This window comes from Acidovorax sp. MR-S7 (assembly GCF_000400995.2).
Lineage (GTDB): Bacteria > Pseudomonadota > Gammaproteobacteria > Burkholderiales > Burkholderiaceae_C > MR-S7.
The window spans coordinates 1-55,027 of record NZ_DF238984.1; the positions used below are offsets into that span (position 1 = coordinate 1).

The following is a 55,027-nucleotide window of genomic DNA, read 5'->3' on the forward strand; positions in this document are numbered from 1 at the left end:
AAGCGGCTCGAAGCGGCGAAGCGGCTCGATCAGGCTCCATCAGCACACCTCAAAGCGCATTGCGCAGACCTTCCTTAACAGGGTTGTGAAAAATTCGTGAATATCAGACCAATAACTGGCAATATGTTTTTTCTTGTTATTGAAATTTTGTAGATAAAGCCATGAGTGCAACAAAAGTTCGTGCAAAGAATGCCATTGCCGAGCCGGCCGACATCGACCGCACCGACCGGGCCATCCTGCGGCAGTTGCAGCGCGATGCATCACTGTCCAACGTGGCGCTCGCGGCCAAGGTGCACCTGAGCCCGCCGGCATGCCTGCGGCGCGTGGAGCGGCTCAAGCGCCTGGGCTTCATAGACGGCGTGGTCGCACGCCTGAACCCGCAGGCGGTGGGTGCGGGCATGCTGGTAATGATCGGCGTGGTGCTGGACCGCTCCACGCCCGAATCGTTCGCGGCCTTCGAAAAGGCGGCGGCCAGGATCTCGGGCTGCATGGAGTGCCACGTGGTGACGGGCGAGTTCGACTACTTCATGCTCATCCGCACGCAGAACGGCGAAAGCTTCAACCGCCTGCATGCCGAGCAACTGCTCTACCTGCCCGGCGTGCGCCAGGTGCGCTCGTTCATGGTGCTGCGCAGCGTGCTGTCGACCACCGAGCTGCCGCTGGCGGTGTAGCTCTGGGAGACAATCGCGGCCTGTCACCATGGCCAAGATTTCCGACTCCCTCTATGCCGAGCTGCGCCGGCGCATCATGTCCGGCCGCTACGCGCCCGGCGAGCGGCTGCGCGAGGAATCCGTCGCGCAGGAAATGCAGGTCAGCCGCACGCCCGTGCGCGCGGCCCTGCAGCGCCTGGTGGAAGACGGCCTGCTCGTCGCCGCCGCGCGCGGTGCGACGGTGGCGGGCTGGACGCAGTGGGACATCGCCGAGGCGTTCGAGCTGCGCATCCTGCTGGAGCCGCACGCGGCCGGGCTCGCGGCCGAGCGCGCCACGCCCGGGCAGATCGACGAGATGGACGTGCTCAACGACGAGATGCAAGCCTGTGCCCTGGCCGAGGCCGAAGAGCGCGCGGCGCGCGTGCAGGCAGTGAACAACCGCTTCCACCACCTGCTGGTGGAGGCGGCGCATTCGGGCCGCCTCACGGGCCTGCTGCAGAACTTCCTCGACATGCCGATCATGATTGGCTCGTTCTATTTCTACAGCCAGCAAGACATGCTCGACAGCGTGAGCCAGCACCGGCAGGTGGTGGCGGCCATCCGCCGGCGCGACCGGCGCATGGCTGAGCAGGCGATGGCCTTCCACCTGCGCGCGTCGTTCCTGCGTTTCGAGATGCAGCGGGTGCGGCCCGCCGAGGTCATTCCGGCATCTGGCAGTTCAGGCGCTTGAGCGTAGCATCGACCCAGCTGCGGTCGTAGCTGCCGTCGGCGATGCCGGCCACCATGCGCGCCTCGACCTCCTGTTTGGCCTGGGCAGCGGCCAGCAGGTTCGCGGCCTGCGCGCAGGGCACGCATAGCAGGCCGTCTTCATCGCCGATGACGAGGTCGCCCGGCTCGATCACCATGCCGTCGATGGCGATGGGCACGTTGATCTCGCCCGGTCCGTCCTTGTAGGGGCCGCGGTGCGTCACGCCCGCCGCGAACACCGGGAAGTCGCCCGCGCGCAGCGCCCCCGCGTCGCGGATCGCGCCGTTGATGACGATGCCGCCGAGCCGGCGCAGCACCGCGTCGCCCACCATGATCTCGCCAATGATGGCGTTGGTGAGGTCGCCGCCCGCGTCCACTACGATCACATCGCCGGGCACGGCGAGCTGCAGTGCCTTGTGCACCATGAGGTTGTCGCCGGGGCGGGTCTTCACGGTGAGGGCGGGGCCCGCCATGCGACCGCCACCGTGCATGGGCCGCAGGCGCGCGCCGCCGGCGGTCATGCGGGACATGCAGTCGCTGACGTTGGCGACGGGGACATCGAGGAACTGGCGCGCGAGGTCGAGGCTGACGGCACGCTGGCGCCGGAGAATTTGAAGGCCGATCATGGTGCGGAACTCCTGGGTGGGATGAGAGGAAGCGACTCAGTCGCTGAAGGGAAAGCGGTACAGCCGCGCGGGGTTTTCCACCAGCACGCGGTGCAGTTCGCCGGCAGGCAGCCAGCGGGCAAGCAGGTTCATGAGCGCGGCATCGTCGGGCTTGGCTGGCTCGGTGACGTGGGGCCAGTCCGTGCCCCAGACCAGTTGCTCCGGGAATTCGCTCACCAACCCGCGAACGAAGCCCTCCAGCTCATCGTGGGCTTGCGAACCCGGGTTGGCGATGTAAGGCGCGGACAGCTTCAGCGATGCCTTGCCGCTGGCAAGCAGCCGCGAGACGGTGCCGGCAACCTGCCGGGACATCGCCTGCTCGCAATGAATGCGCGCAAAGTGGTCGAGAACCACCGGGACGGGCAGCGCGAGGAGACGATCCGCCAGGGCCGCCAGATCGGCAGGGTGGGCATGCAATTGCACGTGCCAGCCGAAGGGCTGAATCAGGCGGGCAACCTGTTCGAGCATTCCTTCGTGCGTCGCACCCGCCTGCACCAGGTTGAACCGCACGCCCACGACGCCATGGGCCTGCAGCTCCTCGAGCTCCTGCGCAGATGCCGATGGGTCGATGACGGCAATGCCTCGCGCACGGTTGCCCAGGTGCTGCAAGCCGGCGAGAAGCACGCGGTGGTCTCTTCCATAGCTCGAAGGCTGCACGAGTACGCAGCGCTCCGTTCGCAGGCGGTGCTGGAGCCGCCGGTACTGCGCCACACTGGCTTCGGCATGACGCAAGACCGGGCCGGGGGCGAAGGGCAGCGCCGGGTCGAACAGGTGCATGTGGCAATCACACGCCCCAGGGGGCACCTCGAAACGCGGCCCCTCTGTCCCGGTGGAGTGCGGCGCGACGGTCATCACTTCTTCCGAGCGGTATGCCAGAAGGTATAGGACTTGGAAAGTTCGGCTGCCGCCTGGTCCAAATCCGTGGGCGCGAGCTCCAGGGACATGTCCTTGATCCGCTCCTGCACCTCCGGGTCTTTCAGGACGGTTCGCAACGCCCCGTTGAACTTCTCGGCCAGCGGGCGCGGCAACCCCTTTGGCGCGAAGAAGGCATTGAAGCTGTTGACGTTCACGCCGGTGAAGCCCAGCTCCTCGAAAGTGGGAACGTCAGGCAGCAGGGCCGAGCGCTTGCCGCCCGAGATGGCCAGGATGCGCACCTTGCCTCCCCGGTGCATGGTGACGCCCTCGGGTTCGCCGGTCACGCCCGAAGCCAGTTGCCCGCCGATCAGCTGCGGCATCATCTGCCCGGATCCCCCGAAGGCGATGGGCTCCATCGCCACGTCGGCCTTGCGGCTGATGGCCGCGCCGATGATGTCCGGAACGCCGCCGATGAGCGGCACGCCATAGTTGCCCAGCCGCGGCTCCTTGCGCACCGTCTCGACGAACTCGGGCAGCGTCTTGGCCGCGCTGCTCAGCGGCACAGCGAAGATCCACTGGAAGCGGGCCACCTGCCCCACGGGGACGAAGTCCTTCACGGCGTCGTAGCCGGCGCTCGGCGTGATGAGCGGGACGATCACCACCGAGTGGTCGAGCGCCAGCAGGAAGGTCGAGCCATCCGGCGCGGCGGCCTTGACGGCGGCAGTGCCGATCTGCCCGCTGGCGCCGGGCCGGTTGTCGATGATCACGGATTGCGACAGCTCCTTTCCCAGGCGCGGGGCCAGCAGCCGGGCCAGGGCGTCGGTCGCTCCGCCGGGGGCGAAGGGAACCACGATCTTGATGGGGCTCTTGAAGTCCTGCGCGGCGGCGCCTGCGGACAGGGCCGCGAACAAGACGCTGGTGAGAAACGTACGTACTTTCGGCATGGCGGTCTCTGCGGTGGTGGAATCAGTCGAGCTTGGTGCCGGAGTCGCGCACCACGGGCGCCAGGCGCTGCCGGTCGCTGGCGTAGAGCGCGCCCATCTCCTGCGGCGTGCCGCCGAGCACGCCAGCACCGCTGGCGAGGATTTTTTCGCGCATGTCGGGCTGCTGCAGCGCCTTGTTGAGCTCGGTGTTGATGCGCTGGATCACCGCATCAGGCGTGCCGGCGGGCGCCATCACGCCCCAGACGCTGGCCAGCTCCACGCCGGGGATGCCCGATTCGGTATAGGTCGGCACCTGGGGCAGCACGGGCGAGCGCTTGGCGGTGGTGACGGCCAGCGCACGCACCTTGCCGCCCTTGATGTGACCCTGCAGCGTGGGAATGGAGCCCATGTACATGTCCACCTGGCCGCTCAGCACGTCGGGCAGCGCCTGCGACAGGCCGCGGTAGGGCACGTGCGTGAGCTTCATGCCCGAGCTTTTCTGCCACAGCTCGCTGATGAGGTGCGACACCGTGCCCAGGCCGGGCGACGCGAAGGTGAGCTTGCCGGGCTCGGCCTTGGCGGCGGCCACCACGTCGGCCAGCGTCTTGTAGGGCGAGTCGGCGCGCACCACGAGCACGGCGGGGCCGCTGGCGACGAGGCCGACGGGCACCAGGTCCTTGACCGGGTCGTAGGTGAGCTTGGAGTAGAGCAACGGGTTCAGTACCACGTTGTCGGTCTGCGCCATCACCAGCGTGTAGCCGTCGGGCGGGGCCTTGGCCGTGGTGTCCAGCGCCACGTTGCCGCCAGCGCCGGGCTTGTTCTCGACCACGAACGTCCATTTCAGGGTCTCGGTCAGCTTGTTGGCGACCATCCGCGTCAGGCTGTCGGTGCCGCCCCCGGGCGGGAAGGGCACGATGAAGCGGATCGGCTTGTTGGGATAGTCCTGCGCCAGGGTGGCCGTGCAGGCCGCAAGCAGGCTGGCGCCCAGGATGAGGCGGCGTGAAATGCGCATGGGTGATGTCTCCGGTAGGGGAAAGGGAAGGAAAGGACGGGTCAGGGCCGCGCGGGGCCGCCGAGCCAGGCGAGCGCATCGGCCGTCGTCTGGCCCGCGTAGGGGGTGGCCTGCTGCTGCGCCAGCGTGTGCTCGAAGCGCTGCTGTACGCCCGCGAGCACGATGGCGGGCACGCCGGCCTGGGCCATCTGCCGCTGGGCTTCCACGACTTCGTTGCGGCGCCGGCCGGCGTGGACGATGTGCGTGCGGACCATGGATTCCATCGTCTCGCGCAGGGAGCCCTGGTCGATGTCCGCGAGCACGCGGAACAGCGTCTCGCGCAGGCCCTTGCGCTCGGCCGTCACCAGGCATTCCACCGACAGCGCTTCCAGGCCCTTGGTGAAGATGCTGCGCAGCAGCTTCAGCTCGGCCGCGTCGCCGGGGCGCTCGCCCACCACCTGCACGGGTGCGCCGCACGCCGTCAACAGACGCGCGGCCTCTTCGGCAGCGGCGCCGGCGCACAGCAGCGGTGTGCGTGCGCCGCTCAGGTTGACCGCGCCGGTGATCGCCACGTCCACGAAGCGCACGCCGCGTTCGTGCGCCAGCGCCTCGGCGTCGCGCATGGCCTGCGGATCGGCGGTGGTCATGTCCAGGTACAGAGTGCCTGTCTGCAGGTGTGGCAAGGCGGCGCGCGCCAGGTCGAGTGCCGCCGTGCCGAAGACCGCGCTCACGACGAGCCCGGCCTCCGCCAGCCAGGGGCCGGGCGCCGCATGGATGGATGCGCCAAGCTCCGCGGCCAGCGCGCGCAGGGTATCGGAGGGCGCGTGGTCGCAGAACGCCACGATGTGGTGGCCCTGGGCCTGGAGGACTTGTGCGTAGCACTGTCCCACCATGCCGCCGCCAAGCAGGATGGTTTTCATGAAAAAGAACAAAAAAAGTACGAAATGGATTGGATTCTTTCTGGAATTTGCCGTCAATAGGGCCGAATTAGGGTTTGTTTGTATTTTTGTTGTTCTTTTCTGGCTGAGAGGTGAAAGCCTTGGGATGGCCTGGATGCTCTCCGGCTGGTATCGCAATCGGATACCCAGGATCCAGAAGATGGATACCCGGGTGATCCATTCGAGACTTTGCGAGCGCGCGGCCCCACCATGCGGGCCATGTTCAACAGCGGCCCCCGGGCCTTACGCACCATGCAAGCCTCCTCTACGCCCCTCCAGCGCGACACCCGCGCCTGGCAGTTCCAGGTCTGGGTCTCGTTCGGCATCGCCGTCTTCCTGTGCGCCACGGGGCTGGCCTGGCTGCCGGGCGAGCGGCTGGAGGTGGCCTTCATGTTCATGGGCTACGTGTTCTGCCTCTCGGCCGCGTTCGTGCTCGCCAAGTTCGTGCGCGACAGCCAGCAGGCGCGGCGCAGCGCGGGTGATACACCCCTCTGGAAGCTCGTCGTCTGGGGCGGCTTCGCCGTGGCCATGGGCCTGACGGGCTGGGGCTTGTGGGGCATGGCGGTTAGCGCCACGTACAAGGCGTTCCTGGGCGTGAGCTGGCTCTACCTCATCACCACTGCCTTCACGCTGGCCAAGATGCTGCGCGACCGCCATGAAGCCGATCTGGCCGAGGCCGGCCGCGCCAAAGCTGGCCAGGAATAAGGAGACCGCCATGATCCGCAAGACTTGTCTGTGCGCCCTGCTGTCGCTGGGCATGCTCGTAGGCGCGGCCCGTGCGCAGAGCGAGGCATCGGCCGCGCTGTCGCTGATGCCCGTGGCGTCCGCCGTGGTGGCTTCGGGGGCCTCGGGTGCCGTGTCGGCCACGGCGGGGGCCGTGGCGGCCCTGCCGGTGGCGCTGTCGGTGGGCGGCGCGGTGCTCACGGTGAAGGCCGTGGAGGCTTCGGCCACGGGCACGGTGTACCTGCTGGAGCGCGTGTCGGACGGCGCGCAGGCCAGCGTGCGGTTGGCCGGCCGCGCCGCGCATGGCGTGGGCACGGTGGTGGCCTGCAGCGTGATCGGCACGGGGGTGGTTCTGTCGGCCGCTGGCGAGGTGCTGGCCTTCGTACCCAATGCACTGGGCCGCGCGCTGCTGCACAGCGAGAGGCTCTGAACCATGCGCAGCTCCATCCTCCTGTCAGTCGTATTGGCGGCCATGGCTTTTCAGGCACACGCGGGCCGGTCGTGCGAGCAGCACAAGCCCACGGTGCAGACCATCGAACGCGGCATGCAACTGGCCGAGCGCACGGCGCGCGCGCTGGATGCGAGCGGCGCCAGCGTGGTGCTGCTGGCGCGCGCGGGGCAGGATTTGTCGAAGTACGGCCTGCGCTATTCGCACCTGGGCTGGGCCTACAGGACACCCGAGGGCCCCTGGCGCGTGGCGCACAAGCTCAACGAATGCGGTACGGCCGTGGCCGCGGTCTACCGCCAGGGGCTGGGCGAGTTCTTCCTCGACGACCTGTGGCGCTACGAAGCCGTGTGGGCCGTGCCTGCGCCCGAGGTGCAGCAGCGCCTGCTGCCGCTGCTGCAGGACCGTGCGCGTACCACCGCGCTGCACCAGCGGCCCTACAGCATGGTGAGCTATGCCTGGGGCACGCGCTACCAGCAGTCCAACCAGTGGGCGCTGGAGACGCTGGCCGCTGCGATGGAGCCCGCCAGCGTGCACACCCGCACGCAGGCCCAGGCGTGGCTGCGGTTCAAGGGCTATGAGCCCACGGCGCTCGCCATCGGGCCGCTCGCGCGCCTGGGCGGGCGCATGACGGCGGCCAACATCGCGTTCGACGACCATCCCAACGACAAGCGCTTCGCCGACCGCATCGAGACCGTCACGGTGGATTCGGCGCTGGCCTGGCTGCAACGCGCCCAGCTGGCCGGCGCGCCGCAGGTGCTGGGCGGGTTTTGAGTCAAAATGGCCGCCAGCGCTTGTCCAGCAAGCGCAAGCAGCTATTAAAAAAGTAGTATTTCCTTACAAACGGAGAGCAGCATGAGCAAGGCACTGCGCCTGTCCGAGAAATGGTTCCGCCGCGGCCTGTGGCTGGTGGCGCTGGTGTTCGCGAGCTTCCTGATCGGTCTGGGCGGCACCATCGTCGGCGACCTGCCCAAGGTGGAGACGCCGCTGCGCTTGGACGACTTCGTCGACCAGTCCGCCGCGCAGCCGCTGCGCGCGCAGGCCAAGGCCGCGCGGCAGGCCGAGGAAGAAGCGCAGGCCGCGCTGGAGCAGGCGCGGCTGCAGCACGCCAAGGCGCGCGGGGAGACGCAGGCCGCGCGCGAGACCTTCGGCAACTGGCTGGCCGCGCGCAGCGCCACGCAGCGCTCCGACCACGACCCCGAGGTGATCGCGCGCACCCAGGCGCTCGACGCGCTCAAGGGCCAGGAGCACCGCGCGCAGCAGGCCGTGCAGGCGCAGCAGCAGGCCCAGCTCGACGCGCGCCAGGCCCTGGGCGGCGCGCAGCAACGTCTTCATGAGGTGGAGCAGGCGGGCTACGAGAAGATGGCGGCCGAGCAGCGCCGGGTGGAACTGCGCGTGTTCCTCTACCGCCTGGCGCTCACGCTGCCGCTGCTCGTCGCCGCGGGCTGGCTGTTCGCGAAGAAGCGCAAGAGCACGTACTGGCCCTTCGTCTGGGGTTTCATCTTCTTCGCGCTGTTCGCGTTCTTCGTCGAGCTGGTGCCCTACTTGCCGAGCTATGGCGGCTACGTGCGCTACGTGGTCGGCATCGTGGTCACCGCGCTCGTAGGGCGCTACGCCATCCTGGCGCTGAACCGCTACCTGGAGCGCCAGAAGCAGGCCGAGTCGCTGCCCGACCAGGAGCGCCGCAAGGAGCTGAGCTACGACGTGGCCCTGGCGCGCCTGGCCAAGGGCGTGTGCCCGGGCTGCGAGCGCCCGGTGGATCTGAAGAATGAGCAGATCGACTTCTGCCCGCACTGCGGCATCGGCCTGTTCGACCGCTGCGGCGCCTGCCGCACGCGCAAGAGCGCGTTCGCCCGCTTTTGCCATGCCTGTGGCACCGGGACGCACGCTCGGCCGCCAGCGCCCCCCATGGCGTGATACAACGGCTGGCGGCGCGCCGGGCTTGGCCCCGCGCCGTGTGATCCAGCCATCTCAACCTCACCTTCGGGAGCAACCATGGGCTTTTTCTCCAACATCTTTTCCAAGATCTTTCCATCGGCCAACGCCGCCGAGGTCGTGCCCGCGCCGCCGGCTGCAGCGTCCGCCACCGCCGCCAGCGCACCCGCCGCCGCGCCAGCGCCAGCGCCGATCCCGCTGGGCGACGTGGCTCCCATCCTGGACGCCATGCCCGGCGCCAGCGGCCTGAACTGGCGCACCTCCATCGTCGATCTGCTCAAGCTCCTGGGCCTGGACAGCAGCCTGGCCGCGCGCAAGGAGCTGGCGGGCGAGCTGTTCTACCAAACCAGCGACGAGCCCGGCTCGGCCGGCTGGAACATCGGCCTGCACAAGCAGGTCATGCGCAGCATCGCCGCCAACGGGGGCACGCTGCCGCCGGATCTGCGCGGTTGATATTTTTAGGTGATTCAGGGCTCCAGCGCTTGTGTATCAAGCGCTGGCAGCTATACAAACAGGAGCATTGGGGACCAGGCTCCTCGGGGTTCGTCAGACCCCGCGCGCCCGGTCGACCTTGAACCGGGCGCGGAAGGCAGCGAAGGTGCCAGCGTCCAGCGCCTCGCGCACCTCGCGCATCAGGTTCAGGTAGTAGTGCAGGTTGTGGACGGTGGTGAGCATGGGACCCAGCATCTCGCCGCAGCGGTCCAGGTGGTGCAGGTAGGCGCGTGAGAAGCCGCCGCGCCCGCCGTCGTTCCACGAGACGCCCTCGGCGCCGGCGCAGGCGTGGCAGGTGCAGCTGGGGTCGAGCGGCTGGTGGTCGCTCTTGTGCCGCGCGTTGCGGATCTTCAGGTCGCCGTAGCGCGTGAAGAGGGTGCCGTTGCGCGCGTTGCGCGTGGGCATCACGCAGTCGAACATGTCCACGCCGTCGGCCACGCCCTGCACCAGGTCCTCGGGCGTGCCCACGCCCATCAGGTAGCGCGGCTTGTGCGCGGGCAGCCGATGGGGCGTGTGGGCCATGATGTCCAGCATCTCGTCCTTGGGCTCTCCCACGCTCACGCCACCCACGGCGTAGCCGGGGAAGTCCATCTCCACCAGCGCCTGCAGCGATTCCTCGCGCAGGTGCTTGAACATGCCGCCCTGCACGATGCCGAAGAGGGCGTTGGGGTTGCCCAGGCGCTCGAATTCGTCCTTCGACCGCTTTGCCCAGCGCAGGCTCATCTCCATGCTCTTGCGCGCCTCGGCCTCGGTCGTCTTGTGGCCGTTGGTCTCGTAGGGCGTGCACTCGTCGAGCTGCATGACGATGTCGGAGTTGAGGACCGTCTGGATCTGCATGCTGACCTCGGGCGACATGAACAGCTTGTCGCCGTTCACGGGCGAGGCGAAGTGCACGCCCTCCTCGGTGATCTTGCGCATGGCGCCCAGGCTCCAGACCTGGAAACCGCCCGAGTCGGTGAGGATGGGCTTGTCCCACTTCTCGAAGCCGTGCAGCCCGCCGAAGCTCTGCATGATGTCCAGCCCCGGGCGCATCCACAGGTGGAAGGTGTTGCCCAGGATGATCTGCGCGCCCATTTCCTGGAGGCTGCGCGGCATCACGCCCTTGACGGTGCCGTAGGTGCCCACGGGCATGAAGATGGGGGTCTGGACCACGCCGTGGTTCAGCGTGAGGGTGCCGCGCCGGGCGTGGCTGTGGGGGTCGGTGGCGAGAAGTTGGAATTGCAGCATGGCCGCCATTGTCCCAGCGTCCCGGGATGCCCTCAGCGGGGCAGCCGCACCCCCGCGCCCGCGGCCAGGGCCGTGCGGTAGGCCAGGCTGGCGATGGCCAGGTCGGCGACGGCGAACCCGGGGAACAGGAACAGGATGCGCTGCGCATCGCTGGTGCGCCCGCTGCCGGGCGCGGCGACCAGCCGGGCCAGGTCGGCATCGAAGCGGCCCTGGTAGGCGAGCTTGCGGCGGTTCTGCGGGTCGTCGGCCTGGGCGTGGTCGTCGGTGACTTTGAGGTCGAAGGCCTCCAGCGTCTGCGGCAGCCACGAGCGGCCCAGGTCCACTGCCGTGGCGAAGCACCCCGGCTGAACCTGGCGCGCATCGAGGAAGGGCTGCAGCGACGGGCCGCCGGCGACCGAGGTCACGACCACGTCGCAGGCCAGCACCTCGTCCGGCGCGCTCACCGCGCGGGCGGTCAGGCCCAGGGTATTCGCGTCGGCGGCGAAGGCCTGGGCCGTCTCCAGCCGGCCTGAATAGGCCACGGCGCAGGCGAGATGCGGCAGCACGTCCCGCAGCGCGCGCAGGTGCCCCCGGGCCTGCTGGCCGCAGCCGATGAAGCCGATGCTGCGGCTGTCCGGCCGTGCCAGGTGGCGCGCCGCGAGCGCCGACATGCCGGCCGTGCGCATCACCGTGAGAAGGTTCGCGTCCATCACGGCCAGGGGCTCGCCGGTCTCCGTGTCGCTCAGCAGGATCAGCCCGTTCACGTTGGCCAGGCCCCGGCCGGCGTTGGCGCTGGCAATGCCCACCCACTTCGTGGCCGCGTGCGGCTGGCCCGCTGCCGCGACGGACAGCGACTGGAAGAAATGGCCCGGCCCCAGCGCCAGCGTCTGCTTGGGCGGGGCGATGAAGCCGCTGGCCGCGTGGCGCGCGAACGCCTCGGCCAGTGCGTCGCACACCGCGCGCGGTGTCAGGTCGAGTGTTTGCAGCGCCTGCGCGCCCAGGTACAGCAGGGAGGCATCCATGCGGGCCTCACTCCAGCCGGATGTTGGCCGCCTTGATCACCTTCTCCCACTTGGCGGTCTCGCGTGCGATGAGCTGGCCGAAGGCGTCGGACGACATGGGCTGCGTCATCGCGCCCAGGTCCTGGAAGCGCTTCACCAGCTTCGGGTCCTTGAGCGCCTCGTTGATTTCGCAGTTGAGCCGCTGCACCACCGGGGCCGGCGTGGCGCCGGGCGCCACCACGCCCCACCAGGGGTTGACCTCGTAGCCCGGCAGCGTTTCGGAGACCGATGGCACGTCGGGCAGCAGCGGGCTGCGCTGCACGGTCGTCACGCCCAGGGCGCGCAGCGTGCCGCGCTGCACGTGCGGCAGCGCGGTGGTCACCGAATCCACCAGAAATTCGACCTGCCCGCCGAGCACGTCGGCCAGCGCCGGCGCGTTGCCGCGGTACATGATGCTCTGCATCTGGATGCCCGCCATGTTCTCGAACAGCGCCGACGACAGGTGCAGGCTGGTGCCGTTGCCGGGCAGCGCGATGTTGATCGGCCGTGCCTTGGCCTTCACCGCGGCCACCAGGTCCTTCATGGACGTGACGGGCGAGTCGGCGCGCACCAGGAACACGTTGGGCGCCGTGCTCACGTAGGCCACGGCCTTGAAGTCCTTGAGGTGGTCGTAGGGCAGCTTGGGGTAGAGCGAGGCGTTGATCGCCTGCGTGCCCAGGGTGCCGAGCATCAGCGTGTAGCCGTCCGCCGGTGCCTTGGCGACCGAGGCCGCGCCGATGGTGCCGCCCGCGCCGCCGCGGTTGTCCACCACCACGGGCTGCCCCAGCCGGGAACCCAGCGCCTCGGCCACGAAGCGTGCCACCTGGTCCGTCTGGCCGCCCGGCGGGAAGCCCACGACGAGCGTGACGGGGCGTGCGGGATAGCCCTCGGCGGTCTGCTTGCACTGGCTTTCCGCGGCGGCTGCGTGGGTGCCGAGCACGCAGCAGGCCGCGGCGAGGGACAGGGCCAGCCGGCGGCGCAGCCGCAGCGCGGTGGGAGCGATGGAAGTCATGCGGTTGTCTACTGGGTTGTTTGCAACAATCTTATCTCGATTAAAAGTAATTGCATACCACTAATCACTATTGCAGAAAGAATTTTCAATAGTGGACTGTTGGCGCAAAGCCCCGGCCAAGGGTCCGCACATGCGCGGACGGCCGCGTCCGCTGTCTACACTGGGGGCATTGACGTTTCTGAAGAAAAGAGGTGACCGATGCTCCGAATCCTGATCGCCGTCGATGGCTCCGAACTCGCGCTGGACGCCGTGCGCCACGGCCTGGAACTGGTGCGCCGGGGTGGCCTGCAGGCCACGCTGGTGCTGGGCCACGTGCAGGAAGAGGCCTCGCTGATCGAGCTGGCCACGCAGGGTGCCGATGCCGTGGCCCAGGCCAGCGTGGAGGCCGGCCAGCACCTGATGGCCGGCGCCGTGGCCCTGGTGGAAGCCGCGCGCGTGCCCTACGAGACCGAGATCGGCCTGGGCCCCGTGGCCGCCACGCTGGTGGACATGGTGGAGCGCTGCGGCTGCGACGCGCTCTTCATCGGCGCGCGCGGCCTCGGGGGCTTGCGCGGGGCGCTGCTGGGCTCGGTGTCGCAGGCGCTGGTGCACCAGAGCCCGGTGCCTGTCACGGTGGTCAAGCACGCGGAGCCGCAGCAGGCGGAAGACGGCGAAGCCTAAGCGTCGCCGCCCAGCCGGGCCCGGACCACGTCGGCCAGCCAGTCCATCACCAGGCGCACGCGCCGCGACAGGTTGCGCTGGTGGGCATAGACCAGCGTGAGCGGCATGTGCGGGGCCGCATGCGCGGGCAGCACCTCCACCAGCAGGCCGCGTGCGAGCAGGTCTTCCACGCTCAGGCGCGGCACCTGGATCAGCCCCAGGCCCGCCAGACCGGCCGACAGGTAGGCCTCGGCGTTGTTGACGGTCACCGCGCCGGCCATGGCGTGGCGCGCCACGGCGCCGCTGCCGTCCTGTACCTCGAAGCCCGCCGGGCGCGCGCCCAGCGTGCCCGCGTAGTGCACGAGCCGGTGGCGCGGCAGGTCTTCCAGCGTGCGCGGCGTGCCCATTGCCTCCACATAGGCGGGGCTGGCGTAGTTGCCCTGGTGCAGCACGCCCAGGGGCCGCGCGACGAGGTTCGCGTCGCCCACCGGGCCGGCGCGCAGCACGCAGTCGAAGCCCTCGCGCACCAGGTCCACACGGCGGTCGGTGCTGCTGAGCTCCACCTCCAGCGCGGGATGGCGGCGCAGCAGCTCGGGCAGGCGCGGGATCACTACGTTGCGCGCCAGCCCCGTGGTCATGTCGATGCGCACCCGACCGCGCAGCGGGGCGCCCCCGGGGTGCTGGAACATGGCCTGGAACTCGTCCAGGTCCGCCAGCAGCCCCTTGCAGCGCTCGTAGCAGATCTGGCCGTCCTGCGTGAGCTGCACGCGCCGGGTGGTGCGGTGCAGCAGCCGCGTGCCGAGCTGCGCCTCGAGCTGCTGCACGGCCAGCGAGGCGCTGGCCTTGGGCAGGCCCAGCGCCTGGGCGGCCTGCGTGAAGCTGGCCAGCTCGGCCACGCGGGCGAAGACCTGCATGCATTCGACGGGGTTCATGATTGATCGGAAGATCTGAACAAACAAACCAATTTTGGATTGTTTATCAAAACCTCATCGCCCAATACAGTGCAGGCATTCCCTCTACCAAGGACACCTGCCATGACTTCTTCCACCCCCGCTACTCCCATCGCGCTCGTCACCGGCGGCAGCCGGGGCCTGGGCCGCAACGCGGCGCTCCAGATCGCGCGCCAGGGCATCGACGTGGTCCTGACCTACCGCAGCCGCGCCGACGAGGCGCAGGCCGTGGTTGCGGAGATCGAGGCCCTGGGGCGCCGTGCCGTGGCGCTGCCGCTCGACGTGGCGCGCAGCGGCACGTTCCCGGCCTTCGTGGCGCAGCTGCGCGAGGCGCTGGCGCGCGTGTGGTCGTGCGAGCGCTTCGACTTCCTCGTGAACAACGCGGGCATCGGCATCCACGCGGCCTTCGCCGATACGACCGAGGCGCAGTTCGACGAGCTGGTGGCGATCCACCTCAAGGGGCCGTTCTTCCTCACCCAGGCGCTGCTGCCGCTGCTGCGCGATGGCGGGCGCATCGTCAACCTGTCGTCCGGCCTGGCGCGTTTCGCGCTGCCGGGCTATGCCGCCTACGCGGCGATGAAGGGCGGGGTGGAAGTGCTCACGCGCTACCTGGCCAAGGAGCTGGGGCCGCGCGGCATTGCGGTGAACGTCGTGGCGCCGGGGGCGATCGCCACCGATTTCGGCGGCGGCACGGTGCGCGACAACGCCCAGGTGAATGCCTTCATCGCCTCGCAGACGGCCCTGGGCCGCGTGGGCGTGCCGGAAGACATCGGCGGCGTGGTGGCCTCGCTGCTGCTGCCCGCGAGCCGCTGGGTGAATGCCCAGCGCATCGAAGCGTCGGGCGGGATGTTTCTGTGAGTTTTCGGGGAGGTTTTCTATTCAATCAGGAGCTGCTCGCGCTTGGTGGATAAGCGCTCAAGCCGCTTTTCTCCATTGTTCCGCAGCACGCGGGAACTTGCCGTGCGGCAGGCTGGCCAGGCGCTGGAGCATGCGGCGGCAGTAGCCGGTGATCCACAGGCACTTGTTGAGCTCGTCCACGGGCAGCGGACCGGAGACGACGACGATGTCGTTGGCTGCCTGCTGCGCCCCGGCCGCGCGCAGGCGCCGGCGGGTGTGCGTGGCCCAGGACTGGATGCGCGCCGGGTTGCCGTGCTGGTGCACCTCGCCGGTGTGCACGTCGAAGGCGATGGCCACGGTGTCGGTCTTCAGCTTGAACCTGCGCTCGCCGGTGACGGCGCTGGGCGCCTCACGCATGTCGTACAGGTAGTAGCTGCCTGCCTTGAGCTGGTATTGCATGTCCATGGTCGTCGTCCTCCGAGGGGGCATTCTCCGGGGGGAGGCGGGCGGCAATGGCGCGGAAAGCGGTGTGAAACAGGCGCTTTTCCCGTGGCGGGGCGTGCCGCCGGGGCCTCGGGTTGCGTGCGATTGTGTCGGCCCCGGGTGGGGGCTTCAAGCCACCGGGCCGTTCAAACGGTAACCGGATGTGATGCGGATCAGAAATCGACCAGACTCACGCCCACGCTGAACACGGTGCGCTTGCGGTTGTAGTCGATCAGGCTGTCGCCGTAGCCGCTGAAGAGCTGCGTGTGCAGGCGCAGGTTGGTGCGGTTGCCCACGAGGCTGGTGCCCAGGCTCTGCAGCCATTCCAGGCGCACCGAGCCGCGCCCCGCGGAGTCCAGCGAATGGCGCGCGGTGAGCGTGAGCAGATTGTCCTTGTCCACGTTCCAGCCCAGGCCCAGCTCGGCGCGGCCCACGTAGCCGCTGATGCCGGGGTTGTTGTCGCTGTCGGCGCTTTCGTGCAGGCGCTTCCAGATGCGGCCGGTGACGGTCCAGCGGTTGTCCAGCTCCATGCCGGTCATGAGGTAGACGCGGTTCCAACTGCGCGAGAGCGGGTCGCTCTGGCCGTTGGACTGGTGCACCAGGCCTAGGCCGCTGTAGCGCCAGCGCCAGCCGAAGGGCAGCTTGGCGTCGGTGGGGTAGACGTAGACGATCTCCGGCTCGTGGTCGGTGTTGCGGAAGGGCCGCGAGATGTTGGCGGAGAACAGCTGCCAGTACGACTGCTGCGTGTAGCCCACCCACAGCGAGTCGCGCAGCTGGGGATCGCCGCGCGTGAGCAGGCCCTGGGCGAGCTTGGTGCGCACCGAGAGCTGCACGCGCATCTCGGTGCGGCGGTAGGCGACGGGGTCTTCGGCGCTGTTGTTGGGGTTGCCCGAGGTGGGCAGGCGGTTGACGTTGCTGGCACCCACCACGGACACGTTCATGGGCCGGTAGCCGCGGAAGCGGAACGCGCCGCAGTCGGTGCCGCTCTCCAGTTCCCAGAAGCGCGACAGGGTGCTGTACTGCCCGTCGCGGCAGCCGTCCACCTGGGCCACATCGATGATGCGGGTGGCGGGCAGCGTGGCGTCCACGGGCGGGGGCGGCGCGCTCGCGGCCGCCTCGGGCTGCGCGCTGGCCGCGGCGGCAGGCGCCTGCCAGGCCTGGTTGCCGGCCCACTGGTCGAAGCAGGCCAGGCGCGCCTGGCTGTCGCCCGTCAGGGCGGCGCACTGGCGCCAGCCGGCGTTGCCGGCGGCGGTGTCCTGCGCATGGACGGCCAGCGGCAGCGCGGTGCCCATGCAGGTGGCGCCCAGGGGGGCGATCAGGGAGGCGAGCAGGGTGCGTTTCATGGATGGACGGGGCCGAGTTTGCGCAGGGTGAAGCGGAAGGGGCGGTCGGCTTCGTCCGTCCACTCGCCGCGGATCTCGCGGGCGCAGCTGCCTTCGACAACGTCGCCGAACCAGTTGCCGGTCACTTTCTTGCCGTCGCGCGATTCTTCCAGGGTGAGCGCGCCCTTGTTCACGTCGCCCACCACGATGCTGCTTCCGCCGGGCCGCAGGATGCGGCCCTTCACGGTGCCGTCCCACTCAGGGTGGGGGGCCAGCTCCAGCACGATGGGGCCGCTCTGGCCCGGCATGTCGGCCTGCCAGCGGCCGACCAGCTCGGGCTGGTCCATTTGCGCGGGGGTGGGACAGGCGGGACGGTTCTGAGAGGGATTTTGGGCACAGGCGCTTATCAGGCAAGCGCTGGCAGCTATCAAAAGAGGAGTAATACGCATGGGTGTGTTCAGGGGGTGGCGGCCTGCGCTTTGCGCGCCGCGAATTCGGCGCGCAGCGCCTTGAGCTTCTCGCGCGGGTCTTCGCGCATGGTGGTGGCGTCGAGCTTCATCTCGGCGATGAAGCGGCTGGGCTGGCAGGCCACCATCTCGCGGCCCTTCTTGCGTTTCTTGGTCCAGCCCACGGCCAGCGTGCGCTGGGCGCGGGTGATGCCCACGTACATCAGGCGGCGCTCCTCCTGCAGGCGCTGCAGCACGTCGTCCGCGACCTTCTGCTGGCGGCCCTCGTCGTCGTCGAGCTTGAAGGGCAGCATGCCCTCGGTCACGCCGGCCAGCACCACGTGGGGCCATTCCAGGCCCTTGCTGGCGTGCAGGGTGGAGAGCACGACCATGTCCTGCTCCTGTTCGCGCTCCGAGATGGTGGAGAGCAGCGCGATGGTCTGCGCGACTTCGAGCAGGCTCTTGGTCTCGGCGACGGTGGTGCCTGCCGTGTCGTCGATCTGCCCGCCCGCGCGCTGGGCCATCCAGTCGCAGAACTCCAGCACGTTGCTCCAGCGCGCGGCGGCCACCTTCTCGCTGTCCTCGCCGTCGTAGAGGTGCTGCTCGTAGCCGATCTCCTGGAGCCAGTCGGCCAGGAACGCGCGCGCGGCCTCGTGGCCGTGCGTGTGGCGCGCGCGGTGCTCCAGGTCGTTGATGGCGCGGCCGAATTCCAGCAGCCCGTCCATGCCGCGCTTGGGGATCACCGCGGGCAGCATGGCGTTGAAGAGCGCGCCGAACATGCTCTGCTTGTGCTGCGTGGCGAATTCGCCCAGAGCGCCCAGCGTGGTGTGGCCGACGCCCCGGCGCGGGTTGGCCACGGCGCGCAGGAAGGCGGGGTCGTCGTCGTTGTTGATCCACAGGCGGAACCACGCGCACAGGTCCTTGATCTCGGCGCGGTCGAAAAACGACGTGCCGCCCGAGACCTTGTAGGGGATGTTGGCCTTGCGCAAAGCCTTCTCGAACGGCTTGGCCTGGTGGTTGGCGCGGTAGAGGATGGCGAAGTCCTTCCACGCGGGCGGCGGGTTGCTCGCAGCGCGCAGGCCCTGGATGCGGGCCACGGCGCGCTCGGCCTCGTGCTCCTCGTTGTCGCAGTCCACCACGCGCACGGGCTCGCCCTCGCCCAGTTCGCTGAACAGGGTCTTGGGGTACAGCTTGGGGTTGGGCTGGATGACGTTGTTGGCCGCGCGCAGGATGGCGCTGGTGGAGCGGTAGTTCTGCTCCAGCTTGATCACCTTGAGCTGGGGGAAGTCCTGCGGCAGTTTTTTGAGGTTCTCCAGCGTGGCGCCGCGCCAGCCGTAGATGCTCTGGTCGTCGTCGCCCACAGCCGTGAAGCGCGCGCGCTCGCCCACGAGGAACTTCAGCAGCTCGTACTGCGTGGCGTTCGTGTCCTGGTATTCATCGACCAGCACGTGGCCCAGGATGCGCTGCCATTTCTCGCGCACCTCGGGGTGGTGGCTCAGCAGGCGCATGGGCATGCCTATCAGGTCGTCGAAGTCCACGCTCTGGTAGGCGGAGAGGCGCTCCTCGTAGCGCTGCATGACGAGGGCGATGCTGCGCTCGTTGTCGTCCTTGGCCATCGCCAGGGCCTTGCGCGCATCCCAGCCCTGGTTCTTCCAGGCGCTGATGGTCCACTGCCACTGGCGCGCCGTGGCCAGGTCGGTGGTGCCGCCCGCGCAGTCCTTGAGGATGCCGGTCACGTCGTCCTGGTCGAGGATGCTGAACGAGGGCTTGAGTCCGAGCACGTGCCCGTCCTCGCGCACCATGCGCACGCCCAGGGCGTGGAAGGTGCAGACCAGCACATCCTTGGCCTGCCGGCCGATGAGCCCGGCGGCGCGCTCGCGCATCTCGGCCGCGGCCTTGTTGGTGAAGGTGATGGCGGCGATGCGCCGGGGGGCGAGGCCCGTCTCGATGAGCCGCGCGATCTTGTGCGTGATCACCCGCGTCTTGCCCGAGCCCGCGCCGGCCAGCACCAGGCAGGGGCCTTCGGTGTAGTGGACAGCCTGGAGTTGCGCGAGATTGAGACCGGACATTGAAGGGCGAGCAGGGCGCGAAAGCGCGAGAGGGCCGCCGATGATACCGGCCTACCCCTTCCAGTACCCCAGCGCGGCCCGCCAGCGCAGGATGAAGTCGCGGTAGGCCGCGTTGGCCAGCGGCGCCGCGAGGCCGGGGCCCAGCGCCACCGGGCGCGCGCGGCTGCCCAGCAGCTGGCGCAGGGCGGCGCCGGTGGTCTCGCCCGTGGCGTCCTCGCGCAGCGCGTACAGGCGCGCGGCGGTGGCCATCACCGTCTGGCCGCGCCGCGAGAGCAGGTAGTCCAGCCACAGCCGGGCCGCATTCGGGTGCGCGGCGCGGCTGTTGATGAGCAGCACGCGCGAGGTGACCAGCGTGTAGTCCTCGGGAAAGACCACGCCGAGCGCGGGCCGCTCGCGCGCCTGGGCCACGGTGTAGGCGCCCAGCAGGTTCAGCCCCAAGCGCGCGCGGCCGTCGGCGATCTGGCGCACCATGGCGTCGGTGTTCAGCAGCAGGCGGGCGCGGCCCGCACCCAGGGCCTGGGCGGTGGCCCAGAAGGTGGCCTCGCTGGCGGCGGCGTCCTGCGCGGCGAGGAAATAGCCCACGCCGGATTTCTGGATGTCGTAGCTCACCGCGCCGCCCTGCGCGCCGGCGAGCCAGCGGGCCAGCGCGGCGTGGCTGCGCGGCACCTCGCCTTCGGGCAGCGAGGGCTTGTGGTGCGCGAACACCACGGGCTCGTAGGTGGTGGCCCACAGGCGGTCCTGCCACTGTGCCCAGGCGGGCAGGTGCGCCTGCTCGGGCGAGGCGTAGGCCAGCGCATGGCCGGCGGTGGCGAGCGCCACCATGTGGTCCATGGCCGAGCTCCAGAGCACGTCGGCGGCCTCGCGGCCGAGCTGGTTCTCGGCGATGAAGCGGTGGTACAGCTCGGTGCTGCCCAGGTCTTCGTAGGCGACGGCGATGCGCGGGTACAGCCGCCGGAAGTCCGCCACCAGCGGCGCGGCCACGCGCTCGTCGGTGGTGGAGTGGATGGACAGGCGCCCTTCGTCCTCCGCCGCGCGCACCGTGGTGGCGTAGGCGGCCGGATAGCCCTCGGGCGGGCGGGCGCGTGGAGCGTAGTCGAGCAGCTCGTCGGCCGGCTGCGCCAGCGCAGGCGCGGCCGCCAGGCCGCCCAGCTGGCACAGCGCGGCGCGGCGGGAGAGCGGGCGGTGCGTCATCACTCCCCCACCGGCACCAGCAGCAGCGGCTTGCGCGTGCGGCGCAGCACCTCCTGCGTGGCCGAGCCGAACAGCAGGCCGGCGAGCACGCCCTTGCCGCGCGAGGCCATCAGCACCAGGTCGGCCCCGCCGCGGTCGGCCGCGTCGAGGATGGCCTGGGGCACGTCGTCGCCCTCGTGCACGATCAACTCGGTCACGGGCTGGCGCGGCGCAGCGCCGCCGCGCGCGTCGTAGAAGCCGGCGACCTGCGCCTCGATGTGTGCCAGCGTGCGCACGGCGCGGCGGTCGTGGTACTGGTCCAGCGCCTGCTGGGGCACGTGCGAGTCGATGTCCACGAGCGAGCGCTCGCGCTCGTCGCTGATCACCGTGAGCACCTGCAGCCGGGCGCCCAGGCGGTCGGCCAGGCCAATGGCGTAGGCCAGCGCGGCCTCGCAGCCCTCGCCCAGGTCCGAGGCGTAGAGGATGGTGCGGATGTCGGGGTTCATGCTGCGCTCCCTACCAGTGGAATGACGCCCAGCACCAGCATGGCCGCCAGCATCACGAAGGCGGCTGAGAGCGCCCACAGCAGCGTGAAGCGCTGGTGGTCGCCGAACTCCACCTTGACCAGCCCGACCAGCAGGTAGGTCGAGGCCACGAGCGGGCTGAGCAGGTGCACCTGCTGGCCCACGAGCGAGGCGCGTGCGATCTCGGCCGCGCCAATGCCATAGACGGCCGCCGTCTTGGCCAGGATGGGCAGGATGCCGAAATAGAACGCGTCGTTGGAGATGAAGAAGGTGAACGGGATGCTCAGGACCGCCGTGACCACCGCCATGTAGGGGCCCATCCAGTCCGGCACCATGGCGATCACGCTGGTGGCGATGGCATCCACCATCTTGGTGCCCGAGAGAATGCCCACGAAGATGCCGGCCGCGAAGATCAGCGACACCACGGGCACGATGTTCACCGCGTGGGCCTCCAGCCGCTCCTTCTGCTGCTGCAGCTGGGGATAGTTGATCATCAGCGCGATGGCCGAGGCCACCATGAACAGCACCTGCAGCGGGAACACGTCCATCACCAGCAGCACCATCAGCGCCAGCGTGAGCAGCGCGTTGACCCACAGCAGCCGGGGCCGCGCGAGCGTGGGGTCGCCGCCCGTCACCTCGGCGATGGACTGGCTGCCGCCGCGCGTGCCGTCCAGGCGGATGGCGCCCAGGCGCCGCGCCTCGCGCCGCCCGAGGATGAAGGCCACGAAGGTGCACCACGCGCCGGTGACCACCATGGGCGCGATCATCGGCACGAAGACCTGGCCCATCTCCACGCCTAAAGCGCTCACGGCCCGCGCCGTCGGCCCGCCCCAGGGCAGGATGTTCATGAGCTGGCCGGCCATCATCACCACGCAGGCCAGCACCAGCCGGTTCATGCCCAGCCGCTGGTAGAGCGGCAGCATGGCGGCGCAGGTGATCATGTAGGTGGTGGAGCCGTCGCCGTCGAGCGAGACGCCCGCGGCCAGCATGAAGGTGCCCACCACGATCTTCGTCGGGCTGCCGCCCACCAGGCGCAGCACCAGCTTCACGACCGGGTCGAACAGGCCCGCGTCGATCATGATGCCGAAGTAGAGGATGGCGAACATCAGCATCACGCCCGTGGGCGCGAGCTTCTTGATGCCGTCGAGCATCATCGGCCCCAGCCCCATGCCGAAGCCGCCGATCAGGCCGAACACGATGGGCACCAGGATCAGCGCCACCATGGCCGACAGGCGCTTGGTCATGATCAGCGCCATGAAGACGACGATCATGGTGTAGGCGAGAGCGGTCGGCATCGTCGTTGTCTCCTTGGGGTAGCGCTTCGATGGTAGCGGATGCCGGCCGGAGCTCAGGCGAGAATGCCGTCCGTGCTGTCCGTCCTGCTCGTCACCTTCCCCTTCTTCGCCCTCGTGCTCTGCGGCTACATCGCCACGCGCGCGGGCGCGCTGCCCACGACGGCGATCGGCGGGCTCAACACCTTCGTGCTGTATTTCGCGCTGCCGTGCATGCTCTACCGCTTCGGGGCGGGCACGCCCATCGCGCAGCTGCTGGACCCGGCCGTGGCCGGCGTCTACCTGCTGTGCGCGCTGCTCGTGGTGGGCGCCACCATCGCGCTCACGCGGCGCGGGTCGATCGGCTGGAACGACGCGGCCTTCGGCGCGCTGGTCACCGCGTTTCCCAACACCGGCTTCATGGGCGTGCCGCTGCTCGTGGCGCTGATGGGCGAGCGCAGCGCGGGGCCGGTCATCCTGGTGCTGACCATCGACATGGTCATCACCAGCTCGCTGTGCATCGCCCTCTCGCGCCTGGACGGCGCGGGCGCGCACGGCGTGGCGGTGGCGCTGCGCAATGCGTTCAAGGGCATGGCGACCAATCCCATGCCCTGGTCCATCGTGCTGGGGGGAGTGGCCTCGGCGCTGCAGTGGCGCCTGCCCGGCCCCGTGGACCAGACGCTGGCCATGCTCGCGGGCGCGGCCTCGCCCGTGGCGCTGTTCACCATCGGCGCGGTGCTGGCGCGCTCGCAGATGAACCAGCACGAGCGCGTGCCGGCGCGCCTCTATGTGCCGCTGGCGCTGGCCAAGCTGGTGCTGCACCCGCTGCTGGTGTGGTGCGTGGGCCGCGCGGCCATGGCGCTGGGCGCGCCGCTGCCGCCCTTCGCGCTGACGGTGATGGTGCTGGTGGCAGCGCTGCCCAGCGCGAGCAACGTGGCGCTGCTGGTGGAGCGCTTCGGCGCGCACGGCGGGCGCGTGGCGCGGGTGATCCTGGTATCCACCGCGCTGGCGTTCCTCAGCTTCTCGGCGGCCGTGGTGCTATTGATCGAGTAGCTGCTCACGCATGCTGGACAAGCGCTGGAGGCTGTTTTGGCCTCAAATCGCCTGCGGGTCCACGTCCACCAGCCAGCGCGCCAGCCCCTTGTGCCGCGCACGCTCGGCGTGCAGCAGCGGCTGCCACGCGGCCAGGAAGCGCTGCAGGGCTGCGCGGCTGGGGGACTCCAGCAGCATCTGTGCGCGCTCGACGCCCGCCACGCGCTGCACGGCCAGGGGCACGGGCGGGAACAGGAACACGTCGTCCATGCCCGGCAGCGCGGCGGCGCTGGCCGCGTCGGCCGCGCCTTGCAGGAAGGCCTGCGCGGCCTCCTGCGTGCGGGCGTCGGCGCGCACCAGGGCCTGGTGGGCGAAGGGGGGCATGCCGGCCTCCTGCCGCTCGGCCAGCTGGCGGGCGGCGAAGGCCGGGTAGTCGTGGCGGCGCAGGGCGGCGTAGACGGCGTGGTCGGGGTGCCAGGTCTGCACCCACATCTCGGGCGGCTGGCCCTGGGCGGCCACGTAGCGCGCGTCGCGCCCGGCGCGGCCCGCCGCCTGCAGCAGCAGCGCGAACAGGCGCTCGGGCGCGCGGAAGTCGCTGGAGAACAGGGCCCCGTCGGGCTGCACGGCGGCCACCAGCGTGATGCGGCGGAAGTCGTGGCCCTTGGCGATCATCTGCGTGCCCACGAGCACGTCCACCTCGCCGGCGTGCACCTGGGCGAGCTGCTCCTCCAGCGCACCCTTGGCGCGGGTGGTGTCCGCGTCGATGCGGGCCACGCGCGCGGCGCGGCGCTCGGGCGTGATGACGTTGCGCAGCAGCGCGGCCAACTGCTCCTCGAGCTGCTCGGTGCCGCGGCCGACGGGGGCGATGTCCGGGTTGCCGCACGCGGGGCAGGCGCGCGGCACGCGCTGGGCGAAGCCGCAGTGGTGGCAGCGCAGCGTGCGGTCGCTCTTGTGGAACACCTGGTGGGCGCTGCAGTGGGGGCAGTCGCTCTTCCAGCCGCAGTCGTGGCAGTGCAGCACGGGCGCGAAGCCGCGGCGGTTGAGCAGCACCAGGCACTGCTCGCCGCGCTCCACGCGCTCGGTGATGGCGGCCACGAGCGGCGGCGCGAACACGGCGCCGCGCGGCTGCTGGGCCATGTCCACCAGGCGCAGGCGCGGCAGCTCGCCTGCTCCTATGCGGCTGGGCATGTGCAGGCGCTGGTAGCGGCCGACCTCGGGGCTGCTCGCGTGCCAGCTTTCCAGCGATGGCGTGGCGCTGCCCAGGATCACCTTTGCGCCCTGCTCGCGTCCGCGCCACACGGCCAGGTCGCGCGCGGAGTAGCGCGCGCCCTCCTGCTGCTTGTAGCTGGCGTCGTGCTCCTCGTCCACCACGATGAGCGCCAGGCCCGGCAGGCTGGCGAACACGGCCATGCGCGTGCCCAGCACGATGCGCGCCGCGCCGGTGTGCGCGGCCAGCCAGCTCTTGAGGCGCTGGGGGTTGGTCATGCCGCTGTGCAGGCTGACCACGGCGGCCTCGCCGTAGAGCGGCGCGAAGCGCTCGCGGAAGCGCGCCTCCAGCTGGGGGGTGAGGTTGATCTCCGGCACCATCACCAGCGCCTGGGCCTCGGGGGCGGTGGCCAGGGCCTGCTGCACGCAGTGCAGGTAGACCTCGGTCTTGCCGCTGCCCGTGCTGCCGTACAGCAGGAAGGGGCCGGGTTGTGAGTCAATTTGGCCGCAGGCGCTTGCCTGCTCTGCGGTAAGCGCTATGGTTTTTGCAGGTTCTTGCGCGTCTACGGGCGGGGCGGCGGGGCGGCGCAGGCGGCGCGCCATCTGCGCGGGCGTCAGGTCGCGCAGCTGCGGCGGCAGGGCGGCCAGCGCCACCTCGCCCAGGGCGCGCTGGTAGTAGCGCGCGGTGAAGGCCACCAGCCGGCGCCAGGCGGCCTGCAGGGGCTGCACGCCGTCCAGCACGCCCGCCACCGCGCGCGGCGCCGTGCCGGGCGGCAGGGCGGTGGCGTCAGCGGGCGCATCCCACGCCACGCCCAGCACCTCGCGCGTGCCCAGGGGCACGCGCACCAGCGTGCCGGGCGGCAGGGGCTGGGTGCTGGCATAGGTCAGCAGCCCGCCCACGGCGCTGTGCGCGGGTGTGTTGACGGCCACGTGCACCAGGCAGCCGGCAGCGGCGGGAGGGGCGGGTGGAGCGGAATCGGGCATCGGTCGGTCAGCGGCGGGTTCGCATGATTCCACAGTCTTGTCCCCAGAAAATGGCCGTTCTGTGGATAACTTTGTTGATAGCTGCCCTCCATGCCCCGCTACGTGCCGTGGATGCGTGCGCGGGTGCTAGCACATTCGCAGGGGTTGGCGCCAAAAAAAGCATATGAATCAATGATCTTTGCTGCACCGCAAGATGGCCGGCGCGCACCCCCGGGTGTCGCAGCGGGGCGGCCTCCGCTCGGCCAAGCATGTGTACAACTGGCCTGTCAAGCGCTGCGCATGGCTGGAAATATGCTAGGAGAAATGCCGAAAAAGAGACTTCGCATGCACAGCATCCGGCAAGTGTTTGATTTTGCAAGGAATTTGAGAGAAGTTCAGCTTTTCTGTGGATAACTTTGTTGATATCCCGGCTGGACCCGTCGCAAAGCCTTGTCACTGCGCGCTCTTCTTATCCTGCACACAAAAGCGGCATGGACAGGCCGCTTATATGAATCAACGGCTTGCGCGCCATCCGTGGGATTTTGCGGCCTGCGCGGCGGGTGCGCCGCCGCGCGCTGCGGCGCCGCGCGGCTAGCGCGGCAGTGTGCATAAGTCAAGCCGGCAGCGCGAGGCGCCAGCGTCTTTTTCAGCGTGCGCGCAGGCGGCGCGAATGGCTGTGCACCGTCTCCACCAGCGCGGCCACGTGCTCGGGCGGCGTGAATTGGCTGATGCCGTGGCCCAGGTTGAAGATGTGCGTGGGGCCCGTGGTGGCCGGGTCGGTGTGCGGCGTGCCGAAGCTGTCGAGCACGGCACGCGCCTGGGCCGCGATGGCTTCAGGCGGGGCGAACAGCGCGTTGGGGTCGATGTTGCCCTGCAGCGCATGGGTGGCGCCCACGATGGCGCGGGCCTTGCCCAGGTTGGCGGTCCAGTCCAGGCCCAGCACCTCGCAGCCGAGGTCCTGCATCTCGGGCAGCCAGATGCCGCCGCCCTTGGTGAAGACGATGCGCGGCACGTCCTGGCCGTCCACGCCCGTGCGCTTCAATGCGCTCAGCACGCGGCGGGTGTAGGCCAGGCTGAACTGCTGGAACGCGCCGTCGGCCAGCACGCCGCCCCAGGAGTCGAACACCATGACGGCCTGCGCGCCCGCGTCGATCTGCGCGTTGAGGTAGGCGGCCACGGCGTCGGCGTTCACCGCCAGGATGCGGTGCATCAGGTCCGGGCGGGCGTACATCAGGCTCTTGACCAGGCGGTAGTCGTCCGAGCCCTTGCCCTCGACCATGTAGCAGGCCAGCGTCCAGGGGCTGCCCGAGAAGCCGATCAGCGGCACGCGGCCGTTCAGCGCGCGGCGGATGCTGGTGACGGCGTCGAACACGTAGCGCAGCTTGTCCATGTCGGGCACGGCCAGCCGGTCGACTTCGGCTTCGCCCCGCACCACCTGGGCGAAGCGCGGCCCCTCGCCTTCGGCGAACGACAGGCCCAGGCCCATGGCGTCGGGCACGGTGAGGATGTCGGAAAACAGGATGGCCGCGTCGAGTGGAAAGCGCTCCAGGGGTTGCAGCGTGACCTCGGTGGCGTAGTCCACGTTGGTCGCCAGCCCCATAAAGCTGCCGGCCTTGGCGCGCGTGGCCTTGTACTCGGGCAGGTAGCGCCCGGCCTGGCGCATGAGCCACAGGGGCGTGTAGTCGGTGGCCTGGCGGCGGCAGGCGCGCAGGAAGGTGTCGTTCTGGAGGGGGGCGAAGCTCATGCGGGCGATTGTCGCAGGCCGTCCCGGCCGGAACCTGTTCAGCCCCGCCAGGCTGGGCCGCTTTCCATTGCCACGGGCTGGGCGCGGCCCAGCGCTTCCAGCGTTTGCAGCAGCGTGGGCAGGCCCTTCTTCCACGGCCCCCGGCCCTTGAAGCGTGCTTCGATGGCGGGCAGGGTCAGCGGCACGGGGCTGCTGGCCAGTGCATCGGCCACGGCGCGCACCTGCTCGGGCAGAGTGGCGGGCCAGGGAGATTGCTCTTGTTTCGATAGCGATTTTTTACAATCAAAATCAGCCTCTGGCGTTTGTCCATCAAGCGCTGGCAGCTCCTGATTTTGCGGCGAATTTTGCGGATTCTGGAACGCGGGCCGCAGCCAGCGCACTCGGCCCGGGGCCTCCTCGGCGGTGCGCTGGGCGTTGAGCTGGACAAGGTGGGCGAGGATGGCGCCGGTATCCGCCTGCGCGGGCAGGCCGTAGGCGGCGAGCACGGCGGCGTCCAGCTCGTCGTGCAGCTCGCGCAGCACGCCGGCCAGGCCCTGGGCGTGGATGGCTTTCTCCTTGGCGCTGAGGGTGCGGCCTTCGCGCAGGGCGGCAAGGACGTTGTAGAGGCCGGTGAGGGTCAGGCCGTCCTGGGTGAGCACGCGCTTGCGGTGGGCGTCGATCTGTTCGGCCAGTTGGGCGATGCGGGCGCGGTGCGGGGTGTCTTCGGCGGGGAAGGGGAAGGTCTCGAAGCAGCGGGAGTTGTTGTAGCGCGGACGGTCTTCGAGTGTTCCACCCTGCACGGCAGCCCATTGAAGATGCACGATGCTGGAAAGCACGCCCAGATGAAATGCGTCGCTGGTTGCGAAGGCGATCAGTCCCTGATCTGGTAGCACGCCTTCGGGCAAGAACTGGAAGGTCCGGTGCTTGGCGGTCATGGGCGTGGCGATGAATCGGGGCAGCCCATGAAGCGCTTGGCGCATGTCTGGCCGAGGCTCCGCAAACAGCCACCATTTTTCGCGGTAGGACGCTCGTTGAGATTGGTCGCGTTCAGGCTTTACACCCTCCAGCACGCGCTGGTATGCAGCGGGGAATTGAGTACGCGCGGACTCCTGGGTTTGGCCGAAAAAATCAATGGCATAGACCCCGCGTGGGCTGTCCGTGAGGTCACGCCCATTGCGCAGTGGCTTCAGGGCAGCAGGTTCGGTGCCGATCAGCGGGTCATCAGGTGCAACCCAGAAGCCTGAACCCATTAGCGTCACGCCACGGAAAGTCAGGCGTTCGTTGGACTGAAGTGGTTTCGCTCCTGCCACATCCGCCCCCACGCGCAAATCCGCATGGATAAGCCCTTGCTGCTCATCCAGCGCCACGGTCATCTCGCCAAACTCGCCCGCCTGCTCCGCCGTCACGGTCTGCAAGCGGCCTTCGCCGCTGCCCGCCGCCAGCACCGTCATCGCAATCCGCACGGCGGCACCGTTGGCCGCATCCACCCAGGGGTGGTCGGGCACGGCCATGTGCAGGTGCGTGCCTGCATCCAGCGCGGCCTGCACCACGCGGCGGTTGAAGGTCTGGCGCAGGCTGTTGGTGGTGATGAGGCCCATGCGCTGCACTGCTCCGGCGGCCACCTGCTGCGCCGCGTGGTGCCACCAGAACATGACGAAGTCGGCGCTTTCGGGCACGTCGGGCCATGCGCCGCGCAGGGCTTGCACGTAGCCGTCGCCCAGGGCGGCGCGCATGCTGGCCGCGCCAATGAACGGCGGGTTCCCCACGATGAAATCCGCCTGCGGCCACCCGGCCTTGCGCGCTCCCAGGTAGCGCCATTGCGGCACCTGCGCGGCTTCGTCGGGCACGGGCTCGCCGGTCACCGGGTGTGTCTTGAACGTGCTGCCGTCCCAGCGGCTCTGCAGCCGGCCTGCGCCGTCGTAGGCCACTTCCTGCGCGTCCCAGGCCAGCACGGCGTCGCGGCATTCGATGTTGCCGTAGTTGTGGACGACCGGCTCGGCCACGCTGGCGCGGCCCCGGCTGCGGATGTGCCATTGCAGGTAGCCGATCCACAGCACCAGCTCGGCCAGGGCAGCGGCGCGTTCGCTCAGTTCGATGCCGCGCAGTTGTTGCAGCGTCACCGTTTCGCCCTCGAAGCCCAGTTGGTCCTGCGTGTGGCCCAGCGCTTCCAGCTGGTTGACGACTTCGCCCTCCAGGCGCTTCAAGTGCTCCAGCGTCACGTAGAGGAAGTTGGCGCTGCCGCAGGCCGGGTCGAGCACGCGGGTGGCGCAGAGCTGGTGCAGGAATTTCTGCACTTCGGCGCGGGCCTCGGCCAGTTTGGCATCGCGTGCCTTGTCTTCCAGTGCGGCAGCTTCGTGTGCCAGCACGAGCGCTGAAGCCTGGGCGTCGGACCAGGCTGCGCGCAGGGGCTCGATCACCGTGGGCAGCACCAGCCGCTCCACGTAGGCGCGGGGCGTGTAGTGCGCGCCCAGGGCGTGGCGCTCGGCGGGGTCCAGGGCGCGCTCCAGCAGGGTGCCGAAGATGGCGGGCTCCACCTCGCGCCAGTTGGCGCGGGCGGCTTCGATGAGCAGGTCGATCTGCTCGGGGGTGAGCAGCAGGCTGTAGCCGTCTTCGGCCGCGCCCTTGAACAGCTTGCCGTTGAAGTGCAGCACGTCTTGCGCCAGCGCTGGGCTGAAGCCGCCCCGGTCCATGTCGGCCCACAGCGTGCGCAGCATCTGCCGCAGTGTGGCGGGGTTGTTGCGGTGGGTTTGCAGCAGGCCGAGGAAGGCGCCCTTGGGCAGCAGTTCCACGTCTTCCGCGAACATGCTGAACAGGCAGCGGGTGAGGAAATTTGCTACTATTTCAGGAGCTTCTTGCGCTTGCTGGTATTGCGTTTGCGCCGTATTTGATGTATAATTTCCCGTCCCGTCCCGTCCCGTCTTGGCGGCAGGCGATTCGAGCGATTTCGCCAGCCGTGCCAGCAGCGCGGCCACCTCGCGCGTGACCTGGGCGCTGATCCTGGCGGGGTCGAGCGATTCGGGCTCCTCCCAGATGCGGCGCAGCCGCTCGCGCACTTCGGGCTTGGCCAGATCCGCCAGCGGCAGGCGGTGGCTGCGCGGGTCGGGGTAGGGGGTGTAGGTGCCGCCGCTCTGGCTGAATTCGGCATACACCTCGATGACGGTGCCCACGTCCACCACCAGCACGAAGGGCGGGCGGCCTTCCGATGCGGGCAGGGCGCGGGCGTAGTTCTCGCCCTGGCTGCGGGCGCGCAGCAGGCCGTCGTCGAAGCTGCGGGCCGTGGCGGCGGCCTTGAGTTTCTTGGCCTCCAGCACGAAGCGGCCGCGCCGGTAGCAGTCGATGCGCCCGCTGCTGGTGCTGCCGTCGCCGTGGGTGAAGGTGATGGGGCGCTCGAACATGTAGTCCTGCGCGGGCGTGGCGTGGGGCTTGTCCACGCCTAGCAGGGTGCACAGGTCGATGACGAAGCTCTGCGCAGTGGCCAGTTCGCTGGCGGCAGTGCCGCTCCAGCGGGCGATGAAGTCGTGGGCGGCGGCGTCCGTCATGCCGCCCGCCCCAGCGCCTGGTCGATGTCCCACAGGATGTCGTCCACATCCTCGATGCCCACCGACAGCCGCACCATGTCCGCGCCCACGCCCGCGCGGGCCAGCTCCTCCTCGCTGAGCTGCCGGTGTGTGGTCGATGCGGGGTGGATCACCAGCGTCTTCGCATCGCCGATGTTGGCCAGGTGGCTCAGGAACTCGCAGGCGTCGATGAACTTCTCGCCCGCCGCGGCACCGCCTTTCACGCCGAAGGTCAGGATGCCGGAGGCGCCGGGGCTGCCATCCACCGCGCGGAACTGTTTGCGCGCCAGTTCGTGATACGGCGAATCGGGCAGGCCGGGGTAGTTGACCCAGGCCACCTGCGGGTGCTGCTGCAGGAACTTCGCGACCGCCAGCGTGTTGCGGCAGTGCTCGCGCATGCGCAGGTGCAGTGTCTCGGCGCCTTGCAGCAGTTGCCACGCATTCATGGGGGAGAGCACGCCGCCGAAGGTGCGGTTGACCTCCATGCGCGCCTTCATGGTGTAGCCGAAGTCGCCGAAGGTCTCGTAGAACTTCACGCCGTGGTAGGCGCGGCTGGGTTCGACCATCTCGGGGAATTTGCCGTTGTCCCACGGGAACTTGCCGCCTTCCACCACCACGCCGCCCATCGTGGTGCCGTGGCCGCCGATGTACTTGGTGGCGCTGTGCACCACGATGTCGGCGCCGAGCGCGAGCGGGTTGCAGAGGTAGGGGCTGGCGACGGTGTTGTCGATGACCAGCGGCACGCCGTGGGCACGGGCCACCTCGGAGATGGAGCCGATGTCGAGCACGTTGACCAGCGGGTTGCCGATGGTCTCGCCGTACACGGCGCGCGTGTTCGGGCGCATGGCGCGCGCGAAGTTCTCGGGGTCGGCGGGATCGACGAAGGTGGTCTCGATCCCCAGGCGCGAAAAGCCCACGCCGAGCTGCCCCACCGTGCCGCCGTAGAGCGTGCTGGCCGCCACGATGTGGTCGCCGGCCTTCAGGATGGCGAGCAGCGCCGCCATCTGCGCGGCCATGCCGCTCGCACAGGCCAGGGCCGCACGGCCGCCTTCGAGGCTGGCGATGCGCTCCTCCAGCACGGCCACCGTGGGGTTGCTGATGCGGCTGTAGACGTTGCCGAAGGTCTGCAGGTTGAACAGGCTGCTCGCGTGCTCGGCGTCGTCGAAGACGAAGCTCGTCGTCTGGTGGATGGGCGTGGCGCGCGCGCCGGTCACGGGGTCGGGCTGGGCGCCGGCATGGATGGCGCGGGTGCCGAAGCCGAAGGCGCGGTCGGCGCCGGAGGGGGTGTCGTCTCGCATGGTGTTCTTTGAGTGAAATATGCCTCTAGCGCTTGCCATTCAAGCGCAAGCAGCTATCAATAAGGGAGCTGGCGCAGGCGCTTGGCCGAGATCACCTGGGTGTTCACGCCCATCCAGCCCAGGCCGCCGAAGAGGCGCGCATGCTCGATCTTCACGCAGCGGTTCTGCACGGTGCGCAGGCCCGCGCTTTCCGCGCGCCGCACGGCTTCCTCGTTGAGCACGCCGAGCTGCAGCCACAGGCATTGCGCGCCGATGGCGATGGCCTCTTCGGCCAAGGGCGGGATGTCCTCGCTCTTGCGGAAGCAGTCCACCATGTCGATCTTCGCGCCCTGCGCGGCCAGGGCGGCGGCGGCCTCCGCCACGCCGGCGTAGGCGGTCTCGCCGAGGATCTGCCCGCCCTCGCGCGCGACCACGGGGTTCACCGGAACGATGCGGTAGCCGTGCGCCTGCATGTACTTGGCCGCGAAGTAGCTGGGCCGGTGCCATTGCGGCGACAGGCCGACCACGGCCAGGGTGCGGCAGCGCGTGAGGAGGTCGCGCAGGGTGCTGATGGTGTCGGGAGTGCGGCTCATGTCCCGGAGTGTAGGTGCGCCTCGCCGGGGTGGCTGCCTCATAATAGGAATCATTCCCAATACCATCGTTCCTGCGTTCGCCGCCCCTGCCGGCGAATCACCTCCGCCCATGCCTGCCGTCCAGAGCGTTCACGACCGCGCGATTGCCCACCTGTACACCGCCCACCACGGCTGGCTGCTGGGCTGGCTGCGCCGCAGGATCGGCAATGGCTGGGATGCGGCCGACCTCGCGCAGGACACCTTCGTGCGCCTGCTGGCCGCCCCCGACGCCACGCCCGAGAAGCAGCGCGGCTGGCAGCTCGACGAGCCCCGCGCCTATCTCGCGCTGGTCGCCAAGCGCCTGCTGGTCAACCTGCACCGCCGCCGCGCGCTGGAGCAGGCCTATCTGGAAACGCTGGCCCGGCTGCCCGAGTCGCTCGCCCCCTCGCCCGAACAGCGCGCGTTGCTGCTGGAGGCACTGCAGCAGATCGACGCCGCGCTCGACGGCCTGCCCGCGCCCGTGCGCACCGCCTTCCTGCTGGCCCAGCTCGAAGGGCTGGGCCACGCCGCGATCGCCGCGCGCCTGGGCCGCAGCGAGCGCACCGTCAAGCGCTACATGGTCCAGGCCATGGCCTGCTGCATCGTGCACCTGCCATGAGCGGCGTGGTGGACGAAGCCGTCGCGCTGCAGGCGGCCGAATGGTTCTTCCTGCTGCAGTCGGGCGGGGCCACCGAGGCCGACCGCCAGCGCTGGACGCACTGGCGCGAGGCGCACCCCAGCCACGCGCTCGCCTGGGAGCGTGCCCAGCGCGTGGGCCAGGCCTTCGCGCAGCTGCCGCCGGCCGTGGCCCTGTCCGTGCTGGGGCGCGAGCGGCGCCGCGCCGCCGTGCGGGCGCTGGCGCTGCTGCTGGTGGCCGCGCCCGCCGGCTGGCTGGCCTGGCGCCACGCGCCTGCGGCCGGCCACCGCACCGCCACGGGCGAGGGCCGGACGTTGGCGCTGGCCGACGGCAGCCGCCTGCAACTGGACACGGCCAGCGCCGTGGACATCGAATTCGATAGCGCCCAGCGCTTGATTCGCCTGCGCTCGGGGGCGATTCACATACAAACCGCCCCCGACACGCAGGCGCCGCCGCGCCCCCTGCGCGTGGCCACCGCCCAGGGCGTGCTGCAGGCCCTGGGCACGCGCTTCACCGTGCGGCAGCAGGACGGCCACACGCGCGTGGCGGTGTTCGAGGGCGCGGTTCAGGCGCAGCCCGCCGCCCCCGGGGCCGCCGCGCTGGTGCTGCGCGCAGGCCAGCAGGCGCGCATGGCGCGCGAGCGGGCGGGGCCGCCGCAGCCCGTGGAGCCCCAGGCCGACAGCTGGACGCGCGGCGTGCTCCACGTGCGCGACATGCGCCTGGCGGAATTCACCGCCGAGCTCGACCGCTACCGCCCGGGCGTGCTGCGCTGCGACCCGGCCGTGGCCGGCCTGCGCATCTCCGGCGTGTTCCAGCTGCGCGACACCACGGCGGTGATCGAAAGCCTGCCGCAGCTGCTGCCCGTGGCCGTGGCCTACCGCACGCGCTACTGGGTGGTGGTGACCGCGCCCGGCCCCTGAAATTTCCTCGCGCCGCCGTGTCCCTTTTCCGCGGCTGGCGTGTGAAACCTGAAGAAACGTCGCTCAACCCTCTTCAGGAGAATTCCCATGGCCCGCTGCCATTCCCTCATCCGCCCAGCGGCCCGCGCTGCCTTGCTGGCCCTGGCCTGCGCCGCCACGGGCGCGCCGGCCCAGCCCGCCGAGGGCGCGCCCCAGCCGGCCCAGGCCGCGCAGGAATACCGCATCGCCCCCGGCGCGCTGGATGATGCGCTGGCGCGCTTCGCCACCCAGGCGGGCATCAGCCTGGACATGCCCCAGCCCCTGGTACGGGGCCGCAGCAGCCCGGGGCTGCAGGGGCGCTTCAGCGTGCGCGAAGGACTGGCGCGGCTGCTGGCCGGCACCGGCCTGGAGGCCGTGGTGCGCGGCCCTGGCGTGTACCAGCTGCGGGCCGTTCCCGAAGTGCATTCCGCCGCGCCTGCCACGCTGGATGCCGTGCGGGTGACCGCCCAGGCCGAACGCGGCGACACGACCGAAGGCACGGGCAGCTACACCACGCGCAGCATGGGTACCGCCACGGGCCTGAACCTGTCCATGCGCGAAACGCCGCAGTCGGTGACGGTGGTGACGCGCCAGCAGATGGACGACCAGGGGCTTGGCAACGTGGCCCAGGTGCTGGAGCGCACGACGGGCATCACCACCAGCGCCAGCGAGACCGACCGCGTGGTCTTCCGCGCCCGCGGCTTCGACATCAGCAAGATCCAGTACGACGGCATTCCCCTCGTGGAGGACAACCGGTACGACACGGACTTCGTCTCCGACACCGCCATCTACGACCGCGTGGAAATCGTCCGCGGAGCGACGGGCCTGCTGTCCGGCACGGGGCAGCCTTCGGCCGCCATCAACCTGGTGCGCAAGAAACCCACGGCCGAATTCCAGGGGCATGTCCAGCTGAGCGCCGGCAGCTGGGATGCGTACCGCACGGAGCTGGACCTCTCGGGCCCGCTGGCGGCCGACGGCCGCATCCGGGGGCGCATGGTGGCCTCATACCTCGACCGCAAGTCCTACCTGGAAAGCCACAGCAAGGACATCTCCGGGCTGTACGGCGTGCTGGAGGCGGACCTGGCCCCCGGCATGCTGCTGACCGCCGGCATCGACTACCAGAACCGGCATGCCGGCGGCACCACGTTCGGCTCCACCGTGCCGCTGTTCTATTCGGACGGCAGCCCCGCGCGGTTTCCCCGCTCCACCAGTTCCAGCCCGCCGTGGACCTACGCCGATGTGCGGCGCGTGGTGGGTTTCGCCACGCTGGAGCAGCGGTTCGGGAACGGATGGCAGGCCAAGCTGCACCTCGCGCACCGGGATACGCGCGGCAGCGTGCGCGTGATGGGGCTCGACGGCTATCCGGACCGCGCCACGGGCGAAGGCGTGTCGCCCTGGTTCAACAGCTACGACACGCAAGGCCGCCAGCGGGCCGTGAGCGTGCATGCCAGCGGCCCGTTCTCCCTGCTGGGCCGCACCCATGAGCTGATCCTGGGCTATGCGCGCAGCAGCCAGCCCTATGTGGCGAGCTACCACACGCTGCTGCGCTCCAGCGTATTGGCGAGCTACAACGACCGCCAGAGCTACCCCGCGCCGGAGTACGGCACGGCTTACAGCCACTTCAACCGCGAGCAGCGCAAGGAAGATGCCCTCTATGCCGCCACCCGCTGGCACCTGGCCGAGCCGCTCAAGCTGATCGCCGGGGCCCGCCTCACGCATGCCGACTATGCGCAGGACTGGCGCGGCACGGTCACCACCGCCTCGTACCGCAACGAGCTGACGCCCTACGCGGGCATCGTCTACGAGGTCTCGCGCAACGTCTCCGCCTATGCCAGCTACACCGACATCTTCCAGACGCAAACGCTGCGGGACCGGCACAACGCGCTGCTGAAGCCCCTCGTCGGCACGAACGTCGAGGCGGGCCTGAAGGGCGAGCTGTATGGCGGGCGGCTGAACGTCTCCGCCGCCGTCTTCAAGGTGAAACAGGACAACCTGGCCGAACTGGACGAGATCATCGAGGGCGAGTACCGCTACAAGACGGTGGACGGCGCCACGACGCGCGGCTACGAGCTGGAGGTTTCGGGCGAGCCCCTGCGCGGGTGGGAGCTGTCCGCCGGGTTCACGCGGCGCATCTCCAAGGACCGCATGGGCGTGCGCGTGCAGACCACCGAGCCGTCGAGCCTGCTGCGCCTGACCAGCGCCCATCGGCTGCCGGGCGCCCTGCACCGGGTCACGCTGGGCGGGCACCTGAGCTGGCAGAGCCGGATCTACGCCACGGGCCGCAACGGCAGCCCGACCGGGGCGGACGTGGAGCAGAGCGGTCATGCCCTGGTCCATCTCTTCGGGATCTACCAGGCCACGCCCAGGCTGGACTTCCAGCTCAACGTCAACAACCTGTTCGACAAGACGTATTACGCCGCCGTGGGCGGGTCCGGCCGCTACGGCGACCCGCGCAGCGTCACCGTGCGCATGAAGTACCGTTTTTAGGACGGCTTGTACTTGATCGTGCAGCCGTAGGCCTGCGTGGTGGCCGCCGCGATGGGCTTGCCCCCCGCCACGTCGGCCAGCGCCGCCTTCACGTAGTTGGTGGCCTTCTCGATGTCGGCCACGCGCGCCGAGGGGATGCTGTCGATGCCGCCCGCATACACCAGCACGCCCTGCGGGTTGACGATGTACATGTGCGGCGTGGTGCGCGCGCCGTAGGCGTGGCCTGCCGAGCCGTCCTCGTCCATCAGCACGGCCGTGGGCTGGGCCTTGCGCTCGCCGAGCCAGGCGGCGAGCTGGGGCGGCGCCAAGTAGTCGCCGCTGGCCTTTTCGGTGGAGTTGATGGCGAGCCACACCCAGCCCTGCTCGCGCGCGGCCTTCTGCGTGGCGGGCATGTTGCCGCTGTCGTAGTGCTTGCGCACGAAGGGGCAGCCGGGGTTGGTCCACTCCAGCACCACGTACTTGCCCTTGAAATCCGACAGGCGCACCGTCTTGCCCGCCGTGTCCTGCAGCGTGAAGGCGGGCGCGGGCTGGCCCACGGCGGCGGTCTGGGCCGATGCGCCGGTGGCGAAGGCCAGCAGGGCGGCGGTGGCGATCAGGCTGCGGCGGCAAAGCGTTGGCATGGCGTTTCTCCTGTCAGAGGTTGGCGATGGCCGCGCGCAGCTCGCGCGCGCCGAGGATTTCGCTGAACACCACGGGCGCCCGGCCCGGTGCGTGCAGCACGTACACCGGCACGCCGCTGCGGCCGAGCTGCGCCAGCGCGGCGGTGATGGCCGGGTCGCGCCGCGTCCAGTCGGCGCGCAGCAGCGCCACGTTCTTCGCGGCGAAGTCGCGCAGCACGTCGGTGTCGGCCAGCGTGGTCTGCTTGTTGTACTGGCAGGTGACGCACCACGCGGCGGTGTAGTCCACGAACACCGGCTGGCCCTGGGCCAGCAACTGACCGGGCAGGTCCGGCTGCCAGGGCTGCCATGCTCCTGATGCGATAGCTGGTTGCGCTTGTTCCGCCTGGATTTCAGTGATCTTTGGGCCCCAGGTCCAGACCAACCAAGCGCAAGCAGCTATCGAAAGCGGAGCAAGCACTGCCCGCCCGCGCCCGCGCAGCGTGAGCGCCCAGACCGCCATGGACAGCACCACCAGCAGCGCCAGCAGCACCGCCGCGCCGTCGATGCCGCTTTGCTGGCCCAGCACCCACACCAGCCAGACCACGGTGGCGAACATGGGGAAGGCCATGGCGCGGCGCAGTGTCTCCATCCACGCGCCGGGGCGGGGCAGGGCGCGCGCGAAGCCGGGCAGCCAGCTCGCCAGCAGGTACGGCAGCGCCAGCCCCAGGCCCAGCGCTGCGAAGATGGAGAGCGCCTGCGCCCCCGGCAGCGTGGCCGTGAGCCCGAGCGAGGCGCCCATGAACGGCGCCGTGCAGGGCGAGGCCACGGCCACGGCCAGCACGCCGGTCAGGAAGGCGTCGGCCACCGGGTGGCGCGCCTGCAGGCTGGCGAGCGACGACGGCAGCATGCGCCCGAACTCGAACACGCCGCCCAGGTTGAGCCCGATCACCGTGAACAGCGCGGCCAGCCCCGCCACCACGGCGGGCGACTGCAGCTGGAAGCCCCAGCCCACGGCCTCGCCCGCCGCGCGCAGCGCGAGCATGCCCGCGCCCAGCAGCAGGAACGACAGCACCACGCCCACCGTATAGGCCAGCCCGCCGATGCGGTGCGCGCGGCGGTCCTGCGCGTGGCGCGCGAAACCCACCACCTTGATCGCCAGCACCGGGAACACGCAGGGCATCAGGTTGAGCAGCAGCCCGCCCAGCAGCGCGCCGCCCAGCGCCGCCAGCCACAGGCCCACGGGCACCGGGGCGGGGGCTGGCGCACCAGCGGCATCGGCCGCATTCGCGCGCAGCGCCGCCTCCAGCGCGGGCGAGACGGTGGCCGGAGCCGCCACCTGCGGCCAGCCGCTGGCCACCGGCAGCGCCACCCGCCAGCCCTGGCCGCCGTGGGCCAGCACCACCGGCATCGGGTCGGGGCTGGCGCTGCGCTGGGGCGACAGCGGCAGGCGCGCCACCCAGGTATCGCCCTGCCACTGCTGCACCACGTCGGCGGCGGTTTCCACGACGCCCGTGGTCTCGGCGAACACCTCCAGCGTCTGCCCGTGCAGCGCGGGCGGCAGGCCCGCCACCTTCACCGCGAGGGCGTTGCCCTCCACGTGCGCGCTGCTGCCCTCATCCGTGGCCGGCGCGGCCAGCGGCCGGGGATGGGCCTGCTCGGCTGCTGCGAACGCCGCCGCGTGCAGCGCCGTCGTGCCCTGGATGGGCAGCTGCAGCGTGAACGTGCCTTCCTCCGGAATGCATTCCTTGCGGCACACCAGCCACGAGGCCTGCAACTGCACCGTCACCTCCTTGGCCAGCGGCCCGGCCTGGAAGGCGGGCGACACGGTGACCGGCACGGGCAGCAGCACCGTGCCCTCGTAGCCGTAGTTGGCCAGGTTGCCGATGGGAATCTTGCGCGGCACGGGCCAGGCCACCTCGCCCGCATCCATGCCGGGCGGCAGCGTCCATTCGAGCTGCGTGGGCAGGCCGGAGTCGCCAGGGTTCTTCCAGTAGGTGTGCCAGTCGGGCTGGTGCGTGATCGACAGGCCCAGCCACAGCGGCTTGCCCGGCCCCACGCCATCGGGCGCCTGCGCGACCAGCTCGGCCTGCACGTGCGGCGTGGCCACCGTGCTGCTGCCTGGGGTGACCGAGGTTTTGAGATGAAATTGGGCTGCAGCGCCTGTGGATAAAGCGCTGGCTGCTATGAAAAATAAAGCGTGCAGCAGGCGCTGCGGCAGGCGGTGGGGCATGGCAGGGGTGGGAGCAGCAGGGCGATGGTTTGGTTCCTGCAAGGCCTATCGACTTCGGGAACTGGCCAATGGTAGGGGAGGCGAGGGAGTGTGACGGATTGTGAATAATTGTGAGTTCGGTTTAAATCACCCTCTTTCTTTTTGACGCCCTCCGTTCACGGACGCTTGCCATGCCTGCTGCCCTCACTCGCTCGACGATCATGTCCACCGCTCTGTGCGCGGCTGCTGCCTGGGTCCATGCCCAGTCACCCGACCCGCTATTTACCGTGCGCGATGGCGGCGGCACGGCGCGGGCCAGTGTGCATGGCACGGGCGCCTTGTACGTGGGCGGGGCTTATGACAACACCGTATTCACTCCTGTGGCGCCGGTGGAGGGGGCGGGCACTCGCTTGGTCTGGATTCCCGAAAAAGCGGCCTTTCGAGTAGGGCAGGTCACTGGCACGCAGTGGGACAGCGCGAACTTGGGCGACTACTCGTTCGCCGCCGGGCTGGATACGCGGGCCCTGGGCGCCCATGCAGTGGCATTCGGCAACGGCTCCGTCGCGGCAGGTGCCGCTTCGTTCGCCGCTGGGGACACGAATACCGCCAGTGGTGCAGCCTCCGTTGCGCTGGGCTACCACGCGCATACCAATGCCCGGCAGGGCAGTTTCGTGTTTAGCGACCGTTCCAGCGTGGACGAAGTACGGGCAGGCGTGAACCACTCCGCCAGCTGGCGCGTCAGTGGAGGCTTTCGCATCTTCACCTCGTCTAATCTGTCCACCGGTGTGACCATCCAGTCGGGTGCCTCGGTAAGCAACTGGGGGCAGGCGAGCGCGGTGATCTCCACCTCTACCGGAGCCATGCTCACCACTGGTGGGGTGTGGCAGAACGCATCGGATGTGAATCGCAAGCACCTGTTCGCACCGGTGGATGGCGAGGCGGTGCTGGCCCGCCTGCGCTCCGTGCCCATCCAGGAGTGGAGCTATCGCGCCGAACCGGGCGAGGTGCGCCATCTGGGGCCCACCTCGCAGGACTTCCGCGCGGCATTCGGCCTGGGCCAGGACGACAAGAGCATCGGCACGGTGGATGCCGACGGCGTGGCGCTTGCCGGCGTGCAGGCGCTGGACGCGCGCACGCTGCGCCAGGGCGACGAGATCGCCGCGCTGCGCGCCGAGAACCAGGCGCTGCGCGAGCGGCTGGCCGCCATCGAGCGCGCGCTGGGCGCGGCTGGTCAATGAAGGCCCTGACTGCTGCTGCGCTGCTGGCCGTGGGCGCGGCGCAGGCCGCTGTGGAGGTGGCGCCCGGCGCCACGGTCGAGATCGTGTCGCCGGGCGCGGTTGCCCTGCATTGCGGCGCGCTCGACGTGCACGGTGCGCTGGCCCTGCTCGGTGGCAGTGTGGAAGGGGCGGGTGACTTGGCCATCGCCGTGGGCGCTTCGGTGGCCGTGACCACCGGGACTCTGGAGGTGGGTGGTAGCTGGAGCAATGCGGGCAGCTTTGGCGCGGGAGCCGGCACGATCGCTTTCTCGGATGGCTGCTCGTCCGCGCCGGCCGTGCTGACCGGCGCCAACGCCTTCCATCACCTCGTGCTGACCAGTGCGGCGGGGCGCAGCTTCGTCTTCCCGCCGGGAGCCGACACCACAGTCTCTGGTTCGCTGACCCTGGCAGGCACGGGTGGAACGCCGATCCAGGTCGAGTCTTCTGGCGGGGGCGATGCGACCATCGCCCTGGGCCCTGCGGCATGGCGCATGCAAACGAATGCGCATGTGGCAGCGGACGTGCACTTCACCGGCGGCGCCGCTCCAGGCGCGCCCGCGAACGTGGTTGCCACGCCCGTGCCGGGCGGCGGCCAAGCCACTGTATCCTGGTCGGCTCCCGCCATCAGCGGCGGCAGCGCCATCACGGGCTATGCCGTCACGGGGTCGCCCGGCGGCTCCTGCACGGCTGGGCCGGCCGACACCAGTTGCCTCGTCGCAGGCCTGACCAATGGCGTGGCCTATACCTTCATCGTCGCGGCCAGCAACGATTCCGGCCCGGGTACGCCTTCCGACCCTAGCAGCCCTGTCACAACCCAGGGGGCGCAGGCCATCACCTTCCCCAACCCCGGCAGCCAAACCTTCGGCACTGCGCCTGTGCTGTCTGCCAGCGCCACCTCGCTGCTGCCCGTGGCGTTCGCCTCCGTCACGCCCGCCGTGTGCACGGTATCGGGCAGCACGGTCACGCTGCGGGCATCGGGTACCTGCACCATTGAGGCCACCCAGCCCGGCAACCCGGCCTGGGCTGGTGCCGCGCCGGTGCAACAGAGCTTCCCGGTCCAAGCCATAGCACCCGGTGCCCCCACGGGTGTGGCGGCAGTGCCGGGTAATGCCCAGGCATCCGTGCACTGGTCGGAGCCCGCTGCCAATGGCGGCGGTATCACCGGCTATGCGGTGCAGGCCGTGCAGGACCCCGCCAGGACCTGCGCCGTTGCGCCGCCGCTCACCCAATGCACCGTGCACGGACTGGAGAACGGGCGCACCTACACCTTCACGGTGCGGGCCATCAACGACGCGGGCGGCACCGGATCGGCCCCGTCCAGCTCCGTCACGCCGCTGGCCGATGCCAAGGCGTTCGCGGCCGAGTCCCCCACGGGCACGGGCTCCGTGTCGGTGAGCGTGGCCGGCGGCGGCGCCTGCGCGTTCGAGCGCGTGCAGCTGCTGCCCGCTGCCAGCGCCAGCACGCCGCTGCCGCTGGGCCTGGAACTGCCGCACGGCCTGCTGGACTTCGTGCTGCACGGCTGCGACGCGACGGCTGTCACGGTGACCGTCGCCTACCCCAGCGCGCTGCCGCAGGGCGTGCGCTACTGGAAGCTGCATGGCGGCGCCTGGGCCCCGTTCAGCGGCGCCCAGGCCAGCCCTGGCGCCACCACGGCCATGCTCACGCTGTACGACGGCGGCCCTGGCGACGATGACGGCGTGCCCACACCCAACGGCCGCATCGTGGACCCCGGCGGCGTGGGCGCGATGGCGGCCGGCGGCGCAGCCAGCATCCCCGCGCTGTCGCCGTGGGCGTTGGCACTGCTGGCGCTGCTGCTGGGTTGGCGTGGTCGCCGCCGACTCCGTTCGGGCGGCCGGGTTTGAAGTGAAATAGGCCTGCAGCGCTTGACTGGAAAGCGCAGGCCGCTATGAAAAACGGGGTGGCCCACCGGCCGTCAGGCCATGCCCAACACCACGCGCCGTGCCATGGCGCCCTTCTTCTCGATCTTGGCGACCACCACCGCGCCGATCTCGCCCGTGCGCGCCACGTGCGTGCCGCCGCAGGGCTGCAGGTCGATCTGCGTGCCGGCGCTGCCCACGCGCACCGTGCGCACCACGCCCGTGCCGCGCGGGGGCTGCACGCTCATGCTCTTGACGAGCTGGGGGCTGGCGTCCAGCTCGGCGTCGGTGATCTCGCCGATGGCCACGGCGTGGTCCTCGGCCACCAGGCGGGCTATGGCGGCGGTGAGCTGGTCCTTGTCCAGCGCGCCGTCCATGTGGAAGTCCATGCGCGCGTAGTCCGGCGTGATCGAGCAGCCGTTCACCGGCTGCGCGACGATGTGGCACAGCAGGTGCGTGGTGGTGTGAAAGCGCATGAGCCGGTGGCGCCGCTCCCAGTCGATGCGCGCCGTCACCGCGTCGCCCGCCGCCAGGCCCAGGGCCTGCTCGGGTGCGGGCAGGTGCACGATGCCGGCCGTGGGCTGGCCGTCGGCATCCTTGCCCTTGCGCGTGTCGGCGATGGGCAGCAGGCTGCCGTCCGCGCGCACCAGCACGCCGGCGTCGCCGGCCTGGCCTCCGCCCAGGGGGTAGAACACGGTGCGGTCCAGCACCACGCCGCCGTCGGGCGTGAGCGCGGTGACGCGGGCGCTGCATTCGCGCAGGTAGCTGTCTTGGCGGAAGAGGTCGTGGGTCATGGAAGGCGATGGTAGCGGGCGGGCCGCCAGGTCAGGCCTTGTTGGCCGGCATGGGCTGCGAACCCTGCAGCGCAGGACGGAAAACCATGTCCATCGCCTGCCGCAAGGCTTCGACGATGTGGCTCAGCTGGGCATCCAGGCGCGGCACGGGACCGCCCACACCGAGCGCGACGCCCTGGCCGTTCACAGGCAGGGGCAGTGGCATGGCCACCATGCCCGTCCCCGCAAAAACGCCGCCGCGCGAGACGGCAAAGCCGTAGCGGCGCGCCCATTCGAGCTGCTGCCGCACCTGCGGCCAGCGCACGGGCACGGTGATGCCGCGGCGCTCGCGCTGGGCCCGCCGCACGAGGGCGCGCACCGTGGCATCGTCCAGCCGGCTGAGAAGGGCCAGGCCGCTCGCCGAGGTACATATCGGGCGCAGCACACCCGGCTCGGTCATGACCACCTTGGGCCGCGCGTCCTGCGACACGATTTCGTAACGCACATAAGTGCCCAACTGCACCGCGGCGATGGCGGTCTCGCCCGTCTGGCGGTGCAGCCAGGCGACGGTGCGGCGGATCAGCGGATGGGTGGATATGCCGTCGCCGCCCACCCAGCGCCCCAGGTGGGCGACGAGCGCCGTGGGCGCATATTCGGCGCTGCTGCGGTCGTGCATGACGTAGCCGCGCTGTATGAGCGTGGCCAGCAATGCCGCCGTACTGGATTGGGGATAGCCGGTGCGCTCGACGATTTCGCGCAAGGTGAGCGGCGTTTGCAGCTGGTCGAACAGCTCCAGCAGTTCGAGCACGCGCGCGGCGCTCTTGACCTCGGAAGGGGCGGGCATGGCTTATGGGGACGGCAGGAACGCTTCTTCGCAGCGCTGGATGGCCTCCAGGCCCAGCAGATGCTCGATGGCCGGCACGCCCAGCGGCGCGACCGGCAGAGGGCCGTTCGCGCGCAGGGCGTCCAGATTGGCGCGCATGGCGCTGGCGGCCGTGGCCAGCGGCAACAGGGGGTGCGTGATGACGCTGGCCAGGCCGTGGAACGAGCGCGCGTCTTGGGTGGCAGCCCAGCCCAGGCTGGAGATGAACACGGGCTTGCCGCCCATCGCGGCGCGCAATTCGCCCAGGAAAGCGTGGCGCGCCAGCACCGGGCTGATGATCTTGATGGCGTCGGCACCCGCGGCGGCATAGGCGCGGGCGCGGTGCAGGGCCTGGGCTTCGTCGCGGGCGTCGGTGCGGGCGACGATGAGCATCGCGGGGTCGCGCCGCGCATGCAAGGCCGCACGCAGCTTGCCGCAGGCTTCCTCCACGCTGACAAGGTCGCTGGAAGTGGAGATCAGCGGGCAGCGCTTCGGGCTGCGCTGGTCTTCCAGCGTGATCGATGCGACGCCTGCCTGCTCCAGGTCGGCCACCGTCCGCATGACATTGATCGCATTGCCATAGCCGTTGTCGGCGTCGGCCAGGACGGGAATGGAAACGCGCCGCGCGACGTGGCGGCAGGCCGTGACCATCTCGGTGGCGGTGTACAGCTCGGCATCGGGCTGGCCCAGGAGGGAGGCGGAAACGCCGAAGCCTGAAACCACCACGGCCTCGAACCCGCTGGCCTGGACCAGCAGTGCGCTGAGTGCATCGAAGCAGCCGGGGACGACGAGGGGCGTGTCGCTTCGCAAACGCTCGCGCAGTGCGCTCCGTGCGGCGGAAGAGGTCATGCAGGTCTCCTGAAATTTGCGCCGAGCGTAGCCGCAGGGCGGGAGGGCGCGCAATGCCCGCGTCGAGTACGGCGGGGCGCATTCCATGGATGTGGAACCGCGGGGCCGAGCCACCGTTCTGCATCTTGCTGCGGCAGGCAGGTGTGTGATCTATTCGCCATCGTGCAATACGCGACACAAGGAGACTGGCACATGGCAGGACATATGGCGAAATGGTGGATGGCGGCGGCAGGCTTGGTGGCGGGGCTGCATTCGGCGGGCTGGGCACAGGAACAGGCCTGGCCGCAGCGTGCCATCCGCATCATCGTTCCCTTCGCGGGCGGCAGCGGCTCCGACGCCACGGCACGCTACTACGCGGAGAAGATGGCCCCGATGCTGGGGCAGCCGATCATCGTGGAGAACAAGCCCGGTGCCGACGGGGCCATCGGCATGGCGGCCGCCAAGGCCGCACCGGCGGACGGGTACACCCTGGTGCAGGGCGGCATTTCGCCCTCGGTCGTGAACGCGGTGCTGGTCAAGGACCTTCCCTACGATCCCGTGAAGGATTTCGTGCCTCTGCTGGGCTACGGGCGCAACATGAATGTGCTGGTGACGGGGCCCGGCTCGCCCCATGCCGATCTCTCCAGCGTACTCCGGCGCGCCCGCGAAGGAGACGTGCCGCTCAACGTGGGCACGTTCTCCACCACGCTGAGCCTTGCCGTGTCGTGGCTTGCCAGTGCCACGCAGTCGAAATTCACCAATATTCCCTACAAGGGGCAGGCCCAGGTGCTGACCGACGTGATGGGCGGGCAGGTCGATCTGGGCCTGGTGGACCTGGGGGGCGCCTCCACGCTGATCCGCAACGGGAAAGTGCGTGCGCTGGCGGTGACAGGGGAGCAGCGCAGCCCGGACTTTCCCCAGGTGCCCACGGTGCAGGAAAGCGGGGCGCAGGACTATGTGCTCTACAGCTGGAATGCCTTCTTCGTGCGCTCCGAGACGCCCGAGCACATCCGGACCAGGCTGGCACAGGCCATCCGCGCGGTGATGGTTGCCCCCGAGACGGTGGAGAAGTTCTACCGCCCCAAGGGGACGGAAGGCGTGCCTCTCGCCGCCGACAGGATGCGTGCCTTGCAGCTCGAGGAAATCGAGCGCTTCCGCAAGATCGCCCAATCCGTCGCGCCGGCAGCCCGTTGACAGCCATGTTCCCAGCGCCCAATCCCCTGCGGGTCAAGCTGCTCGCCGGCGAGCCGATCGCCGGCATCTATATCCAGACGAACAGTCCGGACTGCGTGGAGCTGGCCGCCGCCGCCGGCCTCGACTACGTGATCCTCGATGAGGAGCACGGCTCTTTCGGCATGGATGCCGTCGTGCACATGATCCGCGCCGCGGAGGCGAGCGGCATCGTTCCCATCGTGCGCGTGCCGCAGGTCTGCGCCACCGCCGTGCGGCGTGCCGTGGAGGCAGGGGCGCTGGGCGTGTACGTGCCTGACGTGCGCTCGGCGGCGCAGGCGCGTGCCATGGTGGCGGCGGCGAAGTTTGGCGCCCCTGCCGCAGGGCAGCGCCGCGGCGCCTGTCCCACCGTGCGCTCTGCGCGTGGCAAAGGGGCCGCGCAGTGGGAGGACTATGCGCGCTGGTGCGACGAGAACCTCATGGTGGCCCTGCTGATCGAGAGCGGCGAAGGGCTGGCCGCGCTCGACCAGATTCTGGCGGTGCCTGGCATCGACACCATCGTGCTGGGGCGCTTCGATCTCGTTCAGGAGATGGCGCTGGAAGGCGGGCGCTATGGGCCGGCGATGAATGCCCTGTTCGATGATTTCGCACGCAAGGCCGATGCGGCGGGCGTGCCGTATGTCGCCAGGTGGGACACCGGTGCGGCGGACTCTGCCCGCCAGTGCGCGCAGGCGCTTGACCGTGGCGCGCGAATCTTCAACGTGGGATCCGACCGGGAACTGATGCTGCGCGCGTTTCGCGGTGCGCTGGCGTCGTTGCGCTAGCGGCGGACGCGGGGCGGTGGCGCCCCTGGCCTGCGCGACTGCCGTATTGCTGGGCTTAACATCCGCGCATGCCCCATCCCTCCCGTTTCTGGTCCGACCTGTCCACGCACGATTTTTCCGAGGCCATGGCCTTGGGCCTCGCGGCGCGGACGGTGGCGGTGCTGCCCGTGGCCGCCGTGGAGCAGCACGGCCCGCACCTGCCGCTGCACGTGGACGCCACGCTGCTGCAGGGCGTGATCGGCGCGGCGCTGCCGCTGCTGCCGGCCGATCTGCCGGTGCTGTTCCTGCCGCCTATGACCGTGGGGCTGTCGACAGAGCATCTCTCTTATCCCGGCACGCTCACGCTCTCGCCCGCCACGCTGATCGCGCTGTGGTGCGAGCTGGGCGCCTGCGTGGAGCGCGCGGGGGTGAAGAAGCTGCTGCTGTTCAACGGCCACGGCGGCAACGTGGCGGCCATGGACATCGTGGCGCGCGAGCTGCGCCAGCGCCACGGGCTGCTGGTGTACAGCGCGAGCTGGTTCAGCCTGCCGCTGCCCGACAAGGTGCAGGGCCTCTTCAGCGCCGCGGAGCACCGCTTCGGCATCCACGGCGGGGAGATCGAGACGTCGATGATGCTGCACCTCGCGCCGCGCACGGTGCGCATGGAGCGCGCGCGCGACTGGCGCTCCACCTCGCAGGACCGCGCCGAGGCGCACGCCATCCTGGGCAACGGCAAGAGCGCCAAGATGGGCTGGGCCATGGAGGACTACCACCCGGCCGGCGCCGTGGGCAACGCGGCTGCGGCCACGGCCGACAAGGGCCGCGCGGTGGTGCAGGCGGCGGGCGAGGCGCTGGCACGGCTGTTGGGCGAGTTGCATGCGCTGCCGCCGGAGACGGTGGCGGACGGCTACATTGGATAAAAGAGAGTGGTCATGCAAATCGAATTCATTCGGCTCAAGAATTTCCGTGCGTTTCGGGATGTGACGCTGCGCGACATCCCCCGGTTTTGCGTGCTGGTGGGGGCCAATGGCACAGGCAAGAGCACTTTGTTTTCGGTGTTTGCCTTTTTGCGCGATGCGATGAGCAGCAATGTCACCGCGGCGTTGGGCCGGCTGGGCGGCAGCCGTGGCTTGGCGGAGGTTCGCAGCCGTGGCACGGCGGGGCCCATCGAAATCGAGATCAAGTTGCGCACGACGCTGGCCGAAGGGCGGTCGCGTCTCATCACGTATGAGTTGCGGATCGATGAGCGGGATGGCCGGGCGGTGGTTGAAAGGGAGATTCTCCAGTACCGGCGCGGCAGCAGCGGCAAGCCTTGGCGGTTCTTGGATTTTTCCAACGGCACGGGCGAGGCGGTGACGAATGAAATGGAGAATGTGCAGGACGAAACGCAGTTGCGGCGTGAGCAGCAGACCCTCAAGAGCCCGGATATCCTGGCGATCAAGGGGTTGGCGCAGTTCGAGCGTTTTCCTGCGGTGGTTGCGTTGGGCAACTTGATCGAGAACTGGCATCTGTCGGACTTTCACATCAGCCGCGCGCGGCCTGAGGCCGAGGCTGGCTATGCGGAGCATCTCTCGCGCGAGGGTGAGAATCTGTCGCTCGTGGTGGAGTACCTGTACCGCCACCACCCCACGGTGTTCGCCGCCATCTTGGACAGGTTGCAATCCCGTGTGCCCGGTGTGACGAAGGTAGAGGCCAAGACGACTGAAGAGGGCCGGGTTCTTCTCAAGTTCCAGGACGGGGCGTTCGAGGACCCTTTCCTGGCGCGTTATGTGTCGGACGGCACGATCAAGATGCTTGCCTACCTCGTGCTTTTGTTCGATCCGGTGCCGCACCCATTGCTGTGCGTCGAGGAGCCCGAGAACCAGTTGTACCCGTCCTTGCTCTGGGATCTGGCCGAAGAGTTCCGCTCTTATGCCTTGCGCGGGGGCCAGGTATTCGTGACCACCCATTCGCCCGACTTTCTCAATGCCGTGCAGTTGGAGGAGGTGTTCTGGCTCGTCAAGCGCGAGGGGTACACCAGCGTTCATCGCGCATCGGATGATCCACAGCTGGCTGCCTACATGGAGCAGGGCGACCAGATGGGCTACCTGTGGAAGCAAGGGTTGTTCGGGGGAGCCAATCCGTGATCGAGCACGTGGTGTTCCTGCTGGAGGAACCGTCTGCGCGTGATTTTCTGGAAGCGGTACTACCGGCAGCCGCGCCCGGCGGCATCCAGGTGCATTTCATGGTGTTCGAGGGCAAGCAGGATCTGGAGCGACAGCTGCCCCGCAAGCTGCGCGGCTGGCTGCGCCCGCACACCCGGTTCATCGTCATGCGAGATCAGGACAGTGGGGATTGCAAGCTCATCAAGCAAAGGCTGCGGCAGCTGTGTGTGGATGCCGGACGGCCGGACGCAGTGATCCGCATCGCATGCCGTGAGTTGGAAGCTTTTTTTGTGGGGGACTGGGCGGCCGTGGCCGAGGCGTTCCATAAGCCCGCGCTGGCAGCGCAGGCGCGTTTGGCCAAGTACCGGGCTCCTGATGTGCTTGAGAGTCCATCGCGTGAGTTGATGAAACACGTGCCCGGGTATCAGAAGCGTGACGGCGCACGGCGTATCTCCCGCTGCCTGCAGCCGCAGCGCAATGCGTCGGGCAGCTATGCCGTGCTTTGGCGGACTTTGCTGGGGTTGATCCAGGCGCGGTAGCGGGTCGTTGGCTGCGTTAGGCGTGCGTCGCCCAGCCCCGGTGCTCGTCCGTGTCCAGGTGCGGCAGGGTGTTGAAGGTCTGCAGCATCAGGCGCTTCGGGCTGATGCTGAATTCCGTCACCGCGCTGTTACGGATGCGCATGTTCAGCGCGATGGTGGCCTCGGGCGGGGTTGAGAGCACCAGGCCCACGGCGGTGGAGATGGGGCCGCCGCTGGAGACCAGCAGCACGTTCTGCCCCGCATGGCGCTGGCGCACGTGTTCCAGCGCGTCGCGCACGCCGCCGGAGAATTCCACCCAGCTCGGCATGCCGGCGGGGCTGATGGTGCCGGCCATCCACTGCGCCAGCGCGTCGCACAGCAGGCGGAAGTGCTGGCGGTACAGCTCGGGCGTATCGGGCCGGGGCAGCGGCGCGGGGTGGATGGCGTGGATCAGGGCATGGCTGTCGTATTCGTTCAGGCCGGGCAGGCACAGCGGCTCGGGCGCGGCCTGCAGGCCTTCGGCGATGCCCTCGAACGTCTGCGCGTGGCGGCGCAGCGTGCCGCTGAGCACGGCGTCGAAGCGCAGGCCGCGCTCGCGCCAATAAGTGCCCAGGCGCACCGCCTGCTCGCGGCCGCGCGCGCTCAGCTGGTCGTAGTCGTCCGCGCCGAACGAGGCCTGGCCGTGGCGCACGAGGTAGAGGGTTCCCATGGGCCGCGATTGTGGCCAAAAGGTCCGCCAGCGCTTGTCACGCGGGTGACCTGAGCTATGGTTTTGGTAGCTACCCGGCGCGCGCCCGGGCCGCGTCCGGCAGCAGGCGGCGCTCCTGCAGCCGCCTGAACCACTTGCGGAACATGTCCTCGGTGTCGATGCAGGCGTGGAAGCCCGCCTGCCGGATCTTCACCGAGCTCATGATGACCGGCGCCAGCGGCCCCTCACGGCCGTGGTTCATCTGGAAGTCGGCATAGGCCGCGCCCTGGCCGATGAAGGACGCGAGGTCGCGCGGCGCAGCCAGCTGGTATTTGTCCACGATGCGCTCCCACGCCGGCTGCTGCGTGGGCAGCAGCGCGGCGAGCGACTGCGGCTCGGGCGCGCCCGCGGCCATGCCCAGCGCGTCGGCGATGGCGGGCCAGACGTTCTGCCAGACGAACACGTCGCCGTTGTCCAGGTTGAAGGTCTCGTTGCGAGCGTTGGGAGATTCGGCGGCCCAGGCGCAGGCCTGGGCGATCAGGTCGGCGTCGATGGCCTGGTTCACGCGCGCCGGGCCGCCGGGGTAGGCCAGCGGCTGGCCCTGCTCGTGGCGCAGCCAGGCGTAGACGCCGATCGCGGGGATCGGGTTCATGTGGCTGCCCATGGCGTCGCCGAAGACGATGCGCGGGCGCATGATGCTGAAGTGCCACGCACCGCCCGAGCGCGCCTGCCGCTCGCGCAGGAAGTCCTCCTGCAGCCAGTAGAAGTTCTCGTGCGCGTCGCGCGGCCAGCGCTCGCGCGCGGGCACGGCGATCTGCGGGTGGATGTGTACGCCGTAGGCCTTGCCGCCCTGCATGATGGTCACGTGGCGCAGCGGGCCGCCGGGGCGGTCCAGCGGCTCGACCACGTTGCGCAGCATCGCCAGGTTGATGCGCATCTGCTCCTGGTCGCGCCAGCCGCCCACCAGGCCGCCGGGCTGCTCGTAGACGGCGGCGTAGACCAAGTGGGTGATGTCGTCGCGCCCGCCCAGCGCGGCGGCGCAGGCGGCGCTGTCCTGCAGGTCGAGCTGCAGGGCTTGCGCGCCGGGCGGCGGCGCGATGGCGCGGCGCGCCACGCCGATGGCGTCCCAGCCGGGCAGGCTGGCGAAGTGGCGCAGGCACGCCTGGCCGACGACGCCCGTGGCGCCGACGATGAGGGCCGTGCTCATTTTTTCACCAGCGGGCACTTGGACTGCGGCAGCGGCAGGAAGGCCTTGTCGCCCGGCACGGTGGCGACAAGCTTGTAGTAGTCCCACGGGTACTTGGACTCGGCCTGGGATTTGACCTCGAACAGGTACATGTCGTGCACCATGCGCCCGTCCTCGCGGATGCGGCCGTTCTTGGCGAAGAAGTCGTTGATGGGCGTGGCCTTCATCTGGGCCATGACCTTGGCGGTGTCGTCGGTCTTGGCGGCCTGCACGGCCTTGAGGTAGTGCATGGTGGACGAGTAGGCGCCCGCCTGGCTCATGTTGGGCATCTTCTTCATCTTCTCGAAGTAGCGCTTGGACCAGGCGCGCGTCTCGTCGTTCATGTCCCAATAGAAGCCCTCGGTGAGCATCAGGCCCGCGGCCGTGCGCAGGCCGATGGCGTGCACGTCGTTGATGTACATGAGCAGGCCGGCCAGGGTCTGCTTGTTCTTGCCCTGGGTCAGTCCGAATTCGCGCGCGGCCTTGATGGTGTTGACCGTGTCGCCGCCCGCGTTGGCCAGCCCCACCACCTGGGCCTTGCTGCTCTGCGCGCTCAGCAGGAACGAGGCGAAGTCGGTCGCGCCGATCGGGTGCTTGGCTGCGCCCAGCACTTTGCCGCCCTGGGCCGTCACCACGGCGCTGGCCTGCTCCTGCAGGCTGTGGCCGAAGGCGTAGTCGGCGGTGACGAAGAACCAGTCCTTGCCGCCGCGCTGGGTGATGGCGCTGGCCGTCACGTTGGCCAGGGCGTAGGTGTCGTAGACGTAGTGCACGGTGCTGGGCATGCACAGGTCGTTGGTGAGGCGGTCCAGGCCCGGGCCGTTGAAGATGATGACCTTCTGCTTCTGCTTGGCGATCTCCAGTGCCGCCAGCGCAGGGGCGGAGACGGCCACGTCCATGATCGCGTCCACCTTGCCGGTGTCGAACCACTCGCGCGCCTTGCTCGACGCGATGTCGGCCTTGTTCTGGTGGTCGGCCACGATCAGCTCGATCTTCTTGCCGAGCACCTGGCCGCCGAAGTCATCGATGGCCATCTGGATCGCCGCGGCGCTGCCCGGCCCGGTGATGTCGGCGAACGGGCCGTTCAGGTCGGTGAGGATGCCCAGGCGCACGACATCGTCGGAGATCTGCGCGTTCTGCGCGCCGGCCGCCGTGGCCAGCAGGGCGAGGCCGGCGCACAGCGCGCGGCAGGCGCGGCGGACGGGGGTGGAAGAGGGGTGCATGGTTGTCTCCTGATAGTGGTGAGGGTCAAAGCGTGGCGATGGGGGTGACGGGCGAGCCCACGGCGCCGGGCAGGCGCAGCGGCGGGGCGGTGAGCAGGAAGCGCGTGCGGCCGCTGGCGTGCAGCCGGTCGGCCAGCTCCTTGAGGTACCAGAGCTCGCCGAGCGGCAGCCCCAGCTTGAACAGGCAGTGCTCGTGCAGCGGCAGAACGGGGTAGGGCGAGCCGTCTTCGGGCACGCGCCGGGGCGGGTGGCGCTCCACGGCGTAGTTGTCGGCGATCAGGGCGGCGATGCCGCTGTCGGTGATCCACGCGAGCAGCTTCTCGTCGCCGCCATCGAGCGCCGCGCAGCTGTGGTGCAGCCGGTGCGCGTCGGGCTGGCGCTGCATGGACAGCACCAGCTCGGCGAAGCCCGTGCGCAGCAGCAGCATGTCGCCGGGCTCCACGGTGGCGCCGCTGAGCTCCATGGCGCGCATGAGTTCGTCGTAGCCGATGTCGCGGAAGTCCATGCCGTAGGCGCGCTCCAGGTCCACGAGCACGCCGCGCCCCTGCATGCCCTTGACGGCGAGGTGCTCCACGCCCAGCGCGCGGGCCACGCTTTCATCCGGCGGGCGGCCCTCGCAGCACACGGGCTGGTAGCGCGCGGGGGCGCCGTCCTCGCCGCGCGCGGGCAGGCCGTGGTCCTGCGGGCCCAGGATGTGCTCGTGGCCGCGGTAGCCGTTGTAGTACGTGGTGCGCAGGCGGCCGTCGCCCTCGGGGTCGAACAGCGCGCCCACGTGGGCCAGCGAGTCCCACTGCGTGGAGTACTGCAGCGACAGCAGCACCTGGTCGTCGCTGACCACGTCGGTGGCGCCCGCGTACACGTGGCCCAGCGGGAAGTTCACGTAGGGCACGTCGCCGCGCCGCGTGGGGCGCAGCACGGGCGGGTGGCGGCGCGGGTTCAGGCCGTTGCCGCCGGGGTAGTCCAGCGGCAGCGACAGGCACAGGCTCACGCCTTCGCGCACTTCCAGCGCGCCCTTGCGCACCTGCTCGGGGCCGATCAGGTTGGCGCGGCCCAGTTGGTCGTCGGGTCCGAAATCGCCCCAGTTGGAACCGGCGGGGCGTTGTCTCCATCGCTGCATGCGTTTGCCTCCTGCGCCGCATGGACGTGCGGCGGCGGAGGCAATGGTGTTGGTGCGGCGCACCGCGCGTCAAACGCCGCGCGGGAAATTTTGGTCAGTGAAATCGATTGCCGGGAAAACCCTGGCGCAAGCGGCTTACACGGGAGCAGGAGTTTCGTCTGCCAAAACCTGTGCGAACAGCGCGGCATCCACGTTGCCGCCCGTGAGTGGCACGCCCACGCACTGCCCGCGCAGCGCATCCTTCTCTTGCAGGGCTGCGGCGAAGGCGGCGGCACCCGCGCCCTCGGCCACGTTGTGGGTGTCGGTGAACAGGGCGCGCATGGCGGCGGCCACCTCGCCGTCGCCCACCTGCACCAGGTGGTCCAGGTGAGGCATGAGCAGCGCCAGCGCCTGCGGATCGGCCACGCGCACGGCCATGCCGTCGGCGATGCGGGTGCTGACGGGCGCGGCCACCACTTGGCCGGCGGCGAAGGAGTCGGCATAGGTGGTGGCGTGCCGGCTCACCACGCCGACCAGGCGCACGCGGTGGCCCAGCGCGCGCTTGGCGGCCACGGCCGAGCAGGCGCCCGAGCCCAGGCCGATGGGCACGTAGGCCACCTGCATGTGCGGCACGGCGCGCAGGAACTCCCACCAGTACGTGGCCACGCCGCGCAGCAGGTCGGCATGGAAGCTGGGCACCATGTGGGCGCCGCGCTCGGCGGCGAGGTACAGGGCGTGCTCGCGCGCGGCCTGGAAATCTTCGCCGTGCTCGACGAGCTGCACGCCCAGCGCGCGCATGGCGGCGTTCTTCTCCACCGAGTTGCCGTGCGGCACGACGATGGTGCAGGCCACGCCGTGGCGGCGCGCGGCCCAGCCGATGCTCTGGCCGTGGTTGCCGCGCGTGGCGCTGATGACCTCGCGCGGCAGCGCGCCGCGCTGGGCCATCTGGCCGAAGTAGGTCAGGCCGCCGCGGATCTTGAACGCGCCTACGGGGT

At 69.8% G+C, this 55,027-nt stretch carries 51 protein-coding genes (1 of these 51 cut by a window edge); 20 read left to right on the top strand and 31 right to left on the bottom strand.

The window, feature by feature from the left end; genetic code table 11:
* Positions 1 to 161 precede the first annotated feature (161 nt).
* Complete coding sequence (locus AVS7_RS20135; protein ID WP_020229866.1) at positions 162 to 671, top strand: Lrp/AsnC family transcriptional regulator; 510 nt, start codon at positions 162 to 164, stop codon at positions 669 to 671.
* A 28-nt stretch (positions 672 to 699) separates the two neighbouring features.
* Positions 700 to 1,380, top strand: a complete 681-nt coding sequence (locus AVS7_RS20140; protein WP_020229867.1) for a GntR family transcriptional regulator — start codon at positions 700 to 702, stop codon at positions 1,378 to 1,380.
* Here the strand turns inward: AVS7_RS20140 and AVS7_RS20145 are convergent.
* The 5 genes from AVS7_RS20145 to AVS7_RS20165 all read right to left on the bottom strand — a co-directional run bounded on the left by AVS7_RS20145 (position 1,349) and on the right by AVS7_RS20165 (position 5,751).
* Positions 1,349 to 2,023: an RraA family protein gene (locus AVS7_RS20145; RefSeq protein WP_020229868.1), complete on the bottom strand. Its 675-nt coding sequence runs from the start codon at positions 2,021 to 2,023 to the stop codon at positions 1,349 to 1,351. The two genes, AVS7_RS20140 and AVS7_RS20145, sit on opposite strands and share 32 nt — an antisense overlap.
* 36 nt (positions 2,024 to 2,059) lie before the next feature.
* Positions 2,060 to 2,839 carry an amidohydrolase gene (locus AVS7_RS20150; protein WP_034691282.1) on the bottom strand — a complete coding sequence of 260 codons (780 nt, stop codon included), beginning with the start codon at positions 2,837 to 2,839 and terminating at the stop codon, positions 2,060 to 2,062.
* 74 nt (positions 2,840 to 2,913) lie between these two features.
* On the bottom strand, positions 2,914 to 3,861 hold the full coding sequence (locus AVS7_RS20155) for a tripartite tricarboxylate transporter substrate-binding protein (RefSeq protein ID WP_034691283.1): 948 nt from the start codon (positions 3,859 to 3,861) through the stop codon (positions 2,914 to 2,916).
* A 22-nt stretch (positions 3,862 to 3,883) separates the two neighbouring features.
* Entirely contained in the window at positions 3,884 to 4,852 is a 969-nt protein-coding gene (locus AVS7_RS20160) for a tripartite tricarboxylate transporter substrate binding protein (RefSeq protein ID WP_020229871.1), read from the bottom strand.
* A gap of 41 nt (positions 4,853 to 4,893) precedes the next feature.
* Complete coding sequence (locus AVS7_RS20165; protein WP_024001945.1) at positions 4,894 to 5,751, bottom strand: NAD(P)-binding domain-containing protein; 858 nt, start codon at positions 5,749 to 5,751, stop codon at positions 4,894 to 4,896.
* A 270-nt stretch (positions 5,752 to 6,021) separates the two neighbouring features.
* On the opposite strand from AVS7_RS20165, the gene AVS7_RS20170 reads away from it, so the two are divergent.
* The 5 genes from AVS7_RS20170 (at position 6,022) to AVS7_RS20190 (ending at position 9,325) form a co-directional block, all read left to right on the top strand.
* A complete protein-coding gene (locus tag AVS7_RS20170; protein WP_034691287.1) occupies positions 6,022 to 6,474 on the top strand; it encodes a YiaA/YiaB family inner membrane protein in 453 nt (150 codons plus the stop codon).
* 10 nt (positions 6,475 to 6,484) lie between these two features.
* Entirely contained in the window at positions 6,485 to 6,922 is a 438-nt protein-coding gene (locus AVS7_RS20175) for a hypothetical protein (RefSeq protein WP_020229874.1), read from the top strand.
* Between the two features lie 3 nt (positions 6,923 to 6,925).
* The gene (locus AVS7_RS20180; protein WP_024001948.1) at positions 6,926 to 7,711 is read left to right on the top strand and encodes a DUF2145 domain-containing protein; all 786 of its coding nucleotides are present in this window, start codon (positions 6,926 to 6,928) and stop codon (positions 7,709 to 7,711) included.
* Positions 7,712 to 7,792: 81 nt separating this feature from the next.
* Complete coding sequence (locus AVS7_RS20185) at positions 7,793 to 8,854, top strand: zinc ribbon domain-containing protein (protein ID WP_020229876.1); 1,062 nt, start codon at positions 7,793 to 7,795, stop codon at positions 8,852 to 8,854.
* Between the two features lie 78 nt (positions 8,855 to 8,932).
* Positions 8,933 to 9,325 (top strand): DUF3597 domain-containing protein, encoded by a 393-nt coding sequence (locus AVS7_RS20190; RefSeq protein WP_020229877.1) that lies wholly within the window; start codon positions 8,933 to 8,935, stop codon positions 9,323 to 9,325.
* A gap of 93 nt (positions 9,326 to 9,418) precedes the next feature.
* On the opposite strand, the gene tgt is transcribed toward AVS7_RS20190, so the two are convergent.
* From tgt to AVS7_RS20205, 3 genes are read right to left on the bottom strand one after another with little or no spacing between them, the layout of a single operon-like run.
* Positions 9,419 to 10,591 (bottom strand): tRNA guanosine(34) transglycosylase Tgt, encoded by a 1,173-nt coding sequence (tgt, locus tag AVS7_RS20195; protein ID WP_020229878.1) that lies wholly within the window; start codon positions 10,589 to 10,591, stop codon positions 9,419 to 9,421.
* 32 nt (positions 10,592 to 10,623) lie between these two features.
* A complete protein-coding gene (locus tag AVS7_RS20200) occupies positions 10,624 to 11,592 on the bottom strand; it encodes an ornithine cyclodeaminase family protein (RefSeq protein WP_020229879.1) in 969 nt (322 codons plus the stop codon).
* Positions 11,593 to 11,599: 7 nt separating this feature from the next.
* Complete coding sequence (locus AVS7_RS20205) at positions 11,600 to 12,622, bottom strand: tripartite tricarboxylate transporter substrate binding protein (protein WP_020229880.1); 1,023 nt, start codon at positions 12,620 to 12,622, stop codon at positions 11,600 to 11,602.
* A 198-nt stretch (positions 12,623 to 12,820) separates the two neighbouring features.
* Here AVS7_RS20205 and AVS7_RS20210 point away from each other — a divergent pair, with 198 nt between their 5' ends.
* On the top strand, positions 12,821 to 13,282 hold the full coding sequence (locus tag AVS7_RS20210; protein WP_020229881.1) for a universal stress protein: 462 nt from the start codon (positions 12,821 to 12,823) through the stop codon (positions 13,280 to 13,282).
* Here AVS7_RS20210 and AVS7_RS20215 read toward each other — a convergent pair.
* Positions 13,279 to 14,193, bottom strand: coding sequence for a LysR family transcriptional regulator (locus tag AVS7_RS20215; RefSeq protein ID WP_024001950.1), 915 nt, complete (start codon positions 14,191 to 14,193; stop codon positions 13,279 to 13,281). The two genes, AVS7_RS20210 and AVS7_RS20215, sit on opposite strands and share 4 nt — an antisense overlap.
* A gap of 102 nt (positions 14,194 to 14,295) precedes the next feature.
* Here AVS7_RS20215 and AVS7_RS20220 point away from each other — a divergent pair, with 102 nt between their 5' ends.
* Positions 14,296 to 15,069 carry an SDR family NAD(P)-dependent oxidoreductase gene (locus AVS7_RS20220; protein WP_020229883.1) on the top strand — a complete coding sequence of 258 codons (774 nt, stop codon included), beginning with the start codon at positions 14,296 to 14,298 and terminating at the stop codon, positions 15,067 to 15,069.
* 57 nt (positions 15,070 to 15,126) lie between these two features.
* Here AVS7_RS20220 and AVS7_RS20225 read toward each other — a convergent pair whose 3' ends face one another.
* From AVS7_RS20225 to AVS7_RS20255, 7 genes are all read right to left on the bottom strand, one after another.
* Positions 15,127 to 15,513 (bottom strand): hypothetical protein, encoded by a 387-nt coding sequence (locus AVS7_RS20225; protein WP_020229884.1) that lies wholly within the window; start codon positions 15,511 to 15,513, stop codon positions 15,127 to 15,129.
* Between the two features lie 191 nt (positions 15,514 to 15,704).
* The gene (locus AVS7_RS20230; protein ID WP_020229885.1) at positions 15,705 to 16,874 is read right to left on the bottom strand and encodes a phospholipase A; all 1,170 of its coding nucleotides are present in this window, start codon (positions 16,872 to 16,874) and stop codon (positions 15,705 to 15,707) included.
* A complete protein-coding gene (locus AVS7_RS20235) occupies positions 16,871 to 17,200 on the bottom strand; it encodes a hypothetical protein (protein ID WP_020229886.1) in 330 nt (109 codons plus the stop codon). Before AVS7_RS20235 ends, AVS7_RS20230 begins: the two co-directional genes overlap by 4 nt.
* A 110-nt stretch (positions 17,201 to 17,310) precedes the next feature.
* Positions 17,311 to 19,368, bottom strand: a complete 2,058-nt coding sequence (locus tag AVS7_RS20240) for an ATP-dependent helicase (RefSeq protein WP_034691285.1) — start codon at positions 19,366 to 19,368, stop codon at positions 17,311 to 17,313.
* A gap of 51 nt (positions 19,369 to 19,419) precedes the next feature.
* Positions 19,420 to 20,559, bottom strand: coding sequence for an ABC transporter substrate-binding protein (locus AVS7_RS20245; protein WP_020229888.1), 1,140 nt, complete (start codon positions 20,557 to 20,559; stop codon positions 19,420 to 19,422).
* Entirely contained in the window at positions 20,559 to 21,044 is a 486-nt protein-coding gene (locus AVS7_RS20250) for a universal stress protein (protein WP_020229889.1), read from the bottom strand. Before AVS7_RS20250 ends, AVS7_RS20245 begins: the two co-directional genes overlap by 1 nt.
* On the bottom strand, positions 21,041 to 22,357 hold the full coding sequence (locus AVS7_RS20255) for a CitMHS family transporter (protein WP_020229890.1): 1,317 nt from the start codon (positions 22,355 to 22,357) through the stop codon (positions 21,041 to 21,043). Before AVS7_RS20255 ends, AVS7_RS20250 begins: the two co-directional genes overlap by 4 nt.
* A gap of 72 nt (positions 22,358 to 22,429) precedes the next feature.
* Here AVS7_RS20255 and AVS7_RS20260 point away from each other — a divergent pair, with 72 nt between their 5' ends.
* Positions 22,430 to 23,386, top strand: coding sequence for an AEC family transporter (locus tag AVS7_RS20260; RefSeq protein ID WP_034691290.1), 957 nt, complete (start codon positions 22,430 to 22,432; stop codon positions 23,384 to 23,386).
* A gap of 42 nt (positions 23,387 to 23,428) precedes the next feature.
* Here the strand turns inward: AVS7_RS20260 and priA are convergent, their stop codons facing one another.
* From priA to AVS7_RS20285, 5 genes are all read right to left on the bottom strand, one after another.
* Positions 23,429 to 25,555 carry a primosomal protein N' gene (gene priA, locus AVS7_RS20265; RefSeq protein WP_020229892.1) on the bottom strand — a complete coding sequence of 709 codons (2,127 nt, stop codon included), beginning with the start codon at positions 25,553 to 25,555 and terminating at the stop codon, positions 23,429 to 23,431.
* Between the two features lie 625 nt (positions 25,556 to 26,180).
* On the bottom strand, positions 26,181 to 27,278 hold the full coding sequence (gene hemE, locus AVS7_RS20270; protein WP_020229894.1) for a uroporphyrinogen decarboxylase: 1,098 nt from the start codon (positions 27,276 to 27,278) through the stop codon (positions 26,181 to 26,183).
* Positions 27,279 to 27,316: 38 nt separating this feature from the next.
* Complete coding sequence (locus AVS7_RS20275) at positions 27,317 to 30,796, bottom strand: DNA methyltransferase (protein ID WP_020229895.1); 3,480 nt, start codon at positions 30,794 to 30,796, stop codon at positions 27,317 to 27,319.
* On the bottom strand, positions 30,793 to 32,112 hold the full coding sequence (locus AVS7_RS20280) for an O-acetylhomoserine aminocarboxypropyltransferase/cysteine synthase family protein (RefSeq protein WP_020229896.1): 1,320 nt from the start codon (positions 32,110 to 32,112) through the stop codon (positions 30,793 to 30,795). Before AVS7_RS20280 ends, AVS7_RS20275 begins: the two co-directional genes overlap by 4 nt.
* A gap of 56 nt (positions 32,113 to 32,168) precedes the next feature.
* On the bottom strand, positions 32,169 to 32,684 hold the full coding sequence (locus AVS7_RS20285) for a CoA-binding protein (RefSeq protein ID WP_020229897.1): 516 nt from the start codon (positions 32,682 to 32,684) through the stop codon (positions 32,169 to 32,171).
* A gap of 109 nt (positions 32,685 to 32,793) precedes the next feature.
* On the opposite strand from AVS7_RS20285, the gene AVS7_RS20290 reads away from it, so the two are divergent.
* From AVS7_RS20290 to AVS7_RS20300, 3 genes are all read left to right on the top strand, one after another.
* Complete coding sequence (locus tag AVS7_RS20290; protein ID WP_020229898.1) at positions 32,794 to 33,321, top strand: sigma-70 family RNA polymerase sigma factor; 528 nt, start codon at positions 32,794 to 32,796, stop codon at positions 33,319 to 33,321.
* A complete protein-coding gene (locus tag AVS7_RS20295; RefSeq protein WP_020229899.1) occupies positions 33,318 to 34,259 on the top strand; it encodes a FecR domain-containing protein in 942 nt (313 codons plus the stop codon). Before AVS7_RS20290 ends, AVS7_RS20295 begins: the two co-directional genes overlap by 4 nt.
* An 87-nt stretch (positions 34,260 to 34,346) precedes the next feature.
* Positions 34,347 to 36,764, top strand: a complete 2,418-nt coding sequence (locus tag AVS7_RS20300; protein WP_020229900.1) for a TonB-dependent siderophore receptor — start codon at positions 34,347 to 34,349, stop codon at positions 36,762 to 36,764.
* Here AVS7_RS20300 and AVS7_RS20305 read toward each other — a convergent pair.
* Together AVS7_RS20305 and AVS7_RS20310 are read right to left on the bottom strand one after the other, a co-directional pair.
* Positions 36,761 to 37,384: a thioredoxin family protein gene (locus AVS7_RS20305; RefSeq protein WP_020229901.1), complete on the bottom strand. Its 624-nt coding sequence runs from the start codon at positions 37,382 to 37,384 to the stop codon at positions 36,761 to 36,763. The two genes, AVS7_RS20300 and AVS7_RS20305, sit on opposite strands and share 4 nt — an antisense overlap.
* 13 nt (positions 37,385 to 37,397) lie before the next feature.
* Positions 37,398 to 39,593: a protein-disulfide reductase DsbD gene (locus AVS7_RS20310; RefSeq protein ID WP_082176602.1), complete on the bottom strand. Its 2,196-nt coding sequence runs from the start codon at positions 39,591 to 39,593 to the stop codon at positions 37,398 to 37,400.
* A gap of 200 nt (positions 39,594 to 39,793) precedes the next feature.
* Here AVS7_RS20310 and AVS7_RS24600 point away from each other — a divergent pair, with 200 nt between their 5' ends.
* Together AVS7_RS24600 and AVS7_RS20320 are read left to right on the top strand one after the other, a co-directional pair.
* Entirely contained in the window at positions 39,794 to 40,810 is a 1,017-nt protein-coding gene (locus tag AVS7_RS24600) for a tail fiber domain-containing protein (RefSeq protein ID WP_024001951.1), read from the top strand.
* Positions 40,807 to 42,690, top strand: coding sequence for a fibronectin type III domain-containing protein (locus tag AVS7_RS20320; protein WP_049696976.1), 1,884 nt, complete (start codon positions 40,807 to 40,809; stop codon positions 42,688 to 42,690). Before AVS7_RS24600 ends, AVS7_RS20320 begins: the two co-directional genes overlap by 4 nt.
* 71 nt (positions 42,691 to 42,761) lie before the next feature.
* Here the strand turns inward: AVS7_RS20320 and AVS7_RS20325 are convergent, their stop codons facing one another.
* The 3 genes from AVS7_RS20325 to AVS7_RS20335 are packed head-to-tail and all read right to left on the bottom strand — an operon-like array spanning position 42,762 to position 45,189.
* Complete coding sequence (locus tag AVS7_RS20325) at positions 42,762 to 43,499, bottom strand: alanyl-tRNA editing protein (protein WP_020229904.1); 738 nt, start codon at positions 43,497 to 43,499, stop codon at positions 42,762 to 42,764.
* Positions 43,500 to 43,530: 31 nt separating this feature from the next.
* A complete protein-coding gene (locus tag AVS7_RS20330) occupies positions 43,531 to 44,322 on the bottom strand; it encodes an IclR family transcriptional regulator (protein WP_020229905.1) in 792 nt (263 codons plus the stop codon).
* A 3-nt stretch (positions 44,323 to 44,325) separates the two neighbouring features.
* Positions 44,326 to 45,189 carry an oxaloacetate decarboxylase gene (locus AVS7_RS20335; protein WP_020229906.1) on the bottom strand — a complete coding sequence of 288 codons (864 nt, stop codon included), beginning with the start codon at positions 45,187 to 45,189 and terminating at the stop codon, positions 44,326 to 44,328.
* Between the two features lie 192 nt (positions 45,190 to 45,381).
* Here AVS7_RS20335 and AVS7_RS20340 point away from each other — a divergent pair, with 192 nt between their 5' ends.
* The 5 genes from AVS7_RS20340 to AVS7_RS20360 all read left to right on the top strand — a co-directional run bounded on the left by AVS7_RS20340 (position 45,382) and on the right by AVS7_RS20360 (position 49,824).
* Positions 45,382 to 46,362: a tripartite tricarboxylate transporter substrate binding protein gene (locus AVS7_RS20340; protein ID WP_024001953.1), complete on the top strand. Its 981-nt coding sequence runs from the start codon at positions 45,382 to 45,384 to the stop codon at positions 46,360 to 46,362.
* 5 nt (positions 46,363 to 46,367) lie between these two features.
* The gene (locus AVS7_RS20345; protein ID WP_020229908.1) at positions 46,368 to 47,162 is read left to right on the top strand and encodes an HpcH/HpaI aldolase/citrate lyase family protein; all 795 of its coding nucleotides are present in this window, start codon (positions 46,368 to 46,370) and stop codon (positions 47,160 to 47,162) included.
* A gap of 68 nt (positions 47,163 to 47,230) precedes the next feature.
* On the top strand, positions 47,231 to 48,061 hold the full coding sequence (locus tag AVS7_RS20350; RefSeq protein ID WP_020229909.1) for a creatininase family protein: 831 nt from the start codon (positions 47,231 to 47,233) through the stop codon (positions 48,059 to 48,061).
* Positions 48,062 to 48,073: 12 nt separating this feature from the next.
* Positions 48,074 to 49,267 carry an AAA family ATPase gene (locus AVS7_RS20355; RefSeq protein WP_020229910.1) on the top strand — a complete coding sequence of 398 codons (1,194 nt, stop codon included), beginning with the start codon at positions 48,074 to 48,076 and terminating at the stop codon, positions 49,265 to 49,267.
* On the top strand, positions 49,264 to 49,824 hold the full coding sequence (locus tag AVS7_RS20360) for a DUF4276 family protein (protein WP_020229911.1): 561 nt from the start codon (positions 49,264 to 49,266) through the stop codon (positions 49,822 to 49,824). The genes AVS7_RS20355 and AVS7_RS20360 overlap by 4 nt, the downstream gene beginning before the upstream one ends.
* 16 nt (positions 49,825 to 49,840) lie before the next feature.
* Here AVS7_RS20360 and AVS7_RS20365 read toward each other — a convergent pair whose 3' ends face one another.
* The 5 genes from AVS7_RS20365 to AVS7_RS20385 all read right to left on the bottom strand — a co-directional run.
* The gene (locus AVS7_RS20365; protein ID WP_020229912.1) at positions 49,841 to 50,512 is read right to left on the bottom strand and encodes a histidine phosphatase family protein; all 672 of its coding nucleotides are present in this window, start codon (positions 50,510 to 50,512) and stop codon (positions 49,841 to 49,843) included.
* Positions 50,513 to 50,582: 70 nt separating this feature from the next.
* Positions 50,583 to 51,698: an SDR family oxidoreductase gene (locus AVS7_RS20370; RefSeq protein WP_020229913.1), complete on the bottom strand. Its 1,116-nt coding sequence runs from the start codon at positions 51,696 to 51,698 to the stop codon at positions 50,583 to 50,585.
* Positions 51,695 to 52,936 carry an ABC transporter substrate-binding protein gene (locus tag AVS7_RS20375; RefSeq protein ID WP_020229914.1) on the bottom strand — a complete coding sequence of 414 codons (1,242 nt, stop codon included), beginning with the start codon at positions 52,934 to 52,936 and terminating at the stop codon, positions 51,695 to 51,697. Before AVS7_RS20375 ends, AVS7_RS20370 begins: the two co-directional genes overlap by 4 nt.
* A 25-nt stretch (positions 52,937 to 52,961) precedes the next feature.
* On the bottom strand, positions 52,962 to 54,053 hold the full coding sequence (locus AVS7_RS20380; RefSeq protein ID WP_020229915.1) for a cyclase family protein: 1,092 nt from the start codon (positions 54,051 to 54,053) through the stop codon (positions 52,962 to 52,964).
* 135 nt (positions 54,054 to 54,188) lie between these two features.
* Positions 54,189 to 55,027: the 3' portion of a threonine dehydratase gene (locus AVS7_RS20385; protein ID WP_020229916.1), read on the bottom strand. Its footprint extends 148 nt past the window's final position; 839 of the gene's 987 nt are visible here — the last part of the coding sequence; its start codon lies beyond the right edge, outside the window; it ends in the stop codon at positions 54,189 to 54,191.

Coding starts and splice junctions, on each gene's coding strand:
- priA (WP_020229892.1), bottom strand. CDS start 25,555: ATGCCCGATTCCGCTCCACCCGCCCCTCCCGCCGCTGCCGGCTGCCTG.
- AVS7_RS20365 (WP_020229912.1), bottom strand. CDS start 50,512: ATGGGAACCCTCTACCTCGTGCGCCACGGCCAGGCCTCGTTCGGCGCG.
- AVS7_RS20355 (WP_020229910.1), top strand. CDS start 48,074: ATGCAAATCGAATTCATTCGGCTCAAGAATTTCCGTGCGTTTCGGGAT.
- AVS7_RS20245 (WP_020229888.1), bottom strand. CDS start 20,559: ATGACGCACCGCCCGCTCTCCCGCCGCGCCGCGCTGTGCCAGCTGGGC.
- AVS7_RS20255 (WP_020229890.1), bottom strand. CDS start 22,357: ATGCCGACCGCTCTCGCCTACACCATGATCGTCGTCTTCATGGCGCTG.
- AVS7_RS20275 (WP_020229895.1), bottom strand. CDS start 30,796: ATGACGGACGCCGCCGCCCACGACTTCATCGCCCGCTGGAGCGGCACT.
- AVS7_RS20160 (WP_020229871.1), bottom strand. CDS start 4,852: ATGCGCATTTCACGCCGCCTCATCCTGGGCGCCAGCCTGCTTGCGGCC.
- AVS7_RS20170 (WP_034691287.1), top strand. CDS start 6,022: ATGCAAGCCTCCTCTACGCCCCTCCAGCGCGACACCCGCGCCTGGCAG.
- AVS7_RS20320 (WP_049696976.1), top strand. CDS start 40,807: ATGAAGGCCCTGACTGCTGCTGCGCTGCTGGCCGTGGGCGCGGCGCAG.
- AVS7_RS20290 (WP_020229898.1), top strand. CDS start 32,794: ATGCCTGCCGTCCAGAGCGTTCACGACCGCGCGATTGCCCACCTGTAC.
- AVS7_RS20200 (WP_020229879.1), bottom strand. CDS start 11,592: ATGGATGCCTCCCTGCTGTACCTGGGCGCGCAGGCGCTGCAAACACTC.
- hemE (WP_020229894.1), bottom strand. CDS start 27,278: ATGAGCTTCGCCCCCCTCCAGAACGACACCTTCCTGCGCGCCTGCCGC.
- AVS7_RS20220 (WP_020229883.1), top strand. CDS start 14,296: ATGACTTCTTCCACCCCCGCTACTCCCATCGCGCTCGTCACCGGCGGC.
- AVS7_RS20150 (WP_034691282.1), bottom strand. CDS start 2,839: ATGCACCTGTTCGACCCGGCGCTGCCCTTCGCCCCCGGCCCGGTCTTG.
- AVS7_RS20295 (WP_020229899.1), top strand. CDS start 33,318: ATGAGCGGCGTGGTGGACGAAGCCGTCGCGCTGCAGGCGGCCGAATGG.
- AVS7_RS20340 (WP_024001953.1), top strand. CDS start 45,382: ATGGCAGGACATATGGCGAAATGGTGGATGGCGGCGGCAGGCTTGGTG.
- AVS7_RS24600 (WP_024001951.1), top strand. CDS start 39,794: ATGTCCACCGCTCTGTGCGCGGCTGCTGCCTGGGTCCATGCCCAGTCA.
- AVS7_RS20370 (WP_020229913.1), bottom strand. CDS start 51,698: ATGAGCACGGCCCTCATCGTCGGCGCCACGGGCGTCGTCGGCCAGGCG.
- AVS7_RS20135 (WP_020229866.1), top strand. CDS start 162: ATGAGTGCAACAAAAGTTCGTGCAAAGAATGCCATTGCCGAGCCGGCC.
- AVS7_RS20210 (WP_020229881.1), top strand. CDS start 12,821: ATGCTCCGAATCCTGATCGCCGTCGATGGCTCCGAACTCGCGCTGGAC.
- AVS7_RS20350 (WP_020229909.1), top strand. CDS start 47,231: ATGCCCCATCCCTCCCGTTTCTGGTCCGACCTGTCCACGCACGATTTT.
- AVS7_RS20380 (WP_020229915.1), bottom strand. CDS start 54,053: ATGCAGCGATGGAGACAACGCCCCGCCGGTTCCAACTGGGGCGATTTC.
- AVS7_RS20155 (WP_034691283.1), bottom strand. CDS start 3,861: ATGCCGAAAGTACGTACGTTTCTCACCAGCGTCTTGTTCGCGGCCCTG.
- AVS7_RS20280 (WP_020229896.1), bottom strand. CDS start 32,112: ATGCGAGACGACACCCCCTCCGGCGCCGACCGCGCCTTCGGCTTCGGC.
- AVS7_RS20345 (WP_020229908.1), top strand. CDS start 46,368: ATGTTCCCAGCGCCCAATCCCCTGCGGGTCAAGCTGCTCGCCGGCGAG.
- AVS7_RS20205 (WP_020229880.1), bottom strand. CDS start 12,622: ATGACTTCCATCGCTCCCACCGCGCTGCGGCTGCGCCGCCGGCTGGCC.
- AVS7_RS20175 (WP_020229874.1), top strand. CDS start 6,485: ATGATCCGCAAGACTTGTCTGTGCGCCCTGCTGTCGCTGGGCATGCTC.
- AVS7_RS20285 (WP_020229897.1), bottom strand. CDS start 32,684: ATGAGCCGCACTCCCGACACCATCAGCACCCTGCGCGACCTCCTCACG.
- AVS7_RS20330 (WP_020229905.1), bottom strand. CDS start 44,322: ATGCCCGCCCCTTCCGAGGTCAAGAGCGCCGCGCGCGTGCTCGAACTG.
- AVS7_RS20145 (WP_020229868.1), bottom strand. CDS start 2,023: ATGATCGGCCTTCAAATTCTCCGGCGCCAGCGTGCCGTCAGCCTCGAC.
- AVS7_RS20165 (WP_024001945.1), bottom strand. CDS start 5,751: ATGAAAACCATCCTGCTTGGCGGCGGCATGGTGGGACAGTGCTACGCA.
- AVS7_RS20235 (WP_020229886.1), bottom strand. CDS start 17,200: ATGGACCAGCCCGAGCTGGTCGGCCGCTGGCAGGCCGACATGCCGGGC.
- AVS7_RS20230 (WP_020229885.1), bottom strand. CDS start 16,874: ATGAAACGCACCCTGCTCGCCTCCCTGATCGCCCCCCTGGGCGCCACC.
- AVS7_RS20190 (WP_020229877.1), top strand. CDS start 8,933: ATGGGCTTTTTCTCCAACATCTTTTCCAAGATCTTTCCATCGGCCAAC.
- AVS7_RS20325 (WP_020229904.1), bottom strand. CDS start 43,499: ATGACCCACGACCTCTTCCGCCAAGACAGCTACCTGCGCGAATGCAGC.
- AVS7_RS20305 (WP_020229901.1), bottom strand. CDS start 37,384: ATGCCAACGCTTTGCCGCCGCAGCCTGATCGCCACCGCCGCCCTGCTG.
- AVS7_RS20180 (WP_024001948.1), top strand. CDS start 6,926: ATGCGCAGCTCCATCCTCCTGTCAGTCGTATTGGCGGCCATGGCTTTT.
- AVS7_RS20225 (WP_020229884.1), bottom strand. CDS start 15,513: ATGGACATGCAATACCAGCTCAAGGCAGGCAGCTACTACCTGTACGAC.
- AVS7_RS20335 (WP_020229906.1), bottom strand. CDS start 45,189: ATGACCTCTTCCGCCGCACGGAGCGCACTGCGCGAGCGTTTGCGAAGC.
- AVS7_RS20215 (WP_024001950.1), bottom strand. CDS start 14,193: ATGAACCCCGTCGAATGCATGCAGGTCTTCGCCCGCGTGGCCGAGCTG.
- tgt (WP_020229878.1), bottom strand. CDS start 10,591: ATGCTGCAATTCCAACTTCTCGCCACCGACCCCCACAGCCACGCCCGG.
- AVS7_RS20240 (WP_034691285.1), bottom strand. CDS start 19,368: ATGTCCGGTCTCAATCTCGCGCAACTCCAGGCTGTCCACTACACCGAA.
- AVS7_RS20310 (WP_082176602.1), bottom strand. CDS start 39,593: ATGCCCCACCGCCTGCCGCAGCGCCTGCTGCACGCTTTATTTTTCATA.
- AVS7_RS20300 (WP_020229900.1), top strand. CDS start 34,347: ATGGCCCGCTGCCATTCCCTCATCCGCCCAGCGGCCCGCGCTGCCTTG.
- AVS7_RS20375 (WP_020229914.1), bottom strand. CDS start 52,936: ATGCACCCCTCTTCCACCCCCGTCCGCCGCGCCTGCCGCGCGCTGTGC.
- AVS7_RS20185 (WP_020229876.1), top strand. CDS start 7,793: ATGAGCAAGGCACTGCGCCTGTCCGAGAAATGGTTCCGCCGCGGCCTG.
- AVS7_RS20250 (WP_020229889.1), bottom strand. CDS start 21,044: ATGAACCCCGACATCCGCACCATCCTCTACGCCTCGGACCTGGGCGAG.
- AVS7_RS20140 (WP_020229867.1), top strand. CDS start 700: ATGGCCAAGATTTCCGACTCCCTCTATGCCGAGCTGCGCCGGCGCATC.